The sequence below is a fragment of the Paraclostridium sp. genome, assembly GCF_051657365.1.
GTDB lineage: Bacteria > Bacillota > Clostridia > Peptostreptococcales > Peptostreptococcaceae > Paraclostridium.
This window is the reverse complement of record NZ_JBOFKN010000033.1, coordinates 1-57,671: the sequence shown is the minus strand read 5'-3', so window position 1 is coordinate 57,671 and position 57,671 is coordinate 1. Positions and strand designations below refer to the sequence as shown.

Below are 57,671 nucleotides of genomic sequence, written 5' to 3'. Positions count from 1 at the left end.
TTCAAATGAAAAAAGTATAATCAATGTAAAAGATATTAGGGTTGGCTTATTAGGATATAATGGGTGGCCAGAAAATTATAATGAAGATTATTTAAATACTATTAAAAATAATATTGAAGATATGAAAAAACAATCAGATATAGTGTTAATATATTTCCACTGGGGAACTGAAAGATCGTATTATCCGGATCAAGTACAAAAAGATTTTGCACATTTTGCAATAGACAATGGAGCGGATGTAGTTTTAGGAAGTCATCCTCATGTCGTACAAGGTATAGAAAAGTACAAAGAAAAATATATAGCTTATAGTTTAAGTAATTTCTGTTTTGGGGGAAATAAAAATCCACAAGATAAGGATACATTTATTTATCAGCAAACATTTAATTTTGAAGATAATAAACTTTTAAGTATAGATAATCCTAATATTATACCGTGTTCTATATCTTCACAAAACAATGTTAACAACTATCAACCTACCCCATCTATAGGAGTAGATGCTGAACGAATAAAGAATAAATTAGAAAATATTAGCCAAAAATTGAATATTTAATATAAGGAATATTTAAAGTTATTCTTTTTTGAATTTTGTGAAAACTTTTTCCTGTTTTGTGTTTAAGAATTAACAACACATGGTATATATAAAAAAGAATTACCAATTAAAATATTTTAGGGGGATAAAAATATGTCTTGTGTTAGTTGTAAAATGTGTGAAAGTGCAGATAAAAAATTAGAAAGCTTCATAGCTACTAAGGATGTAGACACTGCATTTCACCGAACGGAAGATCAAAAAATCAAGTGTGGATTTGGATTACAAGGAGTATGTTGTAGATTATGTGCAAATGGACCATGTAGAGTAACGCCAAAATCACCAAAGGGAATATGTGGTGCAGATGCAGACACAATAGTTGCTAGAAACTTTTTAAGAGCAGTTGCAAGTGGATCAGCATGTTATTTACATGTTGTTGAAAATACAGCAAGAAACTTAAGAAAATTAGGAGAAGACAAAGGGAAAATAAAAGGTGAAAATACAATAGATGAGTTAGCTGAAATATTTGGGGTTGAAGCTGATGATAGGCATGAAAAATGTATAAAAGTAGCTCAAAAAGTTTTGGATGATTTATATAAACCTAGAGATGAAAAAATGGAATTGGTAGAAAAAATAGCTTATGCTCCAAGGGTTGAAAAGTGGAAAGAGTTGGGAATAATGCCGGGAGGAGCTAAATCGGAAGTATTTGATGCAATAGTTAAATCATCTACTAATTTAAATAGTGATCCAGTTGATATGCTTATTAACTGTTTAAACTTAGGGATATCTACTGGTTTATATGGATTAACATTAACAAATCTTTTAAATGATGTTATGTTAGGAGAGCCGGTTATAAGAACTGCGCCAGTTGGATTTAGAGTTATAGATAAAGATTATATAAACATAATGATAACAGGACATCAGCATTCAACATTTTCTAACTTCCAAGATAGATTAAAAGATGTAGATATTGTTAATCTAGCAAAAGAAGTTGGAGCGAAAGGATTTAGATTGGTTGGATGTACTTGTGTTGGTCAAGATTTACAATTAAGAGGAGAACACTATCAAGAAGTATTTGCAGGCCATGCTGGGAACAACTTCACAAGTGAAGTTGTATTATCTACAGGAGCTATAGATATGGTATTATCTGAATTTAACTGCACGATACCGGGAATAGAACCTATAGCAGATAAGTATAAAGTAAAAATGATATGTTTAGATGATGTAGCTAAAAAAGCTAATGCAGAATATATTCAATTTGATAGAGATAATATAGATGAAATTACAGATAGATTAATAAATGAAGCTTTAGAAAGTTATAAAAATAGAAGAAGTGAAGTTGAAATAGATATACCAACTGACCATGGGCATGATGTTTCATTAACAGGAGTAAGCGAAAAAAATCTAAAAGAATTTTTAGGTAATTCATGGAAACCACTTATAAATTTAATAGCAGAAGGAAAAATAAAAGGAATAGCAGCTGTTGTTGGATGTTCCAATATGACTGCAAAAGGGCATGATGTATTTACTGTAGAATTAACTAAAGAACTTATAAAGAGAGATATAATAGTTTTATCTGCAGGATGCTCTACGGGAGGGCTTGAAAATGTAGGTTTAATGTCTCCAGGAGCAGAAGAATTAGCAGGAGAAAATTTAAAAGAAGTGTGTAAGTCATTAGGAATACCTCCAGTATTAAACTTTGGTCCGTGTTTAGCAATAGGAAGACTTGAAATAGTGGCTACTGAAATAGCTAGAGAACTAGGGATAGATATTCCACAGCTACCATTAGTACTTTCTGCACCTCAATGGTTAGAAGAACAAGCTTTAGCTGATGGTGCATTTGGATTAGCATTAGGGCTGCCACTTCACTTAGCATTACCACCATTTATAACAGGTGGAAAATTAGTAACAGAAGTTTTAACAGAAAAATTAAAAGATTTAACAGGCGGGCATGTTATTGTAGACTCAGATGTTAAATCTTCAGCAGATACTTTAGAGAAGATAGTTATAGATAGAAGGGAAAAACTTGGTCTAAAGGAAGTGGAATGTTATGCATAGGATTTTAATTAATAAAGAATTATGTAGCGGGTGCAAGAGTTGTGTTTTAGCTTGTATGGTAAGACACGATGAAAATGAAAATATATATACTTTAGATTTAGAAAATCTAAATAACGATAGTAGAAATCATATAGAAATAGATAAAAAAAGCAACCCAGTTCCTATTGTGTGCAGACACTGTGATACTCCTGAATGTGTATTAACATGTATGAGTGGAGCTATGAGCAAAGATAAGGAAAGCGGAATAGTTAGTTATAATAAAGAAAAATGTGGAGTTTGTTACATGTGCGTTATGGCATGTCCATATGGACTTTTAAAACCAGATGATACAACCAAACAAACTATATTAAAGTGTGATATGTGTGAAAGTATAGGATATCCTAAGTGTGTAGCTAATTGTCCAACTGGAGCAATAATGTTACAGGAGGAGGTTACTCATGAAGTATGTAGTTCTGGGTGCTAGTGCTGCTGGTATAAATGCTATTAAAGTTTTAAGAGAATTAGATAAAGAAGCTCAAATAACTTTGATATCTAAGGATGACTTTATTTATTCAAGATGTATGTTGCATCATGTTATATCTGAACATAGAACTGTTGATAGCTTAAATTTTGTAGAAACTGATTTTGATGAAAAATATAAAGTTGAATGGCTAAAAGGATGCACAGTATCTAATATAGATGTGGATGATAAGCTAGTATACATAAATGAAAAATATGAAAATGTATGCTACGATAAACTTTTAATAGCAACTGGAGCGTCATCTGCAATGCCTCCTATAAAAAATTTAAGAGAAGCAAATTTTGTATATGGGCTTAGAAATATAGAAGATGCACATAGTATAAGAGAGAAAGCTAAGGTTTGTAGAAAGATAGCTATACTAGGTGCAGGGCTTGTTGGTATAGACGCTTTAGTTGGACTTTTAGAATATGAAGGATTAGAAATATCTGTAATATATAGAGAGCCCTTTATTTTAAATAGACAATTGGATGAATATTCTGCTTCAGTATATGAAGATAAATTTAAAGAACAAGGCGTATCACTATATCCAGATGCATCTGTAAAAGAAATTTGCATAAATGAAAATAAAAATATAATAGGTGTACTTTTAGAAGATGAAACTCATATAGATTGTGATATGGCTATTGTTGCTACAGGTGTTATACCTAATGCTAGTTTTATAGATACTAATATCATAAACTATGATAGAGGAATAATTATAGATAAAACATGTCAGACTAATATTAAAGATATATTTGCAGCAGGAGATGTAGTTGGTAAAAATGCTATATGGCCTTTGGCTGTAAAACAAGGTATAGTTGCAGCATATAATATGGCTGAAATGAAAAAGGAATTAGATGATGATTTTATCTTTAGAAATACTATGAATTTCTTAGGAATACCTACTGTTTCATTAGGAAGAGTAGACATAATTGATGAAAACTCAGTAGTTAAAATTAGAAGAGATAAATCGGGGTATAAGAAGTTTATAATAAAAGACGATATACTTCAAGGAACTATAATTCAGGGAGATATATCTTATATAGGAATTCTTACTCAATTAATTAAAAACAAGATAAAAGTAGATGATTTAGAAAATAAAATATTTGATATAGGATATGCAGACTTTTTTTCTATTAAAGGAAATGGAGAGTTTTGCTATAATATATAATACTAAAGGCTATAGATTAATCTATAGCCTTTAAATATATGGATATAGGAGAAAATGATGGAAGTTTATGCATTGGTAGGAGAAAGTGGATCTGGAAAAAGTTATAAAGCTTTGGAGTTAGCCTATGAAAATAATATAAATTACATAATAGATGATGGTATATTAATACATAAAAATAAAATACTTGCTGGAATATCTGCAAAACAAGCTAATACTAAAATTGAAGCAGTTAAAAGAGCCATATTTAATAATGATGAACATAAAGAAAATGTAATAAATAAATTAGCAGAAGAAGATATAGATAAAATATTAATAATAGGAACTTCTAACAGGATGGTAAATCAGATATCAGATGTATTAAATTTGGGAAATATACATAAAAAAATTTATATTGAAGAAATATCTACGGAAGATGAGATAAGAATTGCAAAGAAATCAAGAGAATCGGGAAACCATATAATACCAGTTCCTACATTAGAAGTTAAATCTATTGCTAGTGGATTAAGCATAAATCCTATAAAGAAGCTATTTAAAAAAACGAATAAAGAATCTATCGTTGTAGAAAAAACAATAATAAGACCTACATTTAGTTATATAGGTAGATTTTATATAAGCAAAAATGCTATTAATCAAATAGTTTTTCATGAATTATCTGAATTTGAATATATAAGTAAAATAAATTATGTGAAATTTGATGATAAAAATGGAAATTTAGAAATTAAGATAGGAATAGAAATTAATTTATTTGAAGGTATTAACACTGTTTTTCAATTGCAAAAACATATAATAAAGGCTATATATAAAACAACCTTAATAAATGTAAGTAGGCTTGATATAAGTATAAATAAAATAAAGAATGTTAAATAAAAAACTAATAAGAATTATATACAAAAGCTAAAAAAACTATGTTATAATCAAACTGTAACAAAGGGAAAACATTTGCAAGGTAAAGATTTTAGGGATAAAAAATTATAAATATTTTTAAGGGGGCTTTTAAAATGGCTGAAAAAACTTTAAATGTTCTAGAAATAGCAAGATCTCAAGTTAAGACTGCTTGTGATAAGTTAGGGGCTGATCCAGCAGTATATGAAATATTAAAAAATCCAATGAGAGTGTTAGAAGTATCATTCCCAGTAAAAATGGACAATGGGACTATAAGAACATTTACAGGATACAGATCACAACATAATAATGCATGTGGACCATTTAAAGGTGGGTTAAGATTCCATCCAGCGGTTTGTATGGATGAAGTAAAAGCTTTATCTACTTGGATGACTTTTAAGTGTTCAGTAGTAGGAATACCATATGGTGGAGGAAAAGGTGGTATGGCCATCGATCCTACAGAATTTTCTCAAGGAGAATTAGAAAGAATATCTAGAGGTTTCGCTAGATCTATAGCTCCAATAATAGGAGAAAAAGAAGATATACCAGCTCCAGATGTTAATACAAATGGTCAAATAATGGCTTGGATGGTTGACGAGTATGCTAACGTTACAGGCGAATTCCAACCAGGAGTATTTACTGGAAAGCCTGTTGATTTCTACGGATCTTTAGCTAGAAATGAAGCTACAGGATACGGAGTTGCTACAATGGCTATGGAAGCTGCTAAGAAAAAAGGTATAGATGTATCTAATGTTACAGTAGGACTTCAAGGATTCGGAAATGTTGGAAGCTTTGCAGGTATGTACATAGACGAAGCAGGTGCAAAAGTAATATATGTAGAAGACCATACAGGAACTATATATAATAAAGATGGAATAGATATGAAAGCTTTAATGGCTTACAATAAAGAACATAGATGTATAAAAGGATTCCCAGGTGCTGAAGCATTTGATGGAAGTGTTATAACTACAGAAGTTGATATATTAATGCCATGTGCATTAGAAAATCAAATAACTTCAGCTAATGCAGCTGATATAAAAGCTAAAATAGTATGTGAAGGAGCTAATGGACCAACAACTCCAGAAGCAGATCACATATTATTTGAAAAAGGTATAACATTAATACCAGATATATTAGCTAATAGTGGTGGAGTTACAGTTTCTTACTTTGAATGGGTACAAAACTTAATGAGATACAACTGGAGTTTTGATGAAGTTCAAGAAAAACAAAAAGTTTTAATGATAAAAGCATTTGAAGAAATATGGGCATTAGCAGGAGATCATAATGTTGAAATGAGAACTGCTGCATATATGATGTCTATAAAGAGAATAGCTGATGCTATGAAATTAAGAGGTTGGTATACAGAAGCTCCTGTAAAAGAAGTAGCTGAATCTTTAGTTTAAAATTAAATTTAAAAATTAAAATAAATAAACGTTTTTAAATAAAAAAGTATGAACTTACAATTGCACAATTGCAAGTTCATACTTTTATTTATATATAAAAAGGCAAATAAAAAAAGCACATAAAAAACATGCACTAATATTTGCTAAAATAGGTAAATTTATTTACTTTTTGAAAAATATAGTATATAATAATTATAAAATGTATATAAAAGTTATTTTTGGATAAAATAAGAAGTTTTAAAATTTTAATATTATATGCAAGGTATAAATTAACTATTGTTTAATATAAGAATACTATATAATTTGTAACAATTATTTACAAAAAAGTTACAAATTATAAATATAAAATTAATATAAAAATATCTTGTGTATTAGTATTTTATCCTGCATAGGTTTCAGCTATGAAAATAACACATAAGAAAACTTATGGTGAATTTTTGGAGGGAAGAACATTATGAAGAGAAAAATATTAGTACCAGTATTTGCATCGTTTATGGCATTATCAATGAATGGAATAGCGCATGCAGATGACACGAAAACTGAAAAGGCAACAGATAAAAAAGACGTTAATGAGAAAAAAATAATAGATTTAGAAAACTTTAAAGATGTAGATTATAAAGTTGCAGTTGTAAAAGAAGGCGTAGCTGTAAAAGTAAGACAACAAGGTTCAGTTCAAACTATAGCATACGAAGGTGACCAATTCAAAATAGTTGGAGAGCAAGATGGATGGTATAAAGTTCAGTTAGATGATGAAACTGAAGGATGGATAGCATCTAGATTTGTTGACGTAAAAGGTGCAGATGCATACGTAACAGCTGAAAATGTAAACTTAAGAAAAGATGCTCATGTTGAATCTGAAGTTCAAGATAACTTAGGATTATCTACAAAAGTAGAAGTAGTAGATACAAAAGATAACTGGGTAAAAGTTAAAAATGGAGATAAAGAAGGATATATAAGAGATTTATACGTATCTGACAAAGCTCCTGTAGTTGAAGAAGAAACTAAAACTGATGCACAAGACCAAAATAATGGACAAGCTTCAGATGAAAATCAAACTTCAAATGATAATCAAGCAACAAATGAAGAACAAACTTCAAATGATAACCAAGCATCAAACGAAGAACAAACTTCAAATGATAACCAAGTATCAAATGAAGAACAAACTTCAAATGATAGCCAGGTATCAAACGAAGAACAAACTTCAAACAACACTAATAATAGTGAAGTTAACAATAACAACAATAACAATAACAACAATAACAATTCTAATACAGAAGAAAAGCCAGCTCAAAAGCCGGTTGAAAAGCCAGAAGAGAAGCCAGCACCACCAGTTAACAATACAAATGCTGCTAGCGCTGTAGTAAACTTAGCTTATTCTAAATTAGGATCTCCATATGTATGGGGAGCAGAAGGTCCAAGTAGCTTTGACTGTTCAGGACTTACATCATATGTATTTAGAAATGCAGCTGGAGTATCTTTACCAAGAACTTCAGGAGCTCAATATGGAGCTGGAACATCTGTAAGTAAAGCTAATTTACAAGCAGGAGATTTAGTGTTCTTCGCAACTGGCGGAGGTGGAATAAGCCACGTTGGTATATATGTAGGTGGAGGTCAAATGATACATGCACCTCAAGAAGGAGATGTTGTTAAAGTAAGTAACATAAACTCATCTTACTGGCAAAACACTTATGTTGGAGCTAAGAGAGTATTATAATATAAAAAATATAGAGTAGTTTTAATTGTAGAGTACTACAAATTAAAAACTACTCTTTTTTTATGTGAAAAGAGTAGTTAAAAAGTTAAAAGTAATATTGACATCGCTTGCTAAAGGTGATAAGCTACTATAAAAGAAAAAATTAAAATACTTTTAAATTTAGTCCAGAGAGGCTAAAAAAGGAGGAAATATACGATGAAACTAAAGGGAAGAAATTTAATCCAACCAGAAGACTTTTCGATAAATGAAATAGATGAAATTCTATCATTATCTCAAAATATAATTGACAATCCGTCAAAATACTCGCATGTTTGTGAAGGTAATTTACTAGCAACCTTATTTTATGAACCATCAACAAGAACAAGATTTAGCTTTGAAGCTGCAATGAATAGATTAGGTGGAAGAGTAATTGGTTTTTCAGAGCCAAATTCATCATCAACATCTAAAGGAGAAACATTAGAAGACACTATGGAAACAGTATCTTGTTATGCTGATGCTATAGTTATGAGACATCCAAGAGCAGGTTCAGCTCTAGAAGCATCAAGATTTGCTAGGGTACCATTTATAAATGCAGGAGACGGAGGGAATCAACATCCAACTCAAACACTTACAGATATTCTTACAATAAAATCACTTAAAGGAAATTTAGAAAACCATACTATCGGATTATGCGGAGATTTAAAAAATGGAAGAACAGTTCACTCGTTAGTGAAGGCTATGGCAAGATATAAAAACACTAAGTTTGTATTTATATCACCTAAAGAACTAGAAATGCCACAGTATATAAAAGAAACTATAAAAGATCATGATTATGTTGAAACTAACAGTTTAGATGAAGTTATAAAGGATTTAGATGTGCTTTATATGACTAGAGTTCAACGTGAGAGATTTGAAGACCAAGAGCAATATGACAGGCTTAAAGATTACTATATACTTACTACAGAAAAAATGGAAAAAGCTAAATCAGATATGTTAGTTATGCATCCATTGCCAAGAGTAAATGAAATTGATACAGATGTAGATAAAGATGAAAGAGCGGTTTACTTTGATCAAGCAAAATTCGGTATGTATGTAAGAATGGCTTTAATAATGAAGCTTTTGGGGGTAGACAAGAATGAATAGACTTCTTATAAAAAACGCTAGAATAATTGATGCTAACAAAGATTTTAAAAGTGATTTGCTTGTAGAGAATGGTAAGATTTCAAAAATTGATTCAAATATAGATTTAGAAAATATTAAGGTTATAGATGGAGAAAATTATGTATTAATGCCTTCGTTTATAGATTTACACACTCATTTAAGGGATCCTGGATTAACTCATAAAGAAGATTTAGAAACGGGACAAAAAGCAGCTTTGAAAGGTGGATTTACGGTACTTTGCCCTATGGCAAATACTAAACCTGCTTGTGATAATAAAGATGTTATGGAGTATATTTTAAATAAAGCTGAAAAGTTAGATTTATGTGATATAAAACAAGTTTGTGCTATAACTAAAAATCTTGAAGGACAAGAAATAATAGATATAGCTAGTATGAGAAAGTATACTGATTTGTTTTCGGATGATGGATATACACTTCATAATGAAGAAATAATGAAAGAAGCTTTAAAAATGTCTAAAGAATTGCATTTTAAGGTTTTAACACATTGCCAGCCAGAAGAAATAATAGTTAAAAGAGATTTAAAACTGCTTAAAGAAGTTGGTGGCAATCTTCATATATGTCACATAAGTTTAAAGGATACTTTAGATGAGATAAAAAAATATAAAAATGATGGATATAAATTTACTTGTGAAGTAGGACCGCATCATATTTATGGATATGGACTTGACTATAAGGTTAATCCATCCTTTGCAGAGGAAGACGATATGAAACATCTTATACAAGGGATTAAAGATGGATATATCGATATGATAGGAACAGATCATGCTCCTCACACAGTAGAAGACAAACAAAATGGAGCACCAGGGATATCTAATATAGAGGTAGCTTTCCAAATGGTTAACAAAGTATTTAGTGAAAATAAAATATCATTAAATAAGTTAAGTGAGATGATGAGTTTAAATCCTGCGAAGTTGTTAGGGTTAAATCAAGGGTTAATTGAAGAAGGATTAAGAGCAGATTTAGTGTTAATAGATGCTGAATATGAAAGTGTTATAGATACTAAAAAGTTTTTATCAAAAGGAAAAAATAATCCATTTGATAATCAAAAAGTTGTAGGTAAAGTGATTATGACTATAAGAGACGGAAAAATTATGTATGACATAAAGGGGGATATGTAATGTATAAAATATTAGAAAATAGATATATTGGTGAAGATATGTATTTCATGAAAGTAGAAGGTAAGTTTGAAGCAAAAATGGGACAGTTTTATATGCTAAGAGCTTGGGATACATATCCATTACTATCAAGACCTATAAGTGTACATGATATAGATGAAGATGGGATATCATTTTTATACAAAGTAGTTGGAGAAGGAACTAAAATATTGAGCTCTTTAAAAGAAGAAGATGAAATAAAGCTAGAAGGTCCATACGGAAATGGATATGAAAAAGTAGAAGGAAAGGTTGCTTTAGTAGGTGGAGGAATAGGTGTAGCTCCATTATATTTAGTAGCTAAAAATATTGAAAATTGTGATGCATATTTAGGATTTAGAAATGAATCTATATTAGAAGAAGAGTATAAGTCAGTTTGTAATGAAGTTAACATAGCATTAGGAGACACATTTGTTACGGATATATTAGATGTTGAAAAATATGATTATATATTAACTTGTGGGCCAACTCCTATGATGGAAAAGCTAGTTAAAATGACAGAAGGAACAAATACTAAAATAATGGTATCATTAGAAAATCATATGGCATGTGGAGTAGGAGCTTGTTTGGTATGTACATGCAAAACTAAGTTTGGTAATAAAAAAACTTGTAAAGATGGTCCAGTATTCTGGGGGGAGGACGTGATATTTAATGGCTAATTTAAATGTTAAATTCGGAGATATAGAATTTAAAAACCCTTTAATTATGGCATCAGGGACTTTTGGATTCGGAAAAGAATATGCAGAAATTTATAATATAGAACAATTAGGTGGTATAAGTAGTAAGGGTCTTACGATTGAGAAAAGAGATGGAAATAAAGGGATGAGAGTATGTGAGACTCCATCAGGGATGATGAATAGTGTAGGCCTTGAAAATCCTGGAGTAGTAGGTTTCATAGAAAATGAACTTCCGTTTTTTAAAGACTTAGATACGGTGAGAATTGCAAATTTAGGTGGAGGAACTTTGGATGACTATATAAGAGGTGTAGAGTTATTAAATGACCAGCCTATAGATATGATAGAGTTAAATATATCTTGTCCAAATGTAAAAGCCGGCGGAATGGCTTTCGGGATAAAGAATGAAGTTGCTAGGGAAGTCGTAAGAGCTGTAAGAGCTAAAACTACATTGCCTTTAATAATTAAGTTATCACCTAATGCTGAAGATATAGTTGGAATGGCTAAGGTATGTGAAGAAGAAGGTGCTGATGGAATATCATTGGTAAATACATTTAAAGCTATGGCGATAGATATAAATAAGAAAAAACCTGTATTTGAAAATATATATGCTGGGCTATCAGGACCTGCTATAAAACCAATAGCTCTTAGAATGGTTCATGAAGTTTGTAATGCAGTTAGTATCCCGGTTATGGGTATGGGTGGAATAACTAATTGGCAAGATGCTATAGAGTTTATTATGGCTGGGGCTACTTGTATACAGGTTGGGACTGCCAACTTTATAAATCCTAAAATAGGATTAGATATAATCAAAGGAATAGAAGATTATATGGATAGAGAGGGAATAACAAACTTAGATGAAATAAGAGGGATAGTTTAGGTAGATTTGAGGTTAAAAAAGACAAAAATATTAAACTTAAAATAAGAGGAGATTATAATTATGAGTAATGTAAATGTTGTTGAAATATTAAAAGAATGTGATGCTTTATTAGAAGGCCATTTCTTGTTATCTTCAGGAAAGCATAGTAATAGATACGTACAATGTGCTAAGGTTTTAAGATTTCCAAATCAAGCGGAGAAAGTATTAAGTACAGTTGTTGAGCAAATAAAGGATTTGGGAATAGACTTAGTTGTTGGACCTGCTATGGGAGGAGTTATAGTTTCTTATGAGTTAGGAAGACAATTAGGTAAAGAGTCAGTATTTACAGAGAGAAAAGATGGGGAAATGCAATTAAGAAGAGGATTTGAAGTTAAACCAGGAGATAAGATAATCATAGCTGAGGATGTTGTCACTACTGGTAAATCTACTATAGAAACTAAAAAAGCTTTAGAAGCATTAGGTGGAGAAGTGATAGGTGTTGCATGTATAGCTGATAGAACTAATCACGATATCGGGATGCCGATATATAGTGCTATAAAATTAGATATAAAAGTTTATGAAGCTGATAATTGCCCTTTATGTGAAGCTAAAGAAATAGCTTTAGTTAAGCCAGGAAGTAGAGAATTTAAAGAATTAGGAATGTAGATAAATCAAAAAATAAGGATGTAGATAATATTATCTACATCCTTATTTTTATTTTTTGAAATTTACGTAGTTTTCAAGTTCATCTATAAATAAAGTTGTTGTGCTTGAGGGTTTTATTCCTTTAGGAGTAATAAAAGAAAAATATCTATTATAAGTTTCACTTAAACTTACTGTAGATAAAGCACGACCTTCTGAGTCGGTAACTAGTTTAGATATAATTGATATGCCAAGGTCGTTCTTAACGGCTTCTTTAACGGCATGATTGCTACCAAGAACCATTATTTGGCGAGGGGTAATTTTATTGTTACTTAAAAATATATTTAAATATTCTCTTGTACCAGACCCGTCTTCTCGAACTATCCATTTTTTATTTTTTATAGAATCTAAGTTGAAGTTACTTTCATCTATACCAGATTCAGGTGAGAAAGTTAATACCATGCTATCTTTAAAGAAAAATTCTTGGTTAAAATCAAAAGAGGAAAGGCTACCTTCAACTAAACCTATATCTAATGTAGAACTTTTAACTTTTTCACAAATTTTATATGTATTTTCTACAATCATTTCCACTTCTACGTCAGGGTACTGTTTAGAAAATAGAGCTAAAAATTGAGGTAAAAAATACTCAGCAATAGTAAGACTAGCTCCTATTTTTATATGACCTTTTATAGAGTTAGACATGCTATTTAACTCATCTTTAATAGATTCTATTGATGTTATTATTTCTCTGGCTCTTTTATATAAAAGATAACCATTGTCTGTTATAGATATAGTCTTTTGTTTTATAGACCTATTTATAAGAGTTGTATTAAAATGAATTTCTAAGTTTTTTATATGGGTACTAACGGTTGGTTGTGATAAGTTTATGCTTTCACCTGCTTTAGTAAAATTTTGATGTTCTACAACTGCAATGAATGTTTTGAATTCTTCAATCAAATGGAAAACCTCCCTATTAAGAAATCATTTAAAAATTTAATCATTATTATGATATATATCTATTTTACCAATAATAATAACTTTGGTATACTATTTTATATAAATAAATAATGAATTTTATAAAATATAGATAAATTTAATAAAGACATAATGTACAGGAGGTGGTTTAAGTGAAAGAATTGATAAGTAAATTAGAAAACTATCCAATCGGAATATGTGGGACATCCTTGGCATTTATCACATTAGGGAACTGTTGGTTAGTAAATGGGATTTATTTTATAAAGATAGTAGCTATTATATTTGCTATTTGCGCAATAGCATTAATGCTATTAAAAATAATTATATTTCCAAAAACAATGATAGAAGAAATTAAAAATCCTGTAGTAGGAAGTTTTTATCCAACTATAGATATGGCAGGATTATTAATAGCATCTTATTTTTTAGATTTAGCACCAGGGTTCGCTAAAGGATTATGGCTTACATGCATAGTTGTACATGCAATTATATTTGTGGTGTTTTTAACATATAGAGCGAAAAATTTCAAGTTAACAGACATGGTTCCAAGTTGGTTTGTAATACTTATAGGAGTAGTAGTTGCGAGTGCATCGAGTAAAGGTATGGGACATCCGTTATTAGCTCAATATTTATTCTATTTCGGATTTTTCTGGTATGTTGTAGCTTGGCCAGTTATGTTATATAGAGTTTATAAATGTGAAAAATTAGAAGATCATAAGTTACCTACTATTGGAGTTATGGCAGCTCCTGGAAGTCTTTGTATAGTAGGGTATCTTACATCATTTTCGAATCTAAATCACTTTATATTAGGTTTTTTAATAGTAACATCTTTATTTAATTTAGTTTTGGTGTACACATATATAACTGATTTTATAAGAAAAGGATTTAAACCAACTTATGCAGCTCTTACATTCCCTTTGGCTATAAGTGTTTTCGCAATGTATAAGACTAGTGCATATATAAGTAGTATGGGTTTAAATGGTGCAGAGCTATTTAAGTTTTTAGGTAATATAGAAATTTTCATAGCAACATATGTTATTTTTTATGTAATAAACAACTTTATTAAACTATTCTTAAGTACTTTAAGTCCTAAGTTAGAAAGTAGATTTGAGTCAAATGAAGGATTATTTGGACAAACTATTGGAGAAGAATCTCTTACTGATGATAAAGTAGAAGAAGAATTTAATGAATATGAAGAAGAAATTAGAAACAAATAAAAAATGTGTATCTTTAATTGAATTTTAAAATTAAGGATACACATTTTTTTTATATATTTAATAATTCTTTTATTTCATTACATAAAGCATCCAAATGATCAGGATTATTTATTAAATCAACTTCATTTATATTTACATATAGTACAGGGGACTGGTCGTATTCATTTATCCATTTTTCGTATCTATTGTGAAGATTAGTCCAGTAATCTAAATCAACAGCTTTTTCCATTTCTCTACCTCTAAGGTTTATTCTGTTGATTATAGTATCGATAGAACCATCTAAATATATCATTAAGTCAGGTCTTCTTAGATGAGGAACCATATCGTTAAATAAGTCTCTGTATGTTATATAATCTCTTTTACTCATTTTATTATTGTCATATAGATTTCTAGCAAAAATTTCAACATCTTCATAAATACTTCTATCTTGAATATTATTTAAGCCGTTACTATCTATTTCTTTTTGTTGCTTGAATCTTTGAGCTAAAAAATATAATTGTAAATGAAATCCCCAAGCATTTTGATCTTTATAAAAGTCTTCTAAATATGGATTTTCATCAACTTGTTCAAAGTGAGTTTCAAATCCTAGTTTTTGTCCTACTAATTTAGTCAAAGTAGATTTTCCAGCTCCAACATTACCTGCAACGGTAATAAATAAATCTCTATTAAGTGGTTTGTTACACTGATTTACCAATTTAAACATTAAATGGGCCTCCTAAGTCCTTAATTGCATTCTCAACCTTTTCTATTATGAAATTTCTATCATTTTCATTATTTAAAAAATCTAAATTTGAATTGTCTATTTCTAATATTATAGGTTCTTTACCTACAAAGTTATGTTTTATAGATAAAGGATTAAAATAATACTTATATTCATTGCTTAATTCATGTATATAATTTTTATCCATTTGTCTTTCAAAGCTTCTATCTCTCATAGCTATTCTTTTCATCAAAACATCTGTTTTTGAATTAAGATATATTACTATATCCGGTTGAGGTAAGTCGTTTATAAAAATATTATACATTTGTTTATACTTATAAAATTGCATGTTATCAAGTGTGATACCTGCGAAAATAAGGTTTTTAATTATGTGATAATCACTAATAACACATTTACCTTCAATTAAAATATTTTTTTCGGTATCTTCAAGTTGTTTTATTCTATTAAAAAGAAAAAATGCTTCTGTTTGTAAAGCATACTCTTTTATATCAGTATAAAATTTTGATAGGAATGGGTTTTCTTCAACTATTTCTCTAAGTAAAGTATAGTTGAAGTGATCATTTAATATATTTGCTAATGTTGTTTTACCAACCCCTATAGGCCCCTCGATAGCTATAAATACACCTCTATTGTTCATATAATCACCTTCTAAAAAAATAATGTCTTATGTATTTTAGCAAAAAAAGTTTATCAATTCTACTCTAGACTTTTTAAATTAAATTTGTATTATAAAAATAGTTAATTTAATTTTATAAAAATATGGGTAGAATTAAAGGTATAAACTTAATTAAAGGGAGAAATTAAAAATGAAAGTATATGAAAAAAATAATGTAGTTGTTTTAGAAAAAGTAGCAGACTTTGATCCGAAGCATATATTTGAATGTGGGCAATGTTTTAGATGGAAAGTTCAAGATGATGGATCGTATACAGGAGTAGCTAAAGGTAGAGTAATAAATGTATCTAGAGAAGGAGATACGGTTTATTTAAAGAATACTAATTTAGATGATTTTAATAATATATGGAAAGATTATTTTGATTTAGATACAGATTATGGGAAAATAAAAAATCAATTAAGAAATATGGATGAGTATTTAGAAAAAGCAACAGAGTTTGGTTGGGGAATAAGAATTTTGCGTCAGGATCCTTGGGAGATGATAATATCATTTATAATATCATCTAATAATAGAATTCCTATGATACAAAGAGCCATATCTAATCTATCAAGAGAATATGGAACTTATATTGGAAAATATGATGGAGTAGATTTCTATGATTTCCCTACACCGGAGCAATTAAATAAGGCTTCTGTAGAGGAAATAAGAGCTTGTTCTACAGGATTTAGGGATAAGTACATAAAAGCTACAACAGAATCTGTTGTAGACAACAATGATGATGTATATAAATATGGAAAGTTAGATACAGAGGATTGTAGAAAAGAACTTATGAAGTTTAATGGTATAGGTCCTAAAGTTTGTGATTGTATAGCTTTATTTGGAATGCAAAAGTATGATACATTCCCTGTTGATGTTTGGGTTAAAAGAGTAATGCAAGAGTTTTACGTAGAAGATGACATGAGTTTGCCTAAAATTAGAAAATATGCTATAGATAAGTTTGAAGACTTATCTGGGTTTGCACAACAATATCTATTCTACTATGCACGTGAATTAGGAATAGGAAGATAATTAAAGGAGGTAGCATGGGTGCTTTAGAGATACTGGTCCTAGGATATGTAGCAATATCTTATATAGCTGGTATTATAGTTTCTATTAATATAATACTCCAAAATAGAGATCCAGCAAAAACTATGGCTTGGTTATTAATCTTTATATTATTACCGGGAATAGGATTAGTTATATATGCTGTATTAGGACGAAATATAAGAAAAAGAAAGATATTTAAAACACAAAAACTTGCTACAAACATAAAGGAAAATAATTTATTTAAAAATATGGAGTCAATAGAAGAATTAGTTGAACTTGAACAAAAAGCTATAAAAGGTAATAAAGTAATAAAAGATAATCATTATGACGGCATAAAAAAGAAAGTAATAAGTTTACTTTTAAATACTGGAAAATTTCCATTTACAACTAATAATAATGTTGAAATATTTATAGATGGGAATGAAAAATTTAAAAAATTGATACAGGATATAGAAAAAGCTAAAGAACACATTCACTTAGAATATTTCATAATAAAAGATAGCGAAATAGGAATTAAATTAAAAAATTTATTAATAAAAAAAGCAAATGAAGGCGTAAGCGTAAAAATTTTATATGATGATGTTGGTTGTTGGAGATTTTGGTTCCATAGACAATTTTTTAAAGATATGAAAAGTGAAGGAATAGAGATAGTTCCTTTTTTACCAGCTAAGTTTCCTATAATAGGAGGTAAGCTAAACTATAGAAATCATCGTAAAATAGCTATAATTGATGGTTACATAGGATATACAGGTGGAATAAATATAGGTGATGAATATATGGGTAAAAATAAAAAGTTTGGATATTGGAGAGATACTCATATAAGAATAGAAGGAAGTTCTGTATATATGTTGCAAATGGTATTTTTAATAGATTGGTACTATACAACTAAAAATATGGCATTTGATGAAAGATATTTTCCTAAATTAGATAATAAGGGTAATTCTATGATTCAAGTTGTTGCAACTGGGCCGGATAGTGATTGGGAAGCTATACATTATGCTTACTTTTCGGCTATATGTAATGCCAAAGAAAGGGTATATATAGAAACCCCATATTTTATACCAGATGAAAGTTTATTAAGAGCATTAAAAAGTGCTGCACTTAGCGGAGTTGATGTAAGAATTATATTCCCAAGTATCGCAGATCATAAGATAGTTCATCATGCTTCTTATTCATATTTTGATGATATTTTAAGATCGGGAGGAAAAGTTTATTTATATAAAAAAGGATTTATACATTCTAAAGTCGTAATTATAGATGATAAGATTTCATCTACAGGATCTGCGAATATGGATTTAAGAAGTTTTATGTTAAACTTTGAAATAAATGCATTTATGTATGATGAAGAAATAATAAGTAAAATAACTGATGATTTTTATGAAGATTTAAAAAACAGTGAAGAAATAAATCTTGAAGATTTTGGGAAAAGACCATTTATTAAAAAATGGGCAGAATCTGTAGCGAGATTATTTTCTCCAATTTTATAAACGAATTTGATATGTGAGGTTATGTCGAGCAAAGTAAAAATTTCTCGCATAAAAAATCAATCAAATCAAATTAAAAGTATTGAAAAATAAAAAAAATTGAGATATTATAAAACTGTTAGCACTCTACAATATAGAGTGATAAAAAAGTTAATAAAAATTTTACATATATAAATTTCATTAGGAGGGATAATTATGAAAATAAGACCATTGGCTGACAGAGTAGTTATAAAGAAAGTTGAAGCAGAAGAAAAAACTGCAAGTGGTATAGTTTTACCTGGCGCAGCTAAAGAACAACCTCAAATGGCTGAGGTAGTTGAAGTAGGGCCTGGTGGAATAGTAGATGGTAAAGAAATTAAGATGGAGTTAAAAATAGGAGATAAAGTGATCTTTTCTAAATATGCAGGATCAGAAATTAAATTAGAAGGTCAAGAATATACAATACTAAAACAAAGTGAAATATTAGCAGTAGTTGAATAATTATTTAAGGGAGGATATTGAGAAATGGCTAAAGAAATAAAATTCGCGCAAGATTCAAGATCAGCATTAGAAGCTGGTGTAAATAAATTAGCAGATACAGTAAAGGTAACTTTAGGACCTAAAGGAAGAAATGTTATATTAGATAAAAAATTTGGATCTCCACTTATAACTAATGATGGAGTTACTATAGCAAAAGAAATAGAGTTAGAAGATAGATTTGAGAATATGGGAGCTCAATTAGTTAAAGAGGTTGCTACTAAAACTAATGATGTGGCTGGAGATGGAACTACAACTGCTACTGTACTTGCTCAAGCTATAATAAGAGAAGGTTTAAAAAATGTAACAGCGGGATCAAACCCAGTATTACTAAGAAAAGGAATACAAAAAGCTGTTGAAGTATCAGTTGAGGAATTAAAGAAACAATCAAGAACTATAGAAACTAAAGAATCTATATCTCAAGTTGCTTCTATATCTGCTGGAGATGAAGAAGTAGGTAATTTAATAGCTGAAGCTATGGAGATAGTAGGTAAAGATGGAGTTATAACTGTTGAAGAATCTAAAACTATGCATACTGAATTAGATGCTGTTGAAGGTATGCAGTTTGATAGAGGATTTGTATCAGCTTATATGGTAACTGATGTTGATAAAATGGAAGCTGTTTTAAATGATCCTTATATATTAATAACAGATAGAAAAATAACTAATATACAAGATATATTACCTGTACTTGAGCAGATAGTTCAACAAGGTAAAAAATTATTAATAATAGCTGAAGATGTAGAAGGTGAAGCTTTATCTACATTAGTAGTTAATAAATTAAGAGGAACATTTGAAGTTGTAGCTGTTAAAGCTCCAGGATTTGGAGATAGAAGAAAAGCTATGCTTGAAGATATAGCAATACTTACTGGAGGGACTGTTATATCTGAGGAATTAGGATATGACTTAAAAGAAGCAGATTTATCAATGTTAGGTAGAGCTGGATCTGTTAAGGTAACTAAAGAAAATACTACTATAGTTGATGGGTCTGGAAATAAGAAAGCTATAGAAGATAGAGTAGCTCAAATTAAACATCAAGTAGAACAAACTACTTCTGAGTTTGATACTGAAAAATTAATGGAAAGATTAGCTAAGCTTGCTGGTGGAGTAGCTGTTATAAAAGTTGGAGCTGCTACAGAAGTTGAAATGAAAGAAAGAAAGCTAAGAATAGAAGATGCTTTAAATGCTACAAGAGCGGCTGTTGAAGAGGGAATAGTTGCTGGTGGAGGAACTGCATTAGTTAGTGTGATACCAGTTGTAGATAAGTTAATAGAAGAACTTGAAGGTGAATTTAAGGTTGGAGCTAAGATAATAAGAAGATCTTTAGAAGAACCATTAAGACAAATAGCTACTAATGCTGGTCTTGAAGGCGCTGTTATAATACAAAAGGTTATAAATGAAGATGCTGAAATAGGATTTGATGCTTTAAATGAGAAGTATGTAAATATGATAGAAGCTGGTATTGTTGATCCAACTAAGGTTACTAGAAGTGCACTACAAAATGCTGCATCTATAGCTGGGGTGTTCTTAACTACTGAAGCGGCTGTTGCAGACCTTCCAGAAAGTGAGCCAATGCCAGGAATGGGTGGAGGAATGCCTCCAATGATGTAGACGAGTTAATAGCAAATTTTTTGATGGGGGTTCGTGTTGATTATAGTTGTTCCATTCACTTAAATACCGGTAGGGCGTGGTCTTTAACGTTTCTTCAACAACTATAATTAACACTACGTCTAGGACAATATTTACTATTTAACTTGTTTCGTTAAGAAAAAATAAAATATAATAGTATATATAAGAGGTAATTTGAAGGTATTTTTTCAAATTATCTCTTTTTTGTACACAAATACTATATAAATTTGGGTGACTGGAAAAGGTATGCTTAGTATGTTAGAATTAGTATTAAACAACTTATGATAATGGGGGTTACTTATGGATATTAGGGATTTATTAGAACAGGTTAAAAATAATGATTTAGATATAGATTTAGCTATGGATAAGTTGAAAGATTTGCCTTATGAGGACATAGGGTATGCTAATATTGATCATCACAGACAGATAAGAAATGGATATCCAGAGGTTATTTATTGTGAAGGTAAAAGTGATGAGCATATTTTAGGTATTATAGATAGAATGAATGAAAAGGGTTCAAATATTTTAGGAACCAGATGTAAAAAAGAAACTTTCGAAAAAGTTAAATCAATATACCCTGATTGTGAGTATGAAGAACTTTCTAGGATTTTAAAAATAAATAATAAACCTATAGAAAATATAGGTAAAGGTAAAATTGTAGTCGTTACTGGAGGTACTTCAGATATTTCTGTTGCTGATGAAGCTTATTATACGGCTAAATTTTTAGGTAATGATGTTGAGCGAGTTTACGATGTTGGAGTAGCTGGAATACATAGATTATTAAATAAAATGAATATAATTAATGAAGCGAGAGTATTGATAGTTGTAGCAGGTATGGAGGGAGCACTACCTAGTGTTATAGGTGGATTAGTTGATGTTCCTGTTATAGCAGTTCCTACATCAGTTGGATATGGAGCTAATTTTGGTGGGCTGTCAGCTCTTTTGACTATGTTAAATAGCTGTGCATCAGGGATATCTGTAGTTAATATAGATAATGGATTTGGAGCTGGCTATTTAGCTGCTACAATAAATAAATTAGACTAACATGAAAGAAGGTATTTGCATGGAAGAAAGAATATTATACTTTGACATAGTAAATGGGATATCAGGAGATATGACTATTGCAAGTTTATTAAACTTAGGGGTTCCAAAAGAAATATTTTTAGAAGAAATGAAAAAACTTAATTTATGTGATGAGTTTGATATAGAAATAGATTTTAAAAATGAAAGTGGAATAGTAGGTACAAAAGTTAACGTAGCAGCTAAGGAAACTCATGCACACAGACATTTAATAGATATTTTTGATATCATTGATAACTCTTATTTAAATGATAATATAAAAGAAAGAGCTAAAAAAATATTTATGACTGTAGGAGAAGCTGAGGCTAAGGTACATGGTACTACTATAGATAAAATACATTTTCACGAGGTAGGGGCTATAGATTCTATAGTTGATATAGTAGGATGTGCTATTTTAATAGATTTATTAAATATAGATAAAATATATGCAAGTACAGTTCCTGTGGGATCTGGATTTATAAAATGCGATCATGGTATTATGCCAGTTCCAGCACCTGCAACTATTGAGATATTAAGAGGTGTACCAGTTATATTAAATACTGTTAAAGGGGAATGTACTACTCCTACTGGAGCAGCAATAGTAAAGACTTTATGTGATGAATTTGTAGATACTATAGAATTTGAAGTTAGCCAAATTGGATACGGAATAGGGCATAAAAAATTTGAAATACCAAATATGTTAAGAACTATATTAGGTGTAAAAAAAAAGAAGAAATAATATATGAAATTAATGCAAATATAGATGATATGTCATCAGAGATATTTTCTTATTTATATGAAAAGTTAATTGAAGAAGGCGCGCTAGATGTATATACTGAAAGTATATATATGAAAAAAAATAGACCTGCAGTTAAATTATCTGTTTTGTGTAATGAATCGAACCTAGATAAATTTATTGAAATTATATTAATAGAGACAAGTACATTTGGGGTTAGATATCAAAAATATAATAGAAGTATTTTATCTAGAAAATTTGAAAAGTTAAATTGCGAATTTGGAAATATAACTATTAAGATAGGTTTATATAACAATAAAGTTGTGAAAGTTACACCTGAGTATGAAGAGTGCAAAAAAATAGCGAAAGATGCTAATATATCCATAAAATCAGTATATGATAGTATAAATTGCTCAATAAAAAATAAATTCATGTAAAAATGTTGACACAAATGCGAAAATTTGATAAATTAATAAACAACTTATACAAATTGTATACAAAATTATAGATAAAATATCACTCATATATACTCAGAAATATGGTCTGAGAGTTTCTACAAGGGTACCGGAAATATCCTGACTATGAGTGAAATTATTATAGCAAAACTCTATCATCAATAAGTAAACATATAGGCTGATATTATATCCCTATAAGTTAGCTATAAGTAAAAGAGTTTTGAGAACCTGTATAGTAATTTCACTTATAAACGAAGTTATTATACAGGTTTTTTTGTACCCTTTTTTAAAAAAAGTAAAGTTTTGCAATTTAAAAAGTATAAAAAACATTTGATTATATAAAAATAAGAAATAGTATAAAAAAACGAAGGGGGCAACCGATATGGCAAAGATATTAAAAGAAGGATTAACATTTGATGATGTACTTTTAGTTCCTCAAAAATCAGAGGTTTTACCTAAGGATGTTAGTACACAAACGCAATTAACAAAAACTATAAAATTAAATATACCATTAATGAGTGCTGGTATGGATACAGTTACTGATTCTAAAATGGCAATTTCAATGGCGAGACAAGGTGGTATAGGAATTATACACAAAAATATGTCTATAGAAGAACAGGCTTTAGAAGTTGATAAAGTAAAAAGAAGTGAAAGCGGAGTTATAGTAGATCCATTTTTCTTATCAAAGGACCACACAATACAAGATGCTGATGATATAATGGCGAGATATAAAATATCGGGTGTGCCAATAGTAGATGACAACAATAAACTAATTGGGATAATAACAAATAGAGATATTAAATTTGAAGCTGATTTTACTAAAAAAGTAGATGAAGTTATGACTAAGGAAAACTTAGTAACTGCAAGAGAAGGAATTAACTTAGTAGAAGCTCAACAAATATTAAAACAACATAAAATAGAGAAGTTGCCTATAGTTGATGAAGAAGGTCACTTAAAGGGATTAATAACTATAAAAGATATAGAAAAGAAAATACAATATCCAAATTCTGCCAAAGACTCTCAAGGTAGATTATTATGTGGAGCTGCTCTTGGAATAAGTACTGACTTAATAGATAGAGTAGATGCATTAGTTAAAGCTAATGTAGATGTAGTTGTATTAGATAGTGCACATGGACATTCTATGGGAGTTATAAATGCACTTAAACAAGTAAAAGAAAGACATCCAAAGCTACAAGTTATAGCAGGAAATGTTGCAACTGCAAAAGCTACAGAAGATTTAATTCAAGCTGGAGCTGACTGTGTAAAAGTAGGTATAGGACCTGGTTCTATATGTACAACAAGAGTTGTTGCAGGTATAGGTGTTCCACAAGTAACTGCTGTTATGGATTGTGCTGAAGTTGGACATAAGTATGGAGTACCAGTAATAGCTGACGGAGGAATTAAATTCTCTGGAGATATAGTAAAAGCATTAGCTGCTGGAGCTTCAATATGTATGATGGGTTCTATGTTTGCAGGAACTGAAGAAAGTCCAGGGGAAACTGTATTATATAGAGGAAGATCATATAAAACATATAGAGGAATGGGATCTATAGGAGCTATGGAAAAAGGTTCTAAAGATAGATACTTCCAAAATGATGCTAAGAAATTAGTTCCTGAGGGTGTAGAAGGAATGGTTGCATATAAAGGTAAAGCAGAAGATATAGTATACCAAATGATAGGCGGAATAAGAGCTGGTATGGGATATTGTGGAGCAGCTACTATAAAAGATTTAATGGAAAATGCTGAGTTTATAAAAATAACAGCAGCTTCATTAAAAGAAAGTCATCCACATGATATAACAATAACTAAAGAAGCACCAAATTACAGTACTCAAGGGGAGGTATAAAATATGAAAAAACAACATGAATTAGTTTTAGTAATAGATTTTGGTGGACAGTATAACCAATTAATCGCTAGAAGAGTTAGAGAAAACAATGTATATTGTGAAATATTACCACATACTACTGATATAGAAACAATAAAAGCTAAGAATCCAAAGGGAATAATATTCACAGGTGGGCCTAATAGCGCATACTTAGAAGAATCTCCTAAAATAAACAAAGAAATATTTGAAATAGGAGTACCAATACTTGGAATATGTTATGGAGTTCAATTAATGGCTCACTTACTAGGTGGTAATGTAAGAAAAGGGAATAATAGTGAAAAAGAATATGGAAAAACTGCTATAACATATACTACTTCAAACATATTTGAAGGAATGAGTACTAATACTGTTTGGATGAGTCATACAGATTTAATAGATGTTCTTCCAGAAGGATTTGAAGTTGCTGCATACACTACTGATTGTCCAGTAGCTGCTATGCACAATCCATCAAAAAAATTGTACGGAGTTCAATTCCATCCAGAAGTTGAACATTGTTTAGAAGGAGATAAAGTTTTAAGAAACTTCTTATACAATGTTTGTGAAGTAACTGGAGATTGGACAACAGATTCATTTATAGAAGAAAAAATAAAAGAAATAAAAGAAACTGTAGGAGATAAGAAAGTACTTTGTGCTTTAAGTGGTGGAGTAGATTCATCAGTTGCAGCAGTACTTGTTCATAAAGCTATAGGAGATAATTTAACTTGTGTATTCGTAGATCATGGTTTACTTAGAAAAAATGAAGGTGACGATGTTGAGAGAATATTTAGAGATAAGTTTGATATGAACTTAATAAGAGTTAACTGTGAAGATAGATTCTTATCTAAGTTAAAAGGAGTAACAGAGCCTGAGTCAAAGAGAAAAATAATAGGTGAAGAATTTATAAGAGTATTTGAAGAAGAATCTAACAAATTAGGAAAGATGGACTTCTTAGCTCAAGGAACTATATATCCAGATGTTGTAGAAAGTGGACTTGGAGAAGCTGCTACAATAAAATCTCACCATAATGTTGGTGGAATACCAGAAGATATAGAATTCCAGATAATTGAACCTTTAAGAGAATTATTTAAAGATGAAGTTAGAAAAATAGGTTTAGAACTTGGAATAGATTATGATTTAATATTTAGACACCCATTCCCAGGACCAGGTCTTGGAATAAGAGTTATAGGTGAAGTAACTAAGGAAAGATGCGATATCTTAAGAGAAGCTGATGCTATATACATGGATGAGCTTAAAAAAGCTGGATTATACAGTGAAATATGGCAAGCATTCGCTACTTTACCAGATGTTAAAACTGTTGGAGTTATGGGAGATGAAAGAACATATGCTTATCTAGTAGGGATAAGAGCTGTTACATCTTCTGATGGTATGACTTCAGATTGGTATAAAATGCCATATGATGTATTAGAGAAAATCTCTAATAGAATAGTTAATGAAGTTGATGGAGCTAACAGAGTAGTTTACGATATAACTAGTAAGCCTCCAGGAACTATAGAATGGGAATAAAAAAGTTTATTCGAACACTTTATTAATAGATATAAAAAAATAAAAAGCTTATGCTTTTTATTTTTTTATAATCACCTATGTACGCCAAATTATCATCATCGGAGGAAAAATATGAAAAATGAATCAAAATCTAGTAGTAATATTTTAGAGAAACTTTTTAAGTTAAGCCAAAATAATACTAATATTAAAACGGAAGTTTTAGCAGGTGTGACAACTTTTATGACCATAGCTTATATATTAGTTGTAAATCCTACTATATTAGGACAAGCAGGCATGGATAAAGGGGCTGTATTTACAGCAACAGCTATAGCGTCAGCAATAGGATGTATTATAATGGGATTACTTGCAAACTATCCTATAATATTAGCACCTAGTATGGGAATAAATGCATTCTTTACCTATACAGTGGTTTTAGGAATGGGATATACTTGGCAATTTGCACTATGTGCCATGTTTATAGAAGGTATTATATTTGTTTTATTAACAGTAACTAATGTTCGTGAAAAAATAATAGAGTGTATGCCAGATGTGTTAAAACATGCTATAACAGCTGGAATAGGGTTATTTATAACATTTATAGGTCTTGTAAATGCAGGAATCGTGCAACAAGGCGGTGCTATAATATCATTGGGAAATATCCAATCTCCAGTTGTATTACTTTCAATAATAGGTTTGATGATAGCCGCTACACTATTAATTAAAAATGTAAACGGAGCATTCTTAATATCTATAATAATAACATCTGCAATAGGTATGCTATTTGCTATAGTACCTATGCCGACAGGCGTAATAGATGTACCACCATCTATACAACCAGTGTTTATGAAAGTATTTGAAGTCGGGAAAAGTCAAATATTTAGTCTAGATATGTTAGTTATAGTTCTTACATTATTATTTGTTAACATGTTTGATTCAATAGGTTTCTTATTAGGAATAGCTCAAAGAGCTGATTTATTAGATGAAAATGGAAATATGCCTAATGTAAAAAAAGCATTATTGGCTGAATCAGTTTCTACAACTATATCTTCATTATTAGGAACATCAACTTTAGCTACTACAGTTGAAAGTGGATCTGGAATTGCGGTTGGAGGAAGAACTGGATTAACAGCATGTGTAACAGGAATTTTATTTTTCATATCATTGTTCTTTGCACCGTTATTTGTTTCTATACCAGCACAAGCAACAGCGCCAATACTTATATTAGTTGGATTCTTAATGGCTAGTTCAATATTAAAAATTAATTTTGATGATTTTACAGATGCTATACCAGCATTTATAACATTTATAATGATGCCTTTATCTTACAGTGTTGCTGATGGAATTATGTTTGGTATAATATCTTATACTTTTTTAAAGTTAGTTAGTGGAAGAAAAGAAGAAACTAAAATTTCATTAATAATATTAAGTGTAATATTTATTTTGAAATTTGCATTTTTATAAGATTAACAATACTTCTAAGTATATAGATTATGCTTAGAAGTTTTTTTATGGTTAAAAAACAAAAAGGTAAAAAATGGAATTTAATTAATAAAACATAAAATTAAATATAAAAAATTAATGTTTATCTTATTATTTTAAAGGGTATTTATACAAACTGTGATAACTAATATCATTGTAGTCAATTCAAATATCAATTCAGTATTTTTTTTATTTTCAAAAACATGATTAATATTGTTAAAAATAAAACAATTTTTAAATTATAAAATATTTTTGGTGAATGTAATAATTATGTAAACAAAAACTATGAAATTTTTGTCAAATATTGATGTATAATGGAGAAAAAAGAGCCGAGGGGTGAATTATATGGAAGAAAGATTAGTAGGTATAATTACGAGCAAGGATAAGAACTGGAACAAAAGATGGAAATATAATTGTGCTATATTTATAGTAAGTTATATTTTCATGGGGGCTGTTACGGGGATAACCAATGACTCATACATATCATATCTAAACTTAACAGTACCAGATGTTGTAAAAGGTTTACCAATGTATACATCAGTAGCAACCTTCATCATGGCAATGACACTTTTATTAGTTAATAAATTGGGGTACAAGAAAATAATATTATGTGCACCAGTAGTATTAATAGGGGCATTACTATCTTGTATTTATAGTAGTAATGATAAAGTAATTCTTGTAGCAAACATCTTAGTTAACATTGGAGCAGGTATGTTTGATTTTATATATCCGCTTATGTTCACATCATATACACCGAAAGAAAAAAGAATATCAATGTTCGCAAGAGTAATGTATTGCAACTTGATAAGCCAGTCAATTTTAACATTTTTAAATGGAAAAATAGTTGTATGGAAATTTAGTCAGTATTTAGGGGTAAGTTATGACAAAGCTTCTATATTATCTGAGAATGCAAGTAAATTAAATTCAACTCAAATGGGATACTATATAAATTCATATGAATTTGCTTTATGGATTGCAGTAGTATTTACAGCATTAGCACTAATTTGTTTATTCTTCTTAAGAGAAAGAGTAGAAGATTATAGAGAATCAGAAGAAGAGATTCGTGCAAGAAAAGCAGAAAAGAAATTTGATGTTAAAATATTCCTTAACAAACACATAATAATGTGGGTTGTAATCTTTAGTATAATAAGATTTGGAGCATTATTAATAACTCCATATTTCCCAATATATTTAAACAATTTCTTACATATAAGCAGAGGTACAGTTTCTACTATAATCACAATGCAAACGTTAGCCATGGTTTTAGGATTCTTAGCAGCACCTTATTTGGAGAAAAAACTAGGGTCTATAGTTACGATATCGTTATCAATGGTATTATGCATACCACTTATGATTATAATGGCAAATGGAACTATATTCGGAGGGAATATTGCATGGATAATAGGAGGAGTATTATTCCTAAGATCAGGATTTGCTAATGCATCTAATCCAATTCAACAATCATTACCGCTTACATTTGTACCTAAAAATTTAGCACCAGCATATAGTTCATTTATACTAATATCAAACTCTATAGTAGGTATATTTGCAGGTATATTTGCTAGATACTCATTATTAAAAACAGATGCAGGATATGGACAAGCATATTATATAGCTAGTACATTATATTTTATAGCAGCAGTACTATTATTAGTAGTATTTATTAAAAAATATAATAGAGGATTAAGTGAAGAAGAAATAAAAGAACATGAAGTAAAAGAAGAGTTTGTAGAAGCAAAATAAAAAATAAAAAGGCTACCTTATGATATTTAAGAAATCATGAGGTAGTTTTTATTTTGATATTAAAAAATCGAACAATTAATTTAAAAAAAATGAAAATATTCGTAAAAAAGCTTGAAGTATTACGAACGATATTATATAATTAGGTTGTAAGATAAGTTAAAAGACGAACGAAATCATAAATATATATTATAAAATTAGGAGGTATGATATGCAAATAGCACAAACTTCGAAGAATAATAAATCTATTTTGGAAAAAGTCTTCAAGCTAAGCGAGCATAACACAACGGTTAAAACAGAAATAATAGCAGGAATAACAACATTTATGACAATGGCTTATATATTAGTGGTAAATCCTAGTATATTAGGTGATGCAGGAATGAATAAGGATGCAGTATTTGCAGCAACTGCAATAGCTGCATTTATAGGAAGTACCATAATGGGATTATTAGCAAACTATCCAATAGCACTTGCACCGGGTATGGGTTTAAATGCATTCTTTGCTTATACAGTAGTTTTACAAATGGGATATAGTTGGCAATTTGCACTTTGTGCGGTTTTAATAGAAGGTTTAATATTTATATTATTAACAGTAACTAATGTAAGAGAAAAAATTATAGACTGTATACCAGGTGTTTTAAAGCATGCTGTTACAGCAGGTATAGGTTTATTTATAGCTTTTATAGGATTAGTAAATGCAGGTATCGTAGAAGGTGGAGGGGCAATATTACAACTTGGAAATATGCAAAGTCCAACAGTTTTACTTTCTATAGCAGGGTTGATAATAGCGGCTGTATTACTTTCAAAAAATGTTAAGGGTACATTTTTATTAGCGATGGTAGTTACTACAGCTATCGGTATTGTAGGAGGATTAGTTCAATTACCTTCAGCAATAGTTTCTTCAGTACCATCATTGAAGCCAGTATTTTTACAAGCATTCTCAGTTCCGATGGATCAAGTATTTAGTTTAGATATGGTGGTAGTTGTATTTACATTCTTATTTGTTGATTTATTTGATACAGTAGGATGTTTAGTAGGTGTAGCATCTAAAGGGAATATGTTAGATGAGAATGGTAAATTACCAAAAGCTAAAGAAGCTTTATTTTCAGATGCTATAGCAACTACAGCAGGAGCATTACTTGGGACTTCAACTGTTACAGCATATGTTGAAAGTGCTGCAGGAATAGGTGAAGGTGGAAGAACTGGATTAACAGCAGTAACTACAGGAATATTATTCTTATTATCATTATTCTTTGCTCCAATATTTACATCAATACCACCGCAAGCAACAGCTCCGGTACTTATATTAGTAGGAGTTATGATGGCAAGTTCACTACTTCAAATAGATTTTAGTGATTTTACTAACGCTATACCAGCATTCTTAACATTTGCGATGATGCCTTTAGCTTACAGTATAGCAGATGGTATTATATTCGGGATAATATCATTCACAGTGTTAAAGTTAGCAACAGGAAAGAGAAAAGAAGTAAATATATCATTAATACTTCTTTCAATCATGTTTATACTAAAGTTTGTACTATTATAAAATAATTAATTAAAAAAATGATCGGATAAAAAACCTATTTATTGAAAATAGGTTTTTTTATTTTGTTATGAGGGTAAATAATGAGTATAAAAAAAGGTTAAACACATATTTTAATATGAGCTTAACCTTTTTTTATACTTAGTTCTAGAAGTTTTCTGCTTTTATTTCGTAATATCCTTGTGGATGTTTACAAGCTGGACAAACTTGAGGAGCTTCTGTTCCTGAATGAACGTATCCGCAAACAGTACATACCCATTCATGTACTTCAGGTCTTTCGAATACTATTTTTTCTTCTATATTTTTAGCTAATCTTAAAAATCTATCTCTATGATGAGCTTCTATTGTATGTATATGAGTGAAAGAAGCTGCTATTTCTTCAAATCCTTCTTCTCTAGCTTCTGCAGCAAATTTTAAGTAAAGTGTATCTTCTTCATTTTCACCTTTAGCAGCAGTTTTTAAGTTTTCTAAAGTAGAAGCCATTCCTACTCCATAAGAACCTGTAACTTGAACATCTTCTCCAGTAAAATCATTTAATAAATATCTAAAGAAAATTTTACCATGCATTTCTTCGTTGTGAGCAGTTTCGTCAAATATGTCTCCTATTTGAACGTATCCTTCTTTTCTAGCTATTTTAGCATAGAATTGATATTTATTTTTTGCTTGTGATTCACCTGCAAATGCATTCATTAAATTTTGTGCTGTTTTAGTTCCTTTTAAAGATTTCATCTTTAATTCATCTCCTAAGTATAAATTATAATTTTTTGTTATTTTACATAGATACCACTTTAATAAAATTTAAAACATGTTAATTAGAATTCTAATATTTTCGTAATTTTGAGAATTAATACAAAATTATTTTGAATTTGTTTGTTATAAGTAAGTTGAATGAAAATCAAATAAGTTGTGAATTATATTAGATAGTAAAATTTTTCAATAAAAAGGAGGGAAATAATGAAATTATATAGTGTATTAATAACTAGTATATTTATTTCGGGATTTTTAATTATAGGTTGTGCTAGCAGTACAGACACTAGTAATGAGTATAAAGAAAAAAACATAAAAGAAGTAACATATGAAAATACAAAGAAAAAATTAAGTGAAGAAGAAGCTATAAATTTAGTAAAGGAATATTTGCAAAGAGAAAAATTATATATTCCAAATTTTATTGAAGTAGATAGTATATCAGGGGATGTTTATACTATACATATTTATGATGTAATTAAAAATGAAGATGAAAGTCACATTGCTACAAGTGGATGGTTTGAAGTTAATATGTATACTGGAAAAATAACGGATATAATGAACGAATAGTAATATACTAGATATAGACATATAATACAAGTAACTAACTTAATAGGGGGTTATAGCATGAATAAAGTTAACAATAAAAAAATATTGTTTTTATGTATTGATACAATTTATGCCGTTGTATTTGGATTAATTATAGGTGCAGGGTTTGGAGTTGATGTAACTAAAAAATTAAATGAATACTTTGGATAGATAGTATGTTTTAAAAAAACACTTATTTAAGTAAATAATATTTACTTAAATAAGTGTTTTTTATATATAAAATAAAAAATACGAACGAAATAAAAAATATGGTTGATAATATACGGATAATAGTATATTATTTAAATATAAAGTTCGTTATATAATACGTATTTAAATTTAAATAAAAAAGAAATAAGTACGTAAAATTAGGAGGATTATGATGAAAATAGCAGTAGTTATGGGTTCGAAGTCAGATTATCCAAAGTTAGACAAGGGAATTGAGCTTTTAGAAATGTTCGGAATTGAAGTTGAAGTAAGGGCATTGTCAGCTCATAGAACACCTAACCAATTAATGGCGTTCTTAAAAGAAATAGAAGAAACTACAGATGTGATAATAGCAGCAGCAGGAAAAGCAGCTCATTTACCAGGAGTAATAGCATCACATACTTTAATACCAGTAATAGGATTACCAATAAAATCATCTACAATGGATGGACTAGATTCACTTCTTTCAATAGTTCAGATGCCACAAGGAATACCTGTAGCTACTGTAACTATAGATTCTGGAATAAATGCAGCATTAATGGCTGCACAAATAATGAGTATAAAATATCCAAAGATAAAAGAAGAATTAAAGAACTATAGAAATGAAATGGAATTAAAAGTTTTAGAAGATGATAAAAATTTAAGGGGGTAATCAAAGATGTTACTATATGAAGGAAAAGCAAAACAAATATTTAGTACAGAAAATGAAAATGAGTATTTAGTTTATTATAAAGATGATGCAACGGCTTTTAATGGAGAAAAGAAAGCCTCTATAAATTCAAAAGGAATATTAAATAACAAAATATGTACAGCAATGTTTGAAATGTTAAAAAAAGAAGGTATAAAAACTCACTTTATAAAAGGTGTATCTGATAGAGAAATGATAGTTAAGAAAGTGGAGATATTACCACTAGAAGTAATAGTGAGAAACATAACAGCTGGCTCATTTTGTAAAAGATATGGAATAGAAGAAGGAATAGTTTTAGATGAACCTATATTTGAATTATCATATAAAAATGATGACTATGGAGATCCGATGTTAAATGATGATCATGCAGTAGCTATGAAACTTGCAACAAGAGATGATATAGCATTTTTAAAACAAGAAACCTTAAAAATAAATGAAATAATGAAAAAGTTTTTCTTAAAAATGAATTTTAAATTAGTTGATTTTAAATTAGAATTTGGAAAAGATGTTAATGGAAATATTATATTAGCAGATGAAATATCTCCTGATACTTGTAGGCTTTGGGATGTAGATACTAATGAAAAGTTTGATAAAGATAGATTTAGAAGAGACTTAGGTGATTTAGTAGAAGGATATACTGAAGTTCTTTCTAGAATAGAAAACTAATTAGGGGGAATTCAAATGTGTGGTGTAGTAGGAATATGTTCAAACAAAGATATATCTAAAGAACTATACTACTCTTTATACTCTATACAACACAGAGGACAAGAGAGTTGTGGAATGGCGGTTTTAAACGATAATCAAATAAACTATAAAAAGGATATGGGACTTGTAGGAGATGTTTTTAAATCATCAGAACTTGATAGGTTGCAGGGGAATATAGGAATCGGACATGTAAGATACTCAACTGCTGGAGGGAGCAGTTTATCTAATTGTCAACCGCTAGTAGGAAGATGTAGAAAAAGACAGTTATCAATAGCACATAATGGAAACCTTGTTAATGCAAATTATTTAAGGAACATGTTAGAAGAAGAAGGATATATGCTTCAATCTAACTCAGATACAGAAGCTATACTTTGTATATTGGCTAGATATTACAAAGGAGATATAGTTGAAAGTTTAAAAATAACAATGGATTATATAAAAGGTGCATACTCATTGGTTATAGCAAGCAGTGAAAATGAACTTGTTGCAGTTAGAGATCCACATGGATTTAGACCATTGTTATTAGGTAAAAAAGACGATACTTATATAGTAGCATCAGAAGATTGTGCAATAAATATCTTGGGTGGGGAAGTTATAAGGGATATTGAGCCAGGTGAAATTATAGTAATAAAAGATAATAAATTAAAATCATATCATTATAGAGAAAATTACAAACCAATAAAATCAAGTTGTATATTTGAACATATATACTTTGCAAGAAATGATGCAACTTTAGACAACGTAAATGTTTATGAGTTTAGAGTGAAGTGTGGGGAGATATTAGCAGAAAATGAAGATATAGAAGCAGACATAGTAGTACCTGTACCTGATTCAGGATGGGCTGGAGCTATAGGATATTCAAATGCTAGTGGACTTAAGCTTACAGAAGGGCTTGTTAAAAATAGATATGTTGGAAGAACATTCATAAAACCTACTCAGGAAGAAAGAGAAATAGGTGTCAAAATAAAGCTAAACCCATTAAGTAGTGTAGTAAAAGGAAAATCTATTGTTTTAGTAGATGATTCGGTAGTTAGAGGAACAACTTCAAAGCAGATTGTTAAGTCATTAAAAGATGCAGGAGCTAAGGAAATACATTTAAGAATAACTTCACCAGAAGTAACACATTCTTGTTATTACGGAATAGATACTCCACATCGTTCAAACTTAATAGCTTCGAAGTATGAATTAGAAGAAATCAAAGAATATATAGGTTGTGATACTTTGAAATTCTTAAAACTAGAAGGAGTTTTAGAAGCAACACAAAATAAATCAACTTTTTGCAAGGCGTGTTTCGATGGAAAATATCCAGTTGAAAAAATTGATGAGGAGGAACTATTATCATGTTAACTTATAGAGCTTCAGGTGTAGATATAGATGAGGGCAACAGAGCAGTAAATCTTATTAAAAACAAAATAAAAGGAACATATGACAATAATGTTATTGGAGATTTAGGAAACTTTAGTGGACTGTATAGTTTAAAGGATTTTGTAGGAATGGAAGAACCTGTACTTCTTTCTTCTACAGATGGAGTTGGAACTAAATTAAAATTAGCTCAAATGTTAAATGTTCATAATACAGTAGGAATAGATTTAGTAGCAATGTGTGTTAATGACCTTATATGCCAAGGTGCTAAACCATTATTTTTCCTAGATTATATAGCTACTGGTAAGCTAATACCTGAGCAAATAGATGATATAGTTTCTGGAATCGTTGAAGGTTGTAAATTAGCAGGATGTGCACTTATTGGAGGGGAAACTGCTGAGATGCCAGGTATGTATTCTGAAGAAGATTATGATTTAGCTGGGTTTTCAGTTGGAATAGCTGATAAGAATAAGATAATAAGTGGTCAAGATGTTAAAGTTGGAGATGCTTTAATAGGAATAGCATCAAGTGGAATACACAGTAATGGATATTCATTTATAAGAAAAATTTTCTTAGAAGAATATAAATATGAATTAACTGATTATATAGAAGAATTAAAAATGACTTTAGGAGAAGCGCTTCTTGTTCCGACGAAGATATACGTGAAACTTGTTATGGAGTTAATATCTAAATTTGAATTGAAAGCAATTGCTCATATAACAGGTGGAGGAATTATAGAAAATATACCAAGAGTTATACCTAAGGGTCTTGGAATAGATATAAAAAAAGATTCTTGGGAAAAACCATCAATCTTTAAGATGATAGAAAGTTTTAATGCAATAGATGAAGTTGAGTTACACAAAAGTTTTAACATGGGTATTGGACTTTCAATAGTTGTAGATGCTGAAAAAGCAGAGGAAATAGTAAACTTTATAAATAAAAGTGGAGAGAAAGCATATATAATTGGTCAAGTTGTAGATAGTCATGAAGGAGTAACACTATGCTAAATCTTGCAGTTTTGATATCTGGAGGAGGAAGCAATCTTCAGAGTATTATAGATGGATGCGAAACTGGATATATAAATGGGAAAGTTAAGTTAGTTATATCTAATAAGGATAACGTTTATGGTTTAGAAAGAGCAAATAAACATAATATAAAATCTGTAGTTGAAAGTGAAGAATATAAGGTTATAGAGTTATTAAAAAAAGAAAAAATTGATTTAATAGTTTTAGCTGGATACTTAAAAATTATAAGCCCAACATTTGTAGAAGCTTTTAGAAATAAAATTATAAATATCCATCCATCATTAATACCGGCTTTTTGTGGAGAAGGATATTATGGGAAAAAAGTTCATAAAGCAGTTATAGATTATGGAGCAAAAATAAGTGGAGCTACAGTTCACTTTGTGGATGAGGGTGCAGATACAGGACCTATAATAATTCAAGCCAGTGTAGAAGTTAAACATAATGATACACCAGAGAGCTTGGGTGAAAGAGTGTTAAACGTAGAACATGAAATACTTAAAGAAAGTGTAAAACTATATTGTGAAAATAAACTAATTGTTAATGGAAGGGGAGTAATTATAAATGACTAAAAGAGCATTAATAAGTGTAACTGATAAGAGTGGGGTAATAGAATTTGCAAAACAATTAAATGAATTAGGATATGAAATAATATCGACTGGAAATACATTTAAAACCCTTAAAGAAAAAGGCTTAAACGTTATACAAATAGATGAAGTTACAAACTTCCCGGAAATGCTAGACGGAAGAGTTAAGACATTAAATCCATATATACATGGAGGAATACTTTACAAAAGAGATAATGAAGAACATGTTAAAACAGTAAATGATTATAAAATAGAAGCAATAGATTTAGTAGTTGTTAATTTATACGATTTTGAAGGTAACTTAAAAAATAATAAACCGCATGATGTAATGATAGAAAATATAGATATAGGTGGACCATCAATGATAAGGTCAGCTGCTAAAAACTATAAAGATGTAGCAATAGTAGTTGATGTAGCTGACTATGATCTTATAATAGAGAGTTTGAAAAATGGAGAAATATCATTAGAAGATAGAAAAAAATTAGCATATAAAGCATTTGCTGCAACAGCAAGATATGATGCATTAATATCTAATTACTTTAGAGATGAGGTAGGAGACAAATTCCCAGAAAACTTAACTATGACTTTTCATAAAGAAGATAGTTTAAGATATGGAGAAAATCCTCACCAAGAAGCTGTTTTATATACACAATCTAATGCTAAAAACCCGATATTAAATTATGAACAATTAAATGGAAAAGAACTTTCATTTAATAATATAAATGATTTACATGGATGTTTAGAAATAATGAGAGAATTTAAAGATAGTGAAGAGGTAACTTGTGTAGCTATAAAACATACTAACCCATGTGGAGTTGGAATTGGAAATAATAGCTTTGATGCTTATAAAAAATGTTATGAAGCTGATAAAACATCTATATTTGGCGGAATAGTAGGATTTACTTCAACAGTAGATGTTGAAACAGCTAAGAAACTAAATGAAATATTCTTAGAAATAGTAGTCGCTTATGATTTCACAGAAGATGCGCTTGAAGTTTTAAAACAAAAGAAAAATTTAAGAGTATTAAAGCTTTCAAATATAGAAAATAGTCGTCAAGGATTTGATTTAAAATACTTAGATGGAAAATTATTAGTTCAAGATAGAGATGAAAAATTACTTAATGAATATAAAAGTGTAACAGAAAAAGAAGCTACTAAAGAAATGTTAAGTGATATGGAATTTGGAATGAAGATAGTTAAAAATATGAAATCAAACGCTATAGCTATAGTGAAAAATGGTCAAACATTAGCTCTTGGATGTGGTCAAACATCAAGAATATGGGCACTAAAAAATGCATTAGAAAATAATCAAGATAAAAACTTTGAGGGTGCAGTATTAGCATCAGATGCATTCTTCCCATTTGATGATTGCGTAACTTTAGCTAGTGACTATAAGATAGCTGGAATAATTCAGCCAGGAGGATCTATGAAAGATCAAGATTCAATAGATGCTTGCAACAAAAACGATATGGTAATGGTGTTTACAGGGATAAGACATTTCAAACACTAGGAGGTAAATATATGAAAATTTTAGTTGTAGGTGCAGGTGGAAGAGAACATGCTATATGTTATAAGTTAAGCAATGAAAGTAGAGTTGAAAAAATTTACTGTGCTCCTGGAAATGCAGGGATTAGCGAGGTAGCACAGTGTATAGATATAAAAGACAATGATATAAAAAAACTTTTAGATTTTGCTAAAGAACATAAAATTGATTTAACTGTAGTTGGACCAGAAGTTCCATTAGTAGAAGGAATTGTTGATGAGTTTGAAAAAAGTAACTTAAAGATATTTGGGCCAAATAGAGAATGTTCAAAACTTGAAGGTAGTAAGGCCTTTTCAAAGGATTTTATGGTAAAACACAATATACCAACAGCCAAATATAAAGAATACACAAACTTAGATATAGCAATAAAAGAAATAGACTCATTTGGATATCCAGTAGTTATAAAAGCAGATGGATTAGCTGCTGGAAAAGGAGTAGTAATAGCACGACATCGTGAAGAAGCTATAAATACATTACAAGAAATGATGAATGATAAGAAGTTTGGAAATGCTGGTGAAAAAATAGTAGTGGAAGAATTTTTAGAAGGAATAGAAACATCTATATTAGCTTTCGTAGATAATAATACAATAGTTCCAATGGAAAGTGCGAAGGATCATAAAAAAGTATACAACAACGAAGAAGGTCCAAATACAGGTGGAATGGGAACTTTCTCACCTAGCAATATATACGATGAGAATTTATCAGAGATAGTAAAAAAGGAAGTCTTAGATAAAACTTTAGAAGGATTCAAAGCGGATAACTTAAACTACAAAGGAATATTATTTATAGGACTTATGATAACTGAAGATGGACCAAAAGTTCTTGAATACAATGTTAGGTTTGGAGATCCTGAAACACAATCAGTACTTTTAAGATTAGAAACTGATTTAAGCGAAATAATAGAACACATCTTAGAAAATAGATTAAGTGAAATAAAAATAAACTATGATAAAAAACATGCCGTATGTGTAATGTTAACTTCAGGAGGATATCCTGAAAGTTACGAAAAAGGAAAAGTAATAACAGGCCTTGAAAGTTTAGAAGAAGACATAGTAGTCTTCCATAGTGGAACTAAGCTAGAAAACAATCAATTACTTACCAACGGAGGTAGGGTTATTGGGATAACGGCAAAAGGAAATTCACTTGAGGAAGCAAGTATGAAAGTTTATTCAAATATTAAAAATATAAAATTTGAAGGAATGCATTATAGAACCGATATAGGAGTCTTATAAAATTAAACGGGGGTAAATACTATTATGACTATCACTAATTTAAAATCTTCAGTAAGAAGGCTATTGGTTGAAAAAAAGCAAGGATTTGACTCAGAAGCAAAACACTTAAAAGCTGACTTAGAAGAAAGTTTACACATAGATACAATAGAAAATTTAAGACTTTTAAATAGATATGATATACAAGGAATAGAAAATGAAGTATATGAAAAATCTACTCAAACAATATTTTCAGAGCCTAATACAGATAATGTATATGAAGAAAATATAGAAATAAATAAAAATGATAGAGTATTTGCTATAGAGTATTTACCAGGACAATATGATCAAAGAGGTGATTGGGCAGCTCAATGTGTTCAAATAGTTAATGAAGGTGTTAGACCTATTATAAATACAGCTAAGGTTGTTATACTTAGTGGAAATATAAGTGATAAACAATTTGAGCAAATAAAGTCATATTGCATAAACAAGGTTGATAGCAGAGAAGCTAGTTTAGAGAAACCTGAAACTTTAGAGATGGAAGTTGAGGTACCTACATCAGTAGAAACACTAGACAGGTTTATTGATTTTTCAGATGAAAAATTAAAAGATTTTATGAATAACATAGGACTTGCTATGACTTTTGAAGATTTAAACCATATACAAACATACTTTAAAGAAATAGAAAAAAGAAATCCGACTATAACAGAAATAAAAGTTTTAGATACTTATTGGTCGGATCACTGTAGACATACTACTTTTATGACAAAGATAGAAGATATAGTAATAGAGGAAAGTAAATACACGGAAATTGTAAGGGAAGCATATGATATGTATTTGCAATCAAGAAATAATGTATATGGAAATAAAGATAAAGATATTTGTTTAATGGATATAGCAACTATTGCTATGAAAGAATTGAGAAAAGAAGGTAAGTTAGAAGATTTAGATGTGAGTGAAGAAATAAATGCATGTAGCATAAATGTAGATGTTGAAATAGATGGTAAAAAAGAAGAATATCTAGTAATGTTTAAAAATGAAACGCATAACCATCCAACTGAAATAGAACCATTTGGTGGAGCGGCTACTTGTTTAGGAGGAGCTATAAGAGATCCATTATCAGGAAGAAGTTATGTTTATCAAGCAATGAGAGTTACAGGAAGTGCAGACCCTAGAACTTCTTTAGAAGACACTTTACCAGGAAAGCTAATGCAAAAGAAAATAACTACTCAAGCAGCTAATGGATATAGTTCTTATGGAAATCAGATAGGACTTACGACTGGACAGGTTGCAGAAATATATGATGAAGACTTTGTAGCAAAAAGAATGGAAATAGGGGCGGTAATAGCAGCAGCACCTAAAGAAAATGTAATAAGAGAGACTCCACGAAGTGGAGATGCTGTAATACTACTTGGAGGAAAAACAGGTAGAGATGGATGTGGAGGAGCTACAGGTTCTTCTAAAGAACATAGTGAAAAATCCCTACTTACTTGTAGTGCTGAAGTTCAAAAAGGTGACGCTCCTAATGAAAGAAAGATACAAAGATTCTTTAGAAATAAAAAAGTTGCTCAAATGATAAAAAGATGTAATGATTTTGGTGCTGGTGGGGTTTGTGTTGCTATTGGAGAAATTGCAGAAAGTATTGATATAAATTTAGATTTAGTACCTAAAAAATATGATGGACTTGATGGAACTGAATTAGCAATATCAGAATCTCAAGAGCGTATGGCAGTAGTTATTAAAAAAGAAAATATAGATGAGTTTATAAAAATGGCTGTGGATGAAAATCTAGAAGCAACTCATGTTGCTAATGTAACGGATAGTGGTAGAGTTAGGATGTTTTGGAACAATAAAGCTATCGTAGATATGTCTAGAGATTTCATAGAAACAAATGGCGTAAAGCAAACTACAAAAGTAGTAGTTCAAGCTATTGATAATGTTAAATTAAACAGTGAAGAAAAAGAAGTTAATATGGAACTAGCTATAGGAAAAGAAGTTAGTTTAAAAGATAGATTTATAGATACAATAACAGATTTAAATGTTTGCTCACAAAAAGGATTAGTTGAGAAATTTGATAATACAATTGGAGCTAATACAGTATTACTGCCTTTTGGAGGTAAATATCAAGCAAGTCCTACTCAAGGTATGGTTGCAAAAATTCCTGTTTTAAATGGAGAAACAAATACATCGACTATAATGACGTATGGATATAATCCAAAGATAGGAAAATATAGTCCATTCCATGGAGCTTTGTATGCAGTAGTCGAATCTGTGTGTAAAGTTGTGGCTATTGGGGGTAACTTTAGCACTATAAGACTTACTTTACAAGAATACTTTGAAAAGCTGGGGATAAGTGAAAAAAAATGGGGTAAACCGTTTTCATCACTTCTTGGAGCGTACTATGCTCAAAATAAACTGGAGATACCTGCAATAGGTGGAAAAGACAGTATGTCTGGGACTTTTAAGGATATAGATGTACCACCAACATTAGTATCCTTTGCTGTTGATACTGTGGATGCAAAACAGGTGTTATCCCCAGAATTTAAAAAATGCAATTCTACAGTTGTAATGTTATCAACAAATATATTAGAAAATAAAGTTATAGATTTTGAACAATTAAAGAAAAACTTATCTAAAATAACTCAACTTATAAGAGATGAAAAAGTACTTTCAGCTTATTCAGTAGGATATGGCGGAGTATGTGAGGCTATAAGTAAAATGAGTTTTGGTAATAAAATAGGATTAGAATTTAACAACAGCATAGATGATAATATGCTATTTAGTACTTCTTATGGAAATATGATTCTTGAATTAAAATCAGAAGAAGTTGAGAATATACTAGAAGATTTAAGTGGATATAATTATAAAGTATTAGGAAGTACTATAAAAGAAAAATCTATAATTATAAAAAATGAAGTTATCGATATAGATTTTCTATATAAAAAATATTGTGGAGTATTAGAAAATATATTCCCGACAAAAACTGATGAAATAAAAGAAAAAATAAAAACTATAAGTTTTGTAACGAATGATAAAAACAATAAATCTGGTATAAGCGTGGCTACGCCAAAAGTATTTATACCAGCTTTTCCTGGAACAAACTGTGAATATGACTCAGCTAGAGTATTTGAAAAAGCAGGAGCAAAAACTTCTGTAAAAGTATTTAAGAACTTAACTTATAAAGACATAGAAAGTTCTATAGATACTATGATTGAAGAAATAAAATCATCTCAAATAATAATGTTACCAGGTGGATTTAGCGCCGGCGACGAGCCTGACGGCTCGGGTAAATTTATAGCTACAGTATTTAGAAATCCTAAAATAATGGAAGCTATTAATGAATTTTTAACTAAACAAGATGGACTAATGTTGGGCATATGCAATGGATTCCAAGCTCTTATAAAATTAGGGTTAGTGCCATACGGTGAAATAAGAGATATAGATGAAAGTTGTCCAACTCTTACTTATAACAAAATAGGAAGACATCAAGCTAAAATGGTAACTACTAGAGTAGCTTCTAACAAGTCTCCTTGGCTATACGACACAAATGTAGGCGACATTCATAGCATAGCAGTTTCTCATGGAGAAGGACGCTTTGTAGCTGATGAAGAAATAATGAAAAAGTTAATAGCTAATGGACAAATAGCTACTCAATATGTAGATTTTGATGGTGAGGCAACATATGATATAGATTTTAATCCGAATGGATCTACTTTTGCAGTGGAAGGTATAACTAGTATTGATGGAAGAATTTTTGGAAAAATGGGGCACTCAGAAAGAATTGGAAACCAAGTTGTTAAAAATATTATAGGCAAAAAAGATCAAAAAATATTTGAATCTGGAGTTAAGTATTTTAAATAGATGTGAAATATAGGCTGTATTAAAATAGTGAGTATTTATTACTTACTATTTTAATACAGTTTTTTATGTTAAAAAAATTATATTTACTCAATAATTTTTGATAAGTCATAAAATATACTCATAACAATGAATTTGTTTTGACCATGAAGAATTTTAGGAAATGACCAAGTAGTTGAATACAGTAACAAAATAGATTTTTTGTTTTATATAGATAAATAAAATACTTAATATTTTATTTATTGAATATACCTATGACGTATATAAAGGAAAAATATCAATTAATATAGAATAAGCTTAAGTAAAGTTGAATATTAGGGTATTATTGTATATATAAAAAAATAATGCTTTTTTATATGTTTTTCGACAAGTTTTTTAAATTTTATGTGGTAGTATATATATGCCATATTTGGAGGAAATTTTATGGATATAAAAATTTGTGATACTTTATGTTGTCAAGGTAGTGCTAAATATAATGAAGATATAACTGGTATAAATTCTTTTGGAGCTTGGGTTTTAGATGGAGCGACTGGACTTAATAATAAAAATTTAGTATCAGATAAAAGTGATGCAAATTGGTATGTAAATTGGTGGAATGAATATTTACATAAAAATATAGATAAAAAAAGTACATTAAAAGAAATTATGAATGATGGAATAAATTTAATTAGTGAAGAATATTACGCTAATATAGATAAATACAAAATAGAAAAGTTAGACACACCGTCTAGTTCAATTGCTGCAATAAAATTTTATAGAGATAAAATCGAATATTTTTTATTGGGAGATTGTACACTTCATTTTAAAATTAAAGAAAAAATATATATTATAAAAGATAGATCCTTATGTTATTTAGATAAATTAGTATATGATGAGATGGAAAGTTTACCTAATTTACATCAACTTTCTTATGAAGAAATAAAAAGATCTGTTATGACAACAATAATATCTAATAGGTTAAAGAAGAATAAAAAAGATGGATATTGGATTTTAGATTTTGATAAGGAAGCTATAAATAATTCTTTAAGTGGATTTATAAATATAGAAGATAATATAAAGCTAATGCTAACTAGTGATGGATTTTCATGTATAAGTGATAGATATAATGAAATACACGAATATGAATTATTAAATGAGGTAGAAGTTAATGGTACTGGATTTATCTACAATAAGCTTAGAAAAATAGAAGATGATGATAAATTAACTATTAAATTTCCTAGGTTTAAGATAAATGATGATTCCTCATGTGTTTATTTAGACATAAATTTTTAATTCATTGATAAGGGGGAAGATATGAGGATACTACATATAATAACGCAAAAACCAAACAGCACCGGCAGTGGTATTTATATGAGTGGGATGATAAATGGATTTGATAAATTAGGTTATGATCAAGGGGTAATAGCTGGAATAGATAAATATGACTCTACTGAATGTTTTAATAAAAATATAAATTTTTATCCAGTAGTTTACAATACAGAAGAATTACCTTTTAATGTAGTAGGAATGAGCGATATAATGCCATACGAGAGTACTACATATAAAAGTATGAACTTAGAAATGGTTGAAAAGTTGAAAATGGCTTTTAGAATAAGAATAGATAAAGCAATAAGTGAAATTAAACCAGATTTAATAATATGTCATCATTTGTATTTAATAACTGCTTTTGTAAGGGAGATTATAAAAGATATTCCTGTGGTTGGAATATCACATGGAACATGCCTTAAACAAATACAGAGTCATGATTTACAAAAAAACTATATAAAGAAAAATATAGGCAATTTAAATATGATTTTTTCGCTTCACGACGAACAGAAAAAAGATATAATAGATATATTTGAAGTAAATGATCAAAAAGTATTTTCGCTAGGTAGTGGATATGATGAAAATATGTTTTTTAATAAAACAATAAATAATGAAATTATTAATATTACATTTGCAGGTAAGATTTGCAAACTCAAGGGAGTAGAGTCTTTAATAAAATCATTAGAAAAAGTAGATTATCCAAAGTCATTAATAAATATAAATATAGTTGGAGATGGAAGCGATAAAAAAGAATATGAAAATATATCGAATATTGCTAAAAAAAGTAAGTTTAATATAAATTTTTTAGGTAAAATAAAACAACAAGACTTAGCTAACTTATTTAGACATACTCATATATTTATATTACCATCATTTTTTGAAGGACTACCATTGGTTGTAATCGAGGCATTAGCTAGTGGTTGTAATGTAATTACAACAGATATACCTGGAGTTAGTAAATGGATTGGTGAAGAAATAAATACTTCAGGCAAAATAAAATATATAGATTTACCTAATATGAAAGAAATTTCAATTCCAATAGAATCTGAACTTTTTTTATTTGAAGAAAGCCTAGGAGTTGCAATAAATGAAAATATAGAAAGTATATTAACTCTTAATACTAGAAATAAATTATTAGATATGAAAGATAAAACATGGATAGGTCTTTGTAATAGATTAAAGAGTTTTATTGATTTCTCTGAAAAATTTAATGAAATGTAACATTATCACAGATAAAATTATAATAAAGTGATAATATAAATATATTAATAGTAATAAATAATTAAATTTTAAAATATTGGTGTAAGTTGGAGGATAAATAAATGACAAGACCATCACAATATCATAAAGAAGGATATAACTGTGCAGAGGCTATAATAAAATCATATAATGAAGATCATAATACAGATATACCAGTTGCACTAGGTAGTGGTATGGGAACAGGTGCAACAGTTGGAAGTTTATGTGGAGCTGTAAATGCAGCTATTTTAGTATTGGGATATTTAAAGGGAAGAGAAGACAATTCTCAATCTAATGATGCTAGAACTTACTCTAGAGAATTAATGAGTAGAGTTAGAGAAAAGTATGATAGTGAGATATGTAAAGATTTAAAAAGAAACAAGATTAGTTGTTCAGAAATAATAGATTTTTCATATGATGCATTAAACGATATCATTGAAAAGTAATATAATATATAAAAAAGATGGCTAATAGCCATCTTTTTTTATATGCTTAAATAATTAAATTTATTATTAATTTGTGTATAATAGTAACTCAAGGTTCTAAAATAAAAATTTACTTTGATTTAAAATTTAGAAGTTATAATATATGTAATATTTGATTGATAATAAAAGGAGATATGAGTATGAAAACGATAGGTGTTGTTACGGATGGATTATCTAAATTAGAAATTTTTTTGAATGAAAATATAAAGAAAATATTTAAGGATAGCATTAAAATTAATAATTATTTTTTTAATAATTTAAAAAAAGGTCAAATAATAAAAGATGATGTAGTGCTTGTTATGCTTAGAGAAAGGTCTATAAAAATCAAAGATTATGTAGATGACAGTAAAAAAATAATTATTATAAGTAGAAGTGTAAAGCAAAAGGATATTTATAAGTTGTTTTCACTACCTAAAGGGATAGATGTATTGGTAGTAAATGATAATGAACAGACTATAGTTGAAACCATATCTACACTATATCGTATAGGAATAAACCATTTAAACTTAATTCCATACGATAAAACAAGAGAATATAAAGATATAAAGGTTTGTGTAACTCCAGGAGAAGTTCATTTGGTTCCAAATTATATAGAAGAGGTAATAGATATAGGTCATAGATTTATTGATATATCTACCTTTTTACAAATTTTAACTAAATTAAATATAGATGATAAGGAGATAACAGAAAGGTTAATTAAATATTCAGAGGAAATTATAAGTCTTCATTCAGGTGTTAATCACACTTATAAAAACCTTACAGTAGAAAATGATGAATTAAGTTCTATTATAAGTTTATCTAAAAATGGTATGATATTAATTTCTAATGAGGGATATATAAAAGTTTGCAATGAGAGTGTAAAAAAGATTTTAGATATAAAAGAAGATATAGTAGGAATAAACATTAAAAATTTAATAGATAAAGATTTGCTTTCTATATTAAAATTAAAAAATCCAAAAGATGATGTAGTTAAATTTAAAAATAAATATATAACTGTAAACAAACATATCATAAATAGTTTTGGAAAAGATATAGCAATGTATTTTTGTATCCAGGAAATAACTTATATAAAAAAATTAGAACAAAATCTAAGCAAAATCCTTAGAGATAAAGGTCAGGTAGCTAGATACACTTTTGATGATATAAAAACTAACTCTTTAAATATGAAAAATACAAAGGAATTAGCAAAAAAGATATCTAAATCAGATTATACAGTTTTGATAACGGGAGAAAGTGGAACAGGAAAAGAATTATTAGCACAATCTATTCATAATGAATCGGAAAGAAGTAAGCAACCATTTATAGCTATAAACTGTGCCGCAATGCCTGAAAACTTACTAGAGAGTGAGCTTTTTGGATATGATGAAGGTGCTTTTACGGGAGCGTTAAAAGGTGGCAAAAAAGGATTATTTGAACAAGCTCATAATGGAACTGTATTTTTAGATGAGATAGGTGATATGCCTATATATCTTCAAACAAAATTACTTAGAGTTTTACAAGAAAATCAAGTTATGAGAGTTGGAGGACAAAGTGTAATTGATATTGATGTTAGGGTTGTAGCAGCTACTAACAGAGATTTACCTACCATGATAAAAGAAGAAAAGTTTAGAGCTGATTTATATTATAGAATAAATGTATTACCTATACATATTCCTCCTTTGAGACAAAGAAAAGATGATATAAATATGATGCTTAAATATTTTATAGATAAAGAAATAAACATAAGTACAGATGTGGAAAATGTCATAAATATATATGACTGGCCTGGAAATATAAGAGAACTTAGAAATGTGGCTATGTATATAAATACTATGTCATCAGGCGAGGAAGTTATTATAAGTGATTTGCCATATAATTTATTAAACATAAAAAAAGATTATAATGATGATATTACTTATTTAAAAGAAAAAACTTGTATAGAAAAGACTATAGACGTAATGGCATGTATTAATGTTCACAAATCTTCAGGAAGAAACAGCATATTTAAAGAACTTAATGAAAGAGATGTTTTTATTACAGAAGGTGAAATTAGACATATACTAGAGGTGCTTAAGGATAGAGACATTATAATTTCTAAGTCAGGTAGAAAGGGTAGTGAGCTAAGTCATAAAGGTTTAGAGATATTAAAAAAAATGAAATAGGTAATTAAATAGGTTTAAAAATTAACCTATTTAACCTATTTAACGATCAAAAGTAATGAACTAAAAGCATTTATTAACATGAGAGTTATATTAATAATTAATATATTTTGAATATAGCATTGACGTTGAAAACGCTTGTATTAAGATTGGAAAATTCAATTTACAAAATTAAATATAATATATATTTAAGAAATTGGCATGATAGTTGCTTGATATGTTTAATGTAATTTTAAAAAATTTAAATTTATGAATTTAACATTGAATTTATCTAAGGATTGGAGTGCATTAAACTATGAAAAGCAACAAAAAGCCAATAATAGGAATTTCAGGTAGTTTAATAATTGATGAAGGAGGAATGTTTCCAGGGTATGAAAGAGCATATGTAAACAATGACTATGTACAGTCAGTTGCTATGTGCAAAGCAATACCATATATAGTGCCAATGGTTTATGATGATGAGATAATAAAATCTCAAGTAGAAAATATAGATGCACTTATATTATCTGGAGGACATGATGTAAATCCATTAAATTGGGGAGAAGAACCACATCAAAAACTAGGTGGAATTTTACCAAAAAGAGATACTTATGATTTTAAATTATTACAATTTGCTTTAGAAATGAAAAAACCGATTTTAGGTATATGTAGAGGAGAACAGGTTATAAATGTATTTGGTGGAGGAAGCTTATATCAAGATTTATCTTTAATAGATGGATGTTATGTAAAGCATAATCAACAACACTTATCAAATGTAGCTACACATACAGCAAATATAAAAGAAGGTACAAAGTTATATGAAATACTAGGTGAGAAAGAAATACATGTTAATAGTTTCCACCACTTAGCAGCAAATAAAATTGCTAATGGATATATAGTTTCAGCAACATCTAAAGATGGGGTTATTGAAGCTATAGAAAAAGAAGGAGATGACTTTGTAATGGGTGTTCAATGGCATCCAGAGATGATGACTAAAGATTATCCTATAATGCAAAAGTTATTCCAAGCATTAGTAAATGAAGCAACTAAGTAAAAATAAATATAATAAATTTATGGAGGAACACCATGGGAGATAGTAAAAAATTAGGATTTTGGAGTATTGTTCTTTTAGGTATTAATGCAATTATAGGTTCTGGTATATTTGGATTACCAGGAGAAGCTTATAAAATGATAGGACCTGCTAGTATATTAGTATTAGTATTTTGTATGATACTTGCTGTATCTATAGCTCTTTGTTTTGCTGAGGCAGGTAGCTGGTTCGATGAAAATGGAGGACCTTACCTATACGCTAAAGAAGCATTTGGTGATTTTATCGGTTTTGAAGTTGGATTTATGAAGTGGGCTATAGGAATGATAGCTTGGGCAGCAATGGCAAATTTCTTTGCTATAACAATATCAACAGTTTGGCCACAAGCAGCAGATCCATTTACTAAAAATATAATAATTGGAGTAGTTTTAATAGGGCTTGGAATAGTAAATGTAATGGGTGTTCAAGCATCTAAGGTTTTAAATGATATAATAACAATTGGAAAACTTGTTCCATTAATATTCTTTATAGTAGTTGGGATATTCTTTATAAAAGGTGGAAATTTTACGCCGTTTGTAATAGTACCAAAAGGTGAAGCAACAACAACTGCATTTGTTGCAGCAGCAATATCATTGTTTTATGCTTTTACAGGATTTGAGTCTTTAGCAGTTGCAGCTAAGGATATGGAAAATCCTAAGGAAAACGTTCCGAAAGCTTTGATCGCAGTAATGGCAATAGTATCAATAGTATATGTATTTGTATTAGCAATAAGTATAGGAATATTAGGTTCAGATTTAAGTGGAGCAGCTACACCAGTTGCAGATGCAGCAAAAGTAATGATTGGTAGTGCAGGTGTTTATATAATAACAATAGGAACTGTAATATCTGTTGGAGGTATAAATATAGCAGCATCTTTCCTTACACCAAGATCAGGAGTTGCATTAGCAGAGCAAGGGTTAGTTCCAAAATGTATAGCTAAAAATAATAAAAAGGGAGCTCCATATATAGCTATAATAATAACAGTTGTAGGAACTCTTTTAATAGCTTGGTCAGGGTCATTTAAATTCTTATTACAAATAAGTGTTATTTCTAGATTTATACAATATATACCAACATGTATAGCTGTACTAGTATTTAGAAAAAAATATGGAACTAAAGATGCTAAATTTAGAATACCAGGAGGAGCTTTTGTTCCTATATTTGCAGTATTAGTTAGTTTATGGTTATTAATAGAAGCTGGAATAAGTGATCCAATGAAAATTGTATGGGGATTAGGTGGATTATTGATAGCTGTACCATTCTATTTCTATATGACTAAGGTATATAAAGCTAAAGACAACAATTAAAATATATAAATTAAAAATAACCTTTTAAAATAGTTATAGTAAATATGCTAGAGCCTATTTTAAGAAGGTTATTTTTAATTTATAACTAATTTGTATCATATATTGATAAAACAACGTATAAAGATAAAAATAAACATAAAAACATATAAAATCAGTGTTTTTTACAAAATTCGACAGGATGAATGTGTATAATAAAAGATGATGCAATTTCAAATGTAAGGATTATATAAGTTGCATGTTTAATTGCAAAATTTTCAATATAAAATTAAAATTTTACAAATTATATAGAAACAAGGAGGTATTTAATGGAAACAACAGACAACGGTACTGTATATTGTCAAAAATGTGGAACTAAAAATGACATAGTAAGTTCATTTTGCTTAAATTGTGGTAATGAATTAGTTTCAAATAACCAAAATACAGACTATAAAAAAGACAATAAAGCACAAAGTATTGAAAGAAGTAGTTTAAATAATTATGGTGATACAGATGAGATAATGAGATTTGTAGGTAAAAATAGTCAATATTATCAAAATAAATTTGATACTATAACAAAAACAGGAAGTAAGACAACTTGGAACTGGGCTGCATTTTTCTTAAATATTTACTGGTTACTTTACAGAAAAATGTATCTTCAAGCAGGTGGATTATTTTTAGTAAAAGTAGTATTAAATTTCATTCCTTATATAGGATGGTTAGTATCTATAGGGGTATCAATAGCATTTAGTATGTATGCCAACTCTATATATCTAGATCATGTACAAAAGCAACTTAGTGAAATAAATACATTAGATTATAGCCAAAGAGAATTTGATATTCTAAAAAAAGGTGGAACAAACATTATTTTACCACTAGCAATAGTTATAGGTATGTTTGTAATTGCAATTATAGCAATAGTAGGATTTGTGGTTTTATTAGGTACAGGTGGAATGTATTATTATTAAAAAGTATAGATTAAATATATAGATAAATGAGAGGCTGATCAAAATATGTATTTGTATACTATATTTTAGACAGCCTTTTTATTATGGATGAAATAAAATTATTATATATACAAATGTAATTAGGAGGGTTTTACATGCAAAATACAATAGAAAATGGAATAGCTAAGGTTGGAAAAGGATTTGAGAAAGGAAAAATCAAAATTGATTCAAAAAAAGAAATATCACAATTAAATAAAAAGCTAAATGAATTGGATATAAGAAAACAAGAAACCCTACAAGAAATAGGTAATATGGTTTATAACATGGTTTCAAAAGGGCTTATAGAAGATGAAAAAATAAATCTAAAATGTAATAATATAGCTGGATATCAACATTTAATATATGAAAACAAAAAACAAATAGAAAATATAAAAAAATCACAAGAAGGAATCAAATGTGATTGTGGAAATATATTATTTATTGAGGATAAGTTTTGCGGAAATTGTGGGAATAAAGTTGAAATACAAGAAGAGAAAATATCATATATCTTATGCAAAAGATGTGAAACAGAAATTAGTGAATTAGCAAATTTCTGTCCATGTTGTGGAATAAAATTAAGTTTATTACAGGAGTAGATATGAGTAGAAAAATCATATGTATAATTACATTATTATGTACACTTTTAATTTTAGGTGGTTGTAGTAATAAAATTGAACAAGAAGATGTTAAGGAAACAAAAGAAACTTTAAATAGTAATAATCAGAGCATTGAAAAACCTACTATTGTCATAGATCCAGGGCATTCATCTGTTGGTGATTTTGAAAAAGAACCGATAGCACCAAACTCTACAGATTTAAAATATAAAGATGTTATAGGTGCTAAAGGTGAATATACAAACATTTATGAAAATGAAACAACAGTATCGATAGGCGAACTTTTAAGAGGTATACTGTCTGAAAAAGGTTACAATGTTATTATGACAAAACATTCTGTAAAGGACTCTATAAGCAATATAGAGAGAGCTGATATAGGTAATAAAAATAATGCTGATTTAGTGATAAGACTACATGCAGACTCAGCTGAAGATAGTAGTGCAAAAGGAGCATCAGTACTTGTTCCTGCTAAAAATGAAAATACAGAAGATATATACCAAAATAGTTATAGGTATGGGGAAAAACTAATAAATAACTACACTAAAGAATTAAATATCCATAGTAGGGGCGTTATAGAAAGAGATAACATGACTGGATTTAACTGGTCTAATGTACCCGTTATTTTATTAGAAATGGGGTTTTTATCAAATAAAGAAGAGGATACTTTTATAAGTGATGTATCTAATCATGAAAAGATAGCACAAGCTATAGCGAATGGTATAGATAAATGTTTTGAATAGTAGTTATGGAGGAGAATATTATGAATAAATGCCAAAGTTGTGGAAACTCACTAAAACCAGGAATGACATTTTGTAATAAATGTGGAAGTAAAGTAGAAGTTAAAAATGTGACTAAATCTATAAATACAAATAAATCAACATATAGTAATAATGAAAATGGAGATAAAAATAATAAGAAGAAAATATTTATAATAGTAGGGGTAGTATGTTTAATACTTATTGGAGGGGTTTTATTTGGAAGAAAAAGTTTAATGCATAATTATTATGTATTAAAAGGAAATAATCAAAATGAAACAGTAAAAGCAGTTGATTATTATGAAAAAGCTCTTAAATTAAAATATGATAAAGATGTTATAGATAAAATTAATAATAAAACTATAAAAAATAAAGATTTTGAACATATATTATATAATTTACAAGATACAATTGATCCAGAGGATTTAAATGGATTATATGCTAATGCTTATGTGTACAGAGCTAAAGAAAATTTTGAACATAATAATCATGAAACGGCATTAGGATATTTAAAAAAGGCTCAGGAGCATGGTTATAATGTGAAAAACTTTGAATACTATAATCAGTTAGAAAAAGAAGATACAATAAACACTAATAGTGATGATAAAGATTACATAATTGCGGATAGTAGTACAAGATATTTAACAGAAGCAGATTTAAATGATTATAGTAAAACACAGTTAGCACTCATAAGAAATGAGATATTTGCTAGAAATGGATATATATTTGATACAGATAAATACTCTAACTATTTCTACGGGAAGAGTTGGTATAAACCAAATCCAGAGTTTGGTGGAAATGAAAAAGAGTTAAATGATGTAGAAAAGGCTAATATAGCATTAATAAAAAAAGTTGAAAATAAAAACGACCAAGGTAATAGCAGTAGTTCGCAAGATAAAAAACAGTTATATCTTGATAAATTAGCTCAGTTAGAAAAGAAAGATCAGAGTGTTCATGATGAATTTAACAATGGAGGATTATGTGATGCTGATTATGTAACTAAAACAACTGAAGTTTATGAAGATTATGATAAAGTTTTAAATGAGATATACCAAGATTTAAGAGCTACCTTACCAAGTGATACTATGAATGATCTAAAAGGAATTCAAAGAAATTGGGTAAAAGATAAAGAAGATAAGCAAAAACAGATTGAAAAGAATGAATCAGGGATGCATGTGAACTGGATGGTAATAGGACGTAATGAGGTTATGACACAAATGGTAAAAGATCGTTGTTATGAACTCTTAAATTATTTCAAATAATATATAAAATTTAAAGAGGCTAAAATTTTAGCCTCTTTAAATTTTATGTTAAACATATTAATATAATTAAAATAATAAGTAGATTACTATATAAGTAATCTATTATAAAACAAGTTACAAATTATATTCGAGTTGGATTTTTTATAAAGTGGTGTAGATTTAAAATAAAGTATATATATATTATTGATTATATATTAAAATTTATATTATGCTATATTTAATTGGGGGGAAGCACATGGTTTTATATGAGGATGGGGATTTACTTATAAGATTTATGATAGAAGAGGACTGCGATAAAATTGTAGAAGCATTTAAATTTCAAAATTGGAATAAAGATATAAATATTTTAAAAAATTACTATACAGAACAGGTTCAGGGTAATAGATATGTTTTAATTGCAGAAGTTATGGAAGATTTGGCAGGGTATATTACATTATTGCCAGAAGCTAAATTTGGACCCTTTGCAGATGAAAAAATGCCTGAAATTGTAGACTTTAATGTTTTTATTAAGTATCAAAATAGAAGTATTGGAAGTAAGTTAATGTATTGTATTGAAAATATAGCTAAAAATATTAGTGATACAGTATCTCTTGGAGTAGGGTTACATTATGGATATGGTTCTGCTCAGAGAATGTATGTTAAAAGAGGATATGTATTTGATGGTAGTGGAGTTTGGTATAAAAATAAACAATTAGAGCAATATTCAAAATGTGAAAATAATGATGATTTAGTTTTATATATGAAAAAGGAATTATTAAAATTAAAAATATAGAAAAGAATTAGTATGAAAAATCTCCTTTGCCAAATGAAATGGTAATGGGGATTTTTTTATGGTTATTTATGATAGAATATATTAATAAAATTAAATATATAAGGAGATTATTTATGCTTAAAATAGCTTTATGCGAAGATGAGCAATTACAACGAGAAACTATAAAAAATTATATAAATGAAATACTTAAAAAAGATGGTAAAAACTATGAACTGATAGAATTTGAAAATGGAGAGAGTCTATTAAACGATTATCCTAAAGGAGTAGATATATTATTTTTAGATATACAAATGGGCAATTTAAATGGAATGGATACTGCAAGAAAAATTAGAGAGTTTGATGAAAGAGTAGAAATTATATTTATAACAGGAGTATGGGAATATGTCCAAGAAGGATATGAAGTTAGAGCTTATAGATACCTTATAAAACCTGTTGATTTTGAAAACTTTGCAAAACAATTTAAATTATGTACAAGTTATATAGAAAAACAAAAAAACTCTAGTATTCTTGCAACCTATAAAGGGGAAAGTAATAAAATACCTGTTAATTCTATTGTGTATATAGAAACAGATAATAGAAATACAATAATACATACTATGGATAAAAGTTATAAATCTAATATGGGGATAAGTAAACTAGAAAAAGATTTAGAAGATGAAAATTTTTTGAGATGTCATAATAGTTTTTTAATAAATTTGCAATATATAAGTAAGATAGGACAAAATAGTGTCAACTTGAGTAAATTTGAAGTATTAGTAAGTAGACATAAAATGAAGGATTTAAAATTGAAATTTACAAATTTACTAGGAGATAAACTATGATAATAAATAGGGATTTTGTAGCATTAATAACCAACTTAAGTTTATTAACTATAGAATGGTTATGCTTTAAAATATTAATAGACTACATAAGTAAGCAAAAGACATCAAAGAAAATTAGGTTTATAACCTTTATATTTTGTATAATTTTAAGTCTTGTGCCTAATAAAGTTGTAAAATCACTAGTATATATAGGTGCTGGATTTTTATTTTATAAAATAAATTATAGGGAGACGTTATTTAAATCGGTTATAGTAACATCTGTTTTTTGGATAATGGTTATGGCTTTAAAAACTATTGGAATAGCTATTGTTTCAAAAAATTATAATATAAACAGTGAAGTATTTAATTCATATAAATATTTTTCAAGTTTAGAAATAATGACATTTTCTGTATTGGTATTTATAGCAACTGCATTATTGTATAAATATTTCAAATCATACAAGGACATCAATAGGAAGCACTTCATATCTATATTTTTTCCTATATGTGTAAACATATTGAGTTTAGCCATAGTTTTAGCCAATAAAACTAATAAGGTTACAGCTAATAATATAATAGGTGATTTTTCAGTTTTTTTAATGGGTATTTTAATGGTATTTTCTAATATATTTATGATAGTTATTTTCAGAAAAATAACTAGAGATAATAGAGTTTATATTGAAAATAGGATAATGAAAGAAAAAATGGATATGGAATATAAATATTATTCTAAAATGAAAGAAAATCAAGAAAGAGTAAGACGATTATATCATGATATGAAAAATCACATGGTTTGTATAAATAACCTAAATAATGATAAGCAAAGTTTAAATGAATACCTAAAAGAAATAAATTCAGAAATAGAAAAATGTGAAAGTTCATTTAACACAGGAAATATAATAGTAGATATTATTTTAAATGAAAAAAAGGAAATTTGTACAAATAAAAATATTAAATTTACACCGTACATAGAATTTAAGAAATGTGAATTTATTAAAGTAAATGATGTTTGTACTATATTTTCAAATTTAATAGATAATGCAATAGAAGCATGCGAAAAATTAGAGATTAATAATAGATATATAATTTTAAAAAGT

General features: G+C 28.8%; 50 protein-coding genes, 1 pseudogene and 1 riboswitch (1 of these 52 running past the window's edge). Of the genes and pseudogenes, 47 read left to right on the top strand and 4 right to left on the bottom strand.

The window, feature by feature from the left end; translation table 11 throughout:
- The 12 genes from ACRCYC_RS02540 to pyrE all read left to right on the top strand — a co-directional run.
- Positions 1–550, top strand: partial view of a CapA family protein gene (locus ACRCYC_RS02540; protein WP_438617606.1) — the 3' portion only. 530 nt of this gene lie to the left of the window's left edge; the window shows 550 of its 1,080 coding nt (coding positions 531–1,080); its start codon lies off the left edge, out of view; its stop codon occupies positions 548–550.
- A gap of 132 nt (positions 551–682) precedes the next feature.
- Positions 683–2,584, top strand: a complete 1,902-nt coding sequence (gene cooS, locus ACRCYC_RS02535; RefSeq protein ID WP_438617605.1) for an anaerobic carbon-monoxide dehydrogenase catalytic subunit — start codon at positions 683–685, stop codon at positions 2,582–2,584.
- Positions 2,577–3,047 carry a 4Fe-4S dicluster domain-containing protein gene (locus ACRCYC_RS02530; protein WP_438617604.1) on the top strand — a complete coding sequence of 157 codons (471 nt, stop codon included), beginning with the start codon at positions 2,577–2,579 and terminating at the stop codon, positions 3,045–3,047. The genes cooS and ACRCYC_RS02530 overlap by 8 nt, the downstream gene beginning before the upstream one ends.
- A complete protein-coding gene (locus ACRCYC_RS02525) occupies positions 3,022–4,254 on the top strand; it encodes an NAD(P)/FAD-dependent oxidoreductase (protein WP_438617603.1) in 1,233 nt (410 codons plus the stop codon). The genes ACRCYC_RS02530 and ACRCYC_RS02525 overlap by 26 nt, the downstream gene beginning before the upstream one ends.
- Before the next feature lie 57 nt (positions 4,255–4,311).
- Entirely contained in the window at positions 4,312–5,121 is an 810-nt protein-coding gene (locus tag ACRCYC_RS02520) for an ATP-binding protein (protein WP_438617601.1), read from the top strand.
- Positions 5,122–5,252: 131 nt separating this feature from the next.
- Entirely contained in the window at positions 5,253–6,539 is a 1,287-nt protein-coding gene (locus tag ACRCYC_RS02515; RefSeq protein ID WP_438617600.1) for a Glu/Leu/Phe/Val family dehydrogenase, read from the top strand.
- Between the two features lie 454 nt (positions 6,540–6,993).
- The gene (locus ACRCYC_RS02510) at positions 6,994–8,253 is read left to right on the top strand and encodes a C40 family peptidase (RefSeq protein ID WP_438617599.1); all 1,260 of its coding nucleotides are present in this window, start codon (positions 6,994–6,996) and stop codon (positions 8,251–8,253) included.
- A gap of 195 nt (positions 8,254–8,448) precedes the next feature.
- Entirely contained in the window at positions 8,449–9,375 is a 927-nt protein-coding gene (pyrB, locus tag ACRCYC_RS02505) for an aspartate carbamoyltransferase (RefSeq protein ID WP_438617598.1), read from the top strand.
- Positions 9,368–10,531: a dihydroorotase gene (locus ACRCYC_RS02500; protein ID WP_438617597.1), complete on the top strand. Its 1,164-nt coding sequence runs from the start codon at positions 9,368–9,370 to the stop codon at positions 10,529–10,531. The genes pyrB and ACRCYC_RS02500 overlap by 8 nt, the downstream gene beginning before the upstream one ends.
- Positions 10,531–11,223, top strand: coding sequence for a dihydroorotate dehydrogenase electron transfer subunit (locus ACRCYC_RS02495; protein ID WP_438617596.1), 693 nt, complete (start codon positions 10,531–10,533; stop codon positions 11,221–11,223). The genes ACRCYC_RS02500 and ACRCYC_RS02495 overlap by 1 nt, the downstream gene beginning before the upstream one ends.
- Positions 11,216–12,118 carry a dihydroorotate dehydrogenase gene (locus ACRCYC_RS02490; protein WP_438617595.1) on the top strand — a complete coding sequence of 301 codons (903 nt, stop codon included), beginning with the start codon at positions 11,216–11,218 and terminating at the stop codon, positions 12,116–12,118. Before ACRCYC_RS02495 ends, ACRCYC_RS02490 begins: the two co-directional genes overlap by 8 nt.
- A 60-nt stretch (positions 12,119–12,178) precedes the next feature.
- Positions 12,179–12,763: an orotate phosphoribosyltransferase gene (gene pyrE / locus ACRCYC_RS02485; protein ID WP_438617593.1), complete on the top strand. Its 585-nt coding sequence runs from the start codon at positions 12,179–12,181 to the stop codon at positions 12,761–12,763.
- A 48-nt stretch (positions 12,764–12,811) separates the two neighbouring features.
- On the opposite strand, the gene ACRCYC_RS02480 is transcribed toward pyrE, so the two are convergent.
- The gene (locus ACRCYC_RS02480; protein WP_438617592.1) at positions 12,812–13,696 is read right to left on the bottom strand and encodes a LysR substrate-binding domain-containing protein; all 885 of its coding nucleotides are present in this window, start codon (positions 13,694–13,696) and stop codon (positions 12,812–12,814) included.
- Between the two features lie 170 nt (positions 13,697–13,866).
- Between ACRCYC_RS02480 and ACRCYC_RS02475 the strand changes: the two genes are divergently transcribed.
- Positions 13,867–14,928, top strand: coding sequence for a TDT family transporter (locus ACRCYC_RS02475; protein WP_438617591.1), 1,062 nt, complete (start codon positions 13,867–13,869; stop codon positions 14,926–14,928).
- Positions 14,929–14,977: 49 nt separating this feature from the next.
- Here the strand turns inward: ACRCYC_RS02475 and ACRCYC_RS02470 are convergent, their stop codons facing one another.
- Positions 14,978–15,631 (bottom strand): deoxynucleoside kinase, encoded by a 654-nt coding sequence (locus ACRCYC_RS02470; protein WP_438617590.1) that lies wholly within the window; start codon positions 15,629–15,631, stop codon positions 14,978–14,980.
- Entirely contained in the window at positions 15,624–16,286 is a 663-nt protein-coding gene (locus ACRCYC_RS02465; RefSeq protein ID WP_438617589.1) for a deoxynucleoside kinase, read from the bottom strand. The genes ACRCYC_RS02470 and ACRCYC_RS02465 overlap by 8 nt, the downstream gene beginning before the upstream one ends.
- Before the next feature lie 169 nt (positions 16,287–16,455).
- Between ACRCYC_RS02465 and ACRCYC_RS02460 the strand changes: the two genes are divergently transcribed.
- The 11 genes and pseudogenes from ACRCYC_RS02460 (at position 16,456) to ACRCYC_RS02410 (ending at position 31,360) form a co-directional block, all read left to right on the top strand.
- Positions 16,456–17,331, top strand: a complete 876-nt coding sequence (locus ACRCYC_RS02460) for a DNA-3-methyladenine glycosylase family protein (RefSeq protein WP_438617588.1) — start codon at positions 16,456–16,458, stop codon at positions 17,329–17,331.
- Between the two features lie 14 nt (positions 17,332–17,345).
- Positions 17,346–18,836, top strand: coding sequence for a cardiolipin synthase (cls, locus tag ACRCYC_RS02455; protein WP_438617587.1), 1,491 nt, complete (start codon positions 17,346–17,348; stop codon positions 18,834–18,836).
- A 192-nt stretch (positions 18,837–19,028) separates the two neighbouring features.
- On the top strand, positions 19,029–19,313 hold the full coding sequence (locus tag ACRCYC_RS02450; protein ID WP_438617586.1) for a co-chaperone GroES: 285 nt from the start codon (positions 19,029–19,031) through the stop codon (positions 19,311–19,313).
- Positions 19,314–19,337: 24 nt separating this feature from the next.
- On the top strand, positions 19,338–20,960 hold the full coding sequence (gene groL, locus ACRCYC_RS02445) for a chaperonin GroEL (protein WP_438617585.1): 1,623 nt from the start codon (positions 19,338–19,340) through the stop codon (positions 20,958–20,960).
- A gap of 318 nt (positions 20,961–21,278) precedes the next feature.
- Positions 21,279–22,022 carry a nickel pincer cofactor biosynthesis protein LarB gene (larB, locus tag ACRCYC_RS02440; RefSeq protein WP_438617584.1) on the top strand — a complete coding sequence of 248 codons (744 nt, stop codon included), beginning with the start codon at positions 21,279–21,281 and terminating at the stop codon, positions 22,020–22,022.
- A gap of 1 nt (position 22,023) precedes the next feature.
- A pseudogene (gene larC / locus ACRCYC_RS02435) lies at positions 22,024–23,210 on the top strand (nickel pincer cofactor biosynthesis protein LarC).
- A 63-nt stretch (positions 23,211–23,273) separates the two neighbouring features.
- Positions 23,274–23,375, top strand: a riboswitch (purine riboswitch).
- A gap of 235 nt (positions 23,376–23,610) precedes the next feature.
- Complete coding sequence (gene guaB, locus ACRCYC_RS02430) at positions 23,611–25,074, top strand: IMP dehydrogenase (protein ID WP_438617583.1); 1,464 nt, start codon at positions 23,611–23,613, stop codon at positions 25,072–25,074.
- Between the two features lie 3 nt (positions 25,075–25,077).
- The gene (gene guaA / locus ACRCYC_RS02425; RefSeq protein WP_438617582.1) at positions 25,078–26,616 is read left to right on the top strand and encodes a glutamine-hydrolyzing GMP synthase; all 1,539 of its coding nucleotides are present in this window, start codon (positions 25,078–25,080) and stop codon (positions 26,614–26,616) included.
- 111 nt (positions 26,617–26,727) lie between these two features.
- Positions 26,728–28,056 (top strand): NCS2 family permease, encoded by a 1,329-nt coding sequence (locus ACRCYC_RS02420; RefSeq protein ID WP_438617581.1) that lies wholly within the window; start codon positions 26,728–26,730, stop codon positions 28,054–28,056.
- A gap of 363 nt (positions 28,057–28,419) precedes the next feature.
- Complete coding sequence (locus tag ACRCYC_RS02415) at positions 28,420–29,817, top strand: MFS transporter (RefSeq protein ID WP_438617580.1); 1,398 nt, start codon at positions 28,420–28,422, stop codon at positions 29,815–29,817.
- A 208-nt stretch (positions 29,818–30,025) separates the two neighbouring features.
- Positions 30,026–31,360, top strand: a complete 1,335-nt coding sequence (locus tag ACRCYC_RS02410) for an NCS2 family permease (protein WP_438617579.1) — start codon at positions 30,026–30,028, stop codon at positions 31,358–31,360.
- 144 nt (positions 31,361–31,504) lie between these two features.
- Here the strand turns inward: ACRCYC_RS02410 and rbr are convergent, their stop codons facing one another.
- Positions 31,505–32,086: a rubrerythrin gene (gene rbr / locus ACRCYC_RS02405; RefSeq protein WP_438617578.1), complete on the bottom strand. Its 582-nt coding sequence runs from the start codon at positions 32,084–32,086 to the stop codon at positions 31,505–31,507.
- A 225-nt stretch (positions 32,087–32,311) separates the two neighbouring features.
- Here rbr and ACRCYC_RS02400 point away from each other — a divergent pair, with 225 nt between their 5' ends.
- The 23 genes from ACRCYC_RS02400 to ACRCYC_RS02290 form a co-directional block, all read left to right on the top strand.
- Positions 32,312–32,671 carry a hypothetical protein gene (locus tag ACRCYC_RS02400; protein WP_438617577.1) on the top strand — a complete coding sequence of 120 codons (360 nt, stop codon included), beginning with the start codon at positions 32,312–32,314 and terminating at the stop codon, positions 32,669–32,671.
- Between the two features lie 57 nt (positions 32,672–32,728).
- Entirely contained in the window at positions 32,729–32,860 is a 132-nt protein-coding gene (locus ACRCYC_RS02395; protein WP_438617576.1) for a hypothetical protein, read from the top strand.
- A gap of 211 nt (positions 32,861–33,071) precedes the next feature.
- On the top strand, positions 33,072–33,548 hold the full coding sequence (gene purE / locus ACRCYC_RS02390) for a 5-(carboxyamino)imidazole ribonucleotide mutase (RefSeq protein WP_332480326.1): 477 nt from the start codon (positions 33,072–33,074) through the stop codon (positions 33,546–33,548).
- A gap of 6 nt (positions 33,549–33,554) precedes the next feature.
- Positions 33,555–34,250, top strand: coding sequence for a phosphoribosylaminoimidazolesuccinocarboxamide synthase (gene purC / locus ACRCYC_RS02385; protein ID WP_438617575.1), 696 nt, complete (start codon positions 33,555–33,557; stop codon positions 34,248–34,250).
- 15 nt (positions 34,251–34,265) lie between these two features.
- Positions 34,266–35,636 carry an amidophosphoribosyltransferase gene (gene purF / locus ACRCYC_RS02380; RefSeq protein WP_438617574.1) on the top strand — a complete coding sequence of 457 codons (1,371 nt, stop codon included), beginning with the start codon at positions 34,266–34,268 and terminating at the stop codon, positions 35,634–35,636.
- Positions 35,630–36,658, top strand: a complete 1,029-nt coding sequence (gene purM / locus ACRCYC_RS02375) for a phosphoribosylformylglycinamidine cyclo-ligase (protein ID WP_438617573.1) — start codon at positions 35,630–35,632, stop codon at positions 36,656–36,658. Before purF ends, purM begins: the two co-directional genes overlap by 7 nt.
- Positions 36,652–37,245 carry a phosphoribosylglycinamide formyltransferase gene (purN, locus tag ACRCYC_RS02370; RefSeq protein ID WP_438617572.1) on the top strand — a complete coding sequence of 198 codons (594 nt, stop codon included), beginning with the start codon at positions 36,652–36,654 and terminating at the stop codon, positions 37,243–37,245. Before purM ends, purN begins: the two co-directional genes overlap by 7 nt.
- Positions 37,238–38,770, top strand: a complete 1,533-nt coding sequence (gene purH, locus ACRCYC_RS02365; RefSeq protein ID WP_438617571.1) for a bifunctional phosphoribosylaminoimidazolecarboxamide formyltransferase/IMP cyclohydrolase — start codon at positions 37,238–37,240, stop codon at positions 38,768–38,770. Before purN ends, purH begins: the two co-directional genes overlap by 8 nt.
- An 11-nt stretch (positions 38,771–38,781) precedes the next feature.
- A complete protein-coding gene (gene purD / locus ACRCYC_RS02360; RefSeq protein WP_438617570.1) occupies positions 38,782–40,035 on the top strand; it encodes a phosphoribosylamine--glycine ligase in 1,254 nt (417 codons plus the stop codon).
- A 24-nt stretch (positions 40,036–40,059) separates the two neighbouring features.
- Positions 40,060–43,872 carry a phosphoribosylformylglycinamidine synthase gene (locus tag ACRCYC_RS02355; protein ID WP_438617569.1) on the top strand — a complete coding sequence of 1,271 codons (3,813 nt, stop codon included), beginning with the start codon at positions 40,060–40,062 and terminating at the stop codon, positions 43,870–43,872.
- A gap of 420 nt (positions 43,873–44,292) precedes the next feature.
- Positions 44,293–45,141, top strand: a complete 849-nt coding sequence (locus ACRCYC_RS02350) for a hypothetical protein (protein WP_438617568.1) — start codon at positions 44,293–44,295, stop codon at positions 45,139–45,141.
- A 21-nt stretch (positions 45,142–45,162) separates the two neighbouring features.
- A complete protein-coding gene (locus ACRCYC_RS02345) occupies positions 45,163–46,395 on the top strand; it encodes a glycosyltransferase family 4 protein (protein ID WP_438617567.1) in 1,233 nt (410 codons plus the stop codon).
- Positions 46,396–46,496: 101 nt separating this feature from the next.
- Entirely contained in the window at positions 46,497–46,859 is a 363-nt protein-coding gene (locus ACRCYC_RS02340) for a C-GCAxxG-C-C family (seleno)protein (RefSeq protein ID WP_438617566.1), read from the top strand.
- A gap of 179 nt (positions 46,860–47,038) precedes the next feature.
- A complete protein-coding gene (locus ACRCYC_RS02335; RefSeq protein WP_438617565.1) occupies positions 47,039–49,039 on the top strand; it encodes a sigma-54 interaction domain-containing protein in 2,001 nt (666 codons plus the stop codon).
- A gap of 292 nt (positions 49,040–49,331) precedes the next feature.
- The gene (locus ACRCYC_RS02330) at positions 49,332–50,069 is read left to right on the top strand and encodes a gamma-glutamyl-gamma-aminobutyrate hydrolase family protein (RefSeq protein WP_438617564.1); all 738 of its coding nucleotides are present in this window, start codon (positions 49,332–49,334) and stop codon (positions 50,067–50,069) included.
- 32 nt (positions 50,070–50,101) lie between these two features.
- A complete protein-coding gene (locus tag ACRCYC_RS02325) occupies positions 50,102–51,409 on the top strand; it encodes an APC family permease (RefSeq protein WP_438617563.1) in 1,308 nt (435 codons plus the stop codon).
- Positions 51,410–51,714: 305 nt separating this feature from the next.
- Positions 51,715–52,353, top strand: a complete 639-nt coding sequence (locus ACRCYC_RS02320) for a DUF2628 domain-containing protein (RefSeq protein ID WP_438617562.1) — start codon at positions 51,715–51,717, stop codon at positions 52,351–52,353.
- Positions 52,354–52,487: 134 nt separating this feature from the next.
- Positions 52,488–52,967: a zinc ribbon domain-containing protein gene (locus ACRCYC_RS02315; protein WP_438617561.1), complete on the top strand. Its 480-nt coding sequence runs from the start codon at positions 52,488–52,490 to the stop codon at positions 52,965–52,967.
- A gap of 2 nt (positions 52,968–52,969) precedes the next feature.
- The gene (locus tag ACRCYC_RS02310; protein WP_438617560.1) at positions 52,970–53,725 is read left to right on the top strand and encodes an N-acetylmuramoyl-L-alanine amidase family protein; all 756 of its coding nucleotides are present in this window, start codon (positions 52,970–52,972) and stop codon (positions 53,723–53,725) included.
- A gap of 20 nt (positions 53,726–53,745) precedes the next feature.
- The gene (locus ACRCYC_RS02305; protein ID WP_438617559.1) at positions 53,746–55,002 is read left to right on the top strand and encodes a YARHG domain-containing protein; all 1,257 of its coding nucleotides are present in this window, start codon (positions 53,746–53,748) and stop codon (positions 55,000–55,002) included.
- A gap of 235 nt (positions 55,003–55,237) precedes the next feature.
- Positions 55,238–55,774, top strand: a complete 537-nt coding sequence (locus ACRCYC_RS02300) for a GNAT family N-acetyltransferase (RefSeq protein WP_438617558.1) — start codon at positions 55,238–55,240, stop codon at positions 55,772–55,774.
- Positions 55,775–55,887: 113 nt separating this feature from the next.
- A complete protein-coding gene (locus ACRCYC_RS02295; protein ID WP_438617557.1) occupies positions 55,888–56,595 on the top strand; it encodes a LytR/AlgR family response regulator transcription factor in 708 nt (235 codons plus the stop codon).
- Positions 56,592–57,671, top strand: a 1,080-nt coding sequence (locus tag ACRCYC_RS02290) for a GHKL domain-containing protein (RefSeq protein ID WP_438617556.1), incomplete at its 3' end; no start/stop codon positions are given. The genes ACRCYC_RS02295 and ACRCYC_RS02290, both read left to right, overlap by 4 nt.

Bases quoted from the DNA above. Each gene is read 5' to 3' on its own strand.
- purH (WP_438617571.1), top strand. From the start codon at position 37,238: ATGACTAAAAGAGCATTAATAAGTGTAACTGATAAGAGTGGGGTAATA.
- ACRCYC_RS02330 (WP_438617564.1), top strand. From the start codon at position 49,332: ATGAAAAGCAACAAAAAGCCAATAATAGGAATTTCAGGTAGTTTAATA.
- pyrE (WP_438617593.1), top strand. From the start codon at position 12,179: ATGAGTAATGTAAATGTTGTTGAAATATTAAAAGAATGTGATGCTTTA.
- ACRCYC_RS02400 (WP_438617577.1), top strand. From the start codon at position 32,312: ATGAAATTATATAGTGTATTAATAACTAGTATATTTATTTCGGGATTT.
- cls (WP_438617587.1), top strand. From the start codon at position 17,346: ATGGGTGCTTTAGAGATACTGGTCCTAGGATATGTAGCAATATCTTAT.
- groL (WP_438617585.1), top strand. From the start codon at position 19,338: ATGGCTAAAGAAATAAAATTCGCGCAAGATTCAAGATCAGCATTAGAA.
- ACRCYC_RS02305 (WP_438617559.1), top strand. From the start codon at position 53,746: ATGAATAAATGCCAAAGTTGTGGAAACTCACTAAAACCAGGAATGACA.
- guaA (WP_438617582.1), top strand. From the start codon at position 25,078: ATGAAAAAACAACATGAATTAGTTTTAGTAATAGATTTTGGTGGACAG.
- purD (WP_438617570.1), top strand. From the start codon at position 38,782: ATGAAAATTTTAGTTGTAGGTGCAGGTGGAAGAGAACATGCTATATGT.
- purF (WP_438617574.1), top strand. From the start codon at position 34,266: ATGTGTGGTGTAGTAGGAATATGTTCAAACAAAGATATATCTAAAGAA.
- ACRCYC_RS02395 (WP_438617576.1), top strand. From the start codon at position 32,729: ATGAATAAAGTTAACAATAAAAAAATATTGTTTTTATGTATTGATACA.
- ACRCYC_RS02460 (WP_438617588.1), top strand. From the start codon at position 16,456: ATGAAAGTATATGAAAAAAATAATGTAGTTGTTTTAGAAAAAGTAGCA.
- ACRCYC_RS02465 (WP_438617589.1), bottom strand. From the start codon at position 16,286: ATGAACAATAGAGGTGTATTTATAGCTATCGAGGGGCCTATAGGGGTT.
- ACRCYC_RS02295 (WP_438617557.1), top strand. From the start codon at position 55,888: ATGCTTAAAATAGCTTTATGCGAAGATGAGCAATTACAACGAGAAACT.
- ACRCYC_RS02450 (WP_438617586.1), top strand. From the start codon at position 19,029: ATGAAAATAAGACCATTGGCTGACAGAGTAGTTATAAAGAAAGTTGAA.
- larB (WP_438617584.1), top strand. From the start codon at position 21,279: ATGGATATTAGGGATTTATTAGAACAGGTTAAAAATAATGATTTAGAT.
- ACRCYC_RS02490 (WP_438617595.1), top strand. From the start codon at position 11,216: ATGGCTAATTTAAATGTTAAATTCGGAGATATAGAATTTAAAAACCCT.
- ACRCYC_RS02320 (WP_438617562.1), top strand. From the start codon at position 51,715: ATGGAAACAACAGACAACGGTACTGTATATTGTCAAAAATGTGGAACT.
- pyrB (WP_438617598.1), top strand. From the start codon at position 8,449: ATGAAACTAAAGGGAAGAAATTTAATCCAACCAGAAGACTTTTCGATA.
- ACRCYC_RS02325 (WP_438617563.1), top strand. From the start codon at position 50,102: ATGGGAGATAGTAAAAAATTAGGATTTTGGAGTATTGTTCTTTTAGGT.
- ACRCYC_RS02495 (WP_438617596.1), top strand. From the start codon at position 10,531: ATGTATAAAATATTAGAAAATAGATATATTGGTGAAGATATGTATTTC.
- purN (WP_438617572.1), top strand. From the start codon at position 36,652: ATGCTAAATCTTGCAGTTTTGATATCTGGAGGAGGAAGCAATCTTCAG.
- ACRCYC_RS02530 (WP_438617604.1), top strand. From the start codon at position 2,577: ATGCATAGGATTTTAATTAATAAAGAATTATGTAGCGGGTGCAAGAGT.
- rbr (WP_438617578.1), bottom strand. From the start codon at position 32,086: ATGAAATCTTTAAAAGGAACTAAAACAGCACAAAATTTAATGAATGCA.
- ACRCYC_RS02470 (WP_438617590.1), bottom strand. From the start codon at position 15,631: ATGTTTAAATTGGTAAATCAGTGTAACAAACCACTTAATAGAGATTTA.
- ACRCYC_RS02515 (WP_438617600.1), top strand. From the start codon at position 5,253: ATGGCTGAAAAAACTTTAAATGTTCTAGAAATAGCAAGATCTCAAGTT.
- ACRCYC_RS02310 (WP_438617560.1), top strand. From the start codon at position 52,970: ATGAGTAGAAAAATCATATGTATAATTACATTATTATGTACACTTTTA.
- ACRCYC_RS02315 (WP_438617561.1), top strand. From the start codon at position 52,488: ATGCAAAATACAATAGAAAATGGAATAGCTAAGGTTGGAAAAGGATTT.
- purC (WP_438617575.1), top strand. From the start codon at position 33,555: ATGTTACTATATGAAGGAAAAGCAAAACAAATATTTAGTACAGAAAAT.
- ACRCYC_RS02420 (WP_438617581.1), top strand. From the start codon at position 26,728: ATGAAAAATGAATCAAAATCTAGTAGTAATATTTTAGAGAAACTTTTT.
- ACRCYC_RS02410 (WP_438617579.1), top strand. From the start codon at position 30,026: ATGCAAATAGCACAAACTTCGAAGAATAATAAATCTATTTTGGAAAAA.
- ACRCYC_RS02300 (WP_438617558.1), top strand. From the start codon at position 55,238: ATGGTTTTATATGAGGATGGGGATTTACTTATAAGATTTATGATAGAA.
- ACRCYC_RS02525 (WP_438617603.1), top strand. From the start codon at position 3,022: ATGAAGTATGTAGTTCTGGGTGCTAGTGCTGCTGGTATAAATGCTATT.
- ACRCYC_RS02345 (WP_438617567.1), top strand. From the start codon at position 45,163: ATGAGGATACTACATATAATAACGCAAAAACCAAACAGCACCGGCAGT.
- purE (WP_332480326.1), top strand. From the start codon at position 33,072: ATGAAAATAGCAGTAGTTATGGGTTCGAAGTCAGATTATCCAAAGTTA.
- purM (WP_438617573.1), top strand. From the start codon at position 35,630: ATGTTAACTTATAGAGCTTCAGGTGTAGATATAGATGAGGGCAACAGA.
- ACRCYC_RS02340 (WP_438617566.1), top strand. From the start codon at position 46,497: ATGACAAGACCATCACAATATCATAAAGAAGGATATAACTGTGCAGAG.
- ACRCYC_RS02520 (WP_438617601.1), top strand. From the start codon at position 4,312: ATGGAAGTTTATGCATTGGTAGGAGAAAGTGGATCTGGAAAAAGTTAT.
- guaB (WP_438617583.1), top strand. From the start codon at position 23,611: ATGGCAAAGATATTAAAAGAAGGATTAACATTTGATGATGTACTTTTA.
- ACRCYC_RS02355 (WP_438617569.1), top strand. From the start codon at position 40,060: ATGACTATCACTAATTTAAAATCTTCAGTAAGAAGGCTATTGGTTGAA.
- ACRCYC_RS02500 (WP_438617597.1), top strand. From the start codon at position 9,368: ATGAATAGACTTCTTATAAAAAACGCTAGAATAATTGATGCTAACAAA.
- ACRCYC_RS02350 (WP_438617568.1), top strand. From the start codon at position 44,293: ATGGATATAAAAATTTGTGATACTTTATGTTGTCAAGGTAGTGCTAAA.
- ACRCYC_RS02510 (WP_438617599.1), top strand. From the start codon at position 6,994: ATGAAGAGAAAAATATTAGTACCAGTATTTGCATCGTTTATGGCATTA.
- ACRCYC_RS02335 (WP_438617565.1), top strand. From the start codon at position 47,039: ATGAAAACGATAGGTGTTGTTACGGATGGATTATCTAAATTAGAAATT.
- cooS (WP_438617605.1), top strand. From the start codon at position 683: ATGTCTTGTGTTAGTTGTAAAATGTGTGAAAGTGCAGATAAAAAATTA.
- ACRCYC_RS02415 (WP_438617580.1), top strand. From the start codon at position 28,420: ATGGAAGAAAGATTAGTAGGTATAATTACGAGCAAGGATAAGAACTGG.